Raw genomic sequence first — 55811 nt, 5'->3', positions numbered from 1 at the left:
ACTGCTTGACCCATGGATATACCAGCATAGGCGAGGCGGGCTTTTACTTCAATGGTTCGTTTCCAGCCCTGATTCCTGCGGCAAATTCGGTCAAACCGACTTCTTGAGCGTCCGCCCGACGATGGTCTGGGTCAGCGCATCGATCACTTCGGCGTTGGCCAGCGGGTTACGGATCAGGGTGAAATCCACATCGCCCACTGGAGGCAGGTCGAACCGGCGGGTGATGATCTTGAGGTCTTCGGGAACCAGCGATGTCGGCATCACAGCCACGCCGATGCCTGCCCGGAGTGCCGCCAGGACGCCACTGATCTGCCGGGTAGTGCACGTGATCCGCCAGGTCCGGCCGCTTGATTCCAGTGCATCGATGGCCAATTTCCGGCTGAGGCTGGGGGAGGGGTAGGAGATCAGGGGTACGGGATGCCCGGGCTCCAGTGACGTCTGCTCCAGCCCCACCCAGGAAAAGGTATCGTGCTGGACCACGGTGCCGTCTTTGACGCCCGCCACCCACTTCACAAACACCAGGTCCAGCTGGCCAGCATTGAGTTTCTTATACAGCTGGTCGCTCTGGCCAACGGTGAGCTCAAGGTTGATCTGTGGATAGACCTGGCGGAACTCCCGAAGGATCCGGGGGAGACCGGTGATGGCCAGGTCGTCCGCCGTGCCGAACCGCAGCCGGCCCCGCATGGCCGAGCCGGAAAAGTAGCGTGTGGCGGCATCGTGGGCCGAAAGGATGGTGCGGGCGAAGCCGGCCATCGCGTCACCGTTGTCCGTGAGCCGGACATCACGGGTGTCCCTGCTGATGAGGATGCGCTTCGCCGCCGTCTCCAGCTTGCGGACATGCTGGCTGACGGTCGGCTGTGCCAGGCCCAGGCGCTCCGCGGCCTTGGTGAAGCTGAGCGTCTCGGCCACGGCCAGGAAGGAACGGAGCTGGGTGGGTTCGTACACAGTGGACTCCTTTGGCTGTGGGCTGACTGTCCACCCACGTCAGCGTGGGTGGACATTACGCTTTGCAATGGCAGTTATAGTCGCGATAGGGCTGCATAATCATCTGGAACCAGCCTAGCGTGGGAAGCATCCCAGTCCGCCCGCTTCCCTGAGGACATCCCTGTGGCACCCCCACCGCCAACGTCGGCAACCGTCAGCCAGCCCGTCATCGACTCCGCCTCCGCGTCCGCTACCGCCGCCTCCGCCCAGACCCAACCCATCGCCGTCGTCAGTGAACACCTCCCCTGGCGGCACACGTTTATCTCCCTGAAAGTCCCCAATTTCCGCATCTTCGCGATCGGGCACTTTGTCGCCGTCGTCGCCCTCTGGATGCAGCGGATCGCCCAGGACTGGCTGGTGCTGGAACTGTCCGGTTCCGTCACCGCCGTGGGCATCACCGTGGCCCTGCAGTTCATGCCGTCGCTGCTGTTGGGGCCGTGGGGCGGCATGATGGCGGACCGGTTCGCCAAGCGCCGGATCCTCATCCTGTGCCAGAGCCTCGCCGCGGTCCTCGCGGCAGCGCTCGCCGTGCTTGCCCTGACCGGCGCCATCGAAGTGTGGCACGTGTACGTCATCGCGCTGCTGCTGGGCCTGGTCACCGTACTGGATCAGCCCGCGCGCCAGGTGTTCGTCAACGAACTGGTGGGCCCCAGGTACCTCCGGAACGCCATCAGCGTCAACTCCACCACGTTCCAGCTGGGCGGGCTGATCGGTCCGGCACTGGCGGGACTGCTGCTCACCGCTGTCGGCGCCGGCTGGGCCTTCGCCGCGAATGCGCTGGCCTGCTGCTCCACGGTGGCCATGCTGCTGCTCCTGCGCAAGGACCAGCTGTTCGTCAGCGCTCCCGCGCCCAAGAAGAAGGGCATGCTGCGCGAAGGACTGCAGTACGCGCTCAGCAAGCCCACCATCTACTGGCCATGGCTGATGGCCGGCTTCATCTCCGTGTTCGCCATGAGCCTGCCGGTCCTGCTTGCCGCGTTCGCGGACCACGTGTTCGACGTCGGCGCCGGCGGCTATGGCCTGCTGAACGCCCTGGTGGCATTGGGGGCGTTGGCCGGTGCTGTCGCGTCCACGCGGCGCCGCCAGCTGCGGCTCCGCTCGGTGGTGTTCTGCGCCGGAATGTACGGCCTGATGCTGTGCCTGGCCGCGCTGGCGCCGTCCATGCTCTGGTTCAGCGTGGTGATGGTCCTGTCCGGATTCTGGTGCCTGATGTTCCTCACCGGCTCCAACCAGCTCGTCCAGATCAGCTCCAACATGGGCATCCGGGGCCGGGTCATGAGCCTGTACATCATGGTGCTGATCGGTGGCCAGGCCATCGGCGGGCCCATGCTCGGCTGGATCGCCGAGCACGTGGACCCGCACGTGGCACTCATGGTGTCCGGAGGGGTGCCGTCGCTCGCCGCGGTGACTGTCGCCGTCGTCCTGGCCCGAAAAGGCGCGCTGGCGCTCAGGGTGGACCTCAAGGACCGCCGCCACCCAATGCGGATCGTCAGCCGAGTGGCCGCGGCGTAAAGGGCCGCGGCGTAGTGGCCGCGGCCCCACGGGGGGGCTGGTTAAGAGGGCAGGTGCGGGTAGTCGGCCTCGCGCCGCTGGAACTCCAGCACGTCCTTGTTGAGGACCACGCCCTCGCGGATTTCGATGGCGCGGGAAATGGTTTCGTTCCCGTCCCACTCCGCGGGGCCGCCGATGACCGTCTCAAGGAACGGCAGCAGGGCCTGGCTGATCTCCCAGCTGGAGGAATTCCAGAGGTAGGACGGGCTGTGGTCCACCGCGTAATAGTTGATGTGGTCGCCGATGGTAAACATCGGTTCGGCGAACGTGGTGGACCGCGCCCAGCTGAAGCCCATGCCCTCGTCGCATGACACGTCGACCACGAGGCTGCCCGGGCTGAACGCCGCGAGGTCCTCAGCCCGCAAGTACGTCAGCGGATTGTTCGGGTCCTGCAGCGTGCAGTTGACCACGATGTCGCTTTCGGCCAGGAACGGCGCCAGCGGAACGCGGCCCCGCTCGGTGATGACCTGGCTCAGGAAGGGGGCCTTGTCGTCGTGATCAAACTGGACGATGTTCACCGAGTGGATCGGGGCGCCAACGGCCGCAACTCCGCGGTTGGTCAGCACCTGCACGTCATGGATGCCATGCGCGTTCAACGCGGTCACGGCGCCGCGGGCGGTCGCGCCGAAGCCGATCACCACGGCACTGAGCCGGCGGCCGTAGTCACCCGTGGAGCCGGTGAGCGAGAGCGCATGAAGCACCGAGCAGTAGCCGGCCAGCTCGTTGTTTTTGTGGAAGACGTGAAGCCCGAATCCGCCGTCGCTCGCCCAGTGGTTCATCGCTTCGAAGGCGATGAGCGTGAGCTTCTTGTCGATGGCCAGCTGGGTGATGGCGCGGTCCTGGACACAGTGCGGCCAGCCCCAAAGGATCTGGCCGTCGCGCAGTTCCGCGAGGTCCTCCGGCTGCGGTTTGGGCAGGAGTACGACGTCGGCCTCCGCCAGCAGCGCTTCCTTGGTGGCCATTTTGCCCACGAGGGTTGAGAGCTGGTCATCCGAGACGCCGAAGCGCTCACCATAGCCCTGCTCCAGGATGATGCGCTGGCGTAGTTCCGGAGCGATCCGCTCGAAATGCAGGGGGTGGATGGGGAGGCGGCGTTCGTCCGGTTTCCGGGTGGATGCCAGGACGCCCAAGGTCAGGTGGCTCTGTTGGCCACTCACTTCTTTTTTGCGGCCTTGGACGTGATGTCCAGGGAGGTGGCCGGCGCTCCGGCGGCCCGCTTGTCGGCGCGCTTTTCCTTGATGGACTTGCCGGCTTTTTTGGATGCTGCTTGACGCGGGGACTTGTCAGCCATGATTGCTCCTGTAGCGGAACCGAAGAGGTTCCTGACTTCTGACGATACACGGCTGGGCCTAACGGCCACCGGGTGATGGCCGTATGGAGTGGGAGTCGACGCGCCGGCGCGCCGGTCATTGTGCCGGCGCGTTGCCGGTGTGAAAATGACGCTCTGGGCACTGTGCCAGGCAAGCCTGCGGAGGTACGGGAACAGCATCATGGGAACCATCACGATTGAAAGCACCATCCTGATCCCCTGCGGACGGCCGGAGGTCTATGCGTTCTGTGTGGATGCGCAGGCCCGCTCGGCAGTTCCCGGCCAGGAGGGCGTGGCGCTGCATTTCGAGGACCTGGTGGCGGAGCGGTCCTGGACCGAAACACACGAAACGCGCACCGAAACCATCACCTGTTCCTGTGTGGTGTACCCGGTGGCGGACAGTACCCGGCTGACCGTGACCGCGCAGTACGCTCCCAGAGGAATGGGGCGCATGTTTTCCGGGGCCAAGGAGGGCGCCTACCGGAAACAGGAAGCGGCCCGGCTGGCGGCGCTGAAGAAGGCCGTGGAACGGGACGTCAGGAAAGCCCGCAGCAGCTAGGAATCGCTGCGGAGGCCAGAATCATTGGAGCGGCTGACGGGAATCGGACCCGCGTATCAAGCTTGGGAAGCTAGCGCTCTACCATTGAGCTACAGCCGCATCGCCCCATTTTGAACGGGGCAGAACTTAGCTTAGCGCAGATGCGATCCCGCGCCAGCAACCGTGACCACGCACTGGGCCCGTGTCCGCCGGGGTGGCTGCTACCCGCCGCGTCATCCAGTAACTCTTCAATAACGGCTCCGTCGGTGGCTAGGTCCGGGGCGGGCCGAGTGGCTACTCTGAACCCGTTAGCTGCGGTGTCATGGGGGTGGGGCGGGCTACCACCTGACCAGCCGCTAACTAAGGACTCCCATGGCATTTGCAGAGCACGAGGTGCTTATCCGGTGCGACGCAATGACCGTGTACGCGTTCCTGGTGGACGGAATGAACCTTCCCCTATGGCGCAAGGGCATCCGCAGCATCGGCTTGATGTCCGGTGCCGCCGGGACCAAGGGCGCTGTGTACCGGCAGACAACCACGGGCCGGTCAGGACGGACAATCCCCGCCGACTTCGAAATAACGCAGGCCAGGCCGGGCGCCGAGATCCAGTTCCGTGTGATCTCCGGACCGTCGCAGCCCACCGGCGGGTACTACCTCAGCAGCGAACCGGCCGGAACCCGGGTCAGGTTCGCCCTCGAATACCAGCCCAAAGGGCTCCTGGGCCTGATGAACACCGGCATCCAGCGCACCATTAAGGCCGAAGTGTCCCAGCTCGCACGGCTCAAAGATGTCCTGGAAGTACGGACGGCCGCCTGAGGCTACTGCGCCAGCCGCTGGCCCGCCCAGCTTCCGGTGATGTTCGACGGCGACGCCAGCGTTCCGGTGCTCAGGTTCCAGTACTGCACCACGTCATTGGCCCGGCGCAGTGCCACTCCCGTGGAGTTCAGGGCTGTCACATCCCGCAGCGGACGGATCCCGGTGACATCAGTCCAGCCGGTGGCGACGGTGAGCCGGGCTTCGACGCGTGGCGCCGGCGTGCCAGCTCCACGGTAAAGCTGTACACCGCCGTCGGACTTAATTGCGAGGATGTCCTGGAATCCGTCGGCGTCATAATCCACCATGCTCAGCTTCCTGGCCGTCATGTCGGTCGCCATGAGGGTGCGTGAGGACACGTCGGCCAGGCCGACGTTCGGGTAGAGATAGAGGTTGGTGCCCTCCAGGGCGACCAGCTGGGGGAGCCGGTTGTTGGCGCACCAGCCGCCGACGGCCAGCGTCAACGTCGCCCAGCCAGACTGACCCAGCGTGACGAGGGTTCCAAACCCTCCGCCGGCAGAGCCAGGATGAAGCGTCAGCCGACCGTCGTTCCACTGCGTCAGGAGGTCATAGGCGCCGTCGCGGTCCCAGTCCGTGGTGAACACTTCCTTGGCCGTTCCGAAACCGGAGCCGATGACCTTGGCAGCACCAAAGGTCCTGTTCCCTGTGGAGGGGCGGTTGATGAGCTGGCCTGAGGCGTTGATGGTCACCAGATCAGCGGCACTGTTGATCGCCGCGCTGCTCAAATCCAGCGAGGGCGGCATGTGTTTGACGGCCGGATCGCAGAGGGTGGGCGCCGGGGCGGGGAAAGCGCCTCCGCCGGCGGAGCTGCCCCCGGGCGACGTGACGGTGCCGGCGGGCAGGGTGGTGTAGCCGAAGAAGTTCACCACGCCCCAGATGGTGTACAGGCTGTTCGTGTAGGAGATCCCGGCGCCCATGACGTTGAAGCGCGGATCGAGCAGCATGGCGTTATGGCCGGGCGAGGTTTTCCACCACTCCACCAGCTGCGCCGCGTTGCGGTCCGTGCGGATGGCAATGACCTCACCGGCGCTGGTCGGGTTCAGGGCACGGGGGTCGGTCCAGAAACTGGCGCGGTGCTCAATAACTTCCGGGGACGCGATGCTGTCGGACCATTCCTGCGCCATGCCGGCCACGGTGGGGTGGTACTTGACCGGGGCCAGGCTGTTGGCCGCCCTGTAATTGTTGATTTCGTTGAAAACCGTGAGGATGGCGGCCGTGTTGCTGTCCGGCACCAGGGCCTCGGTGCCAAGGGATTCGGTAGTGAGGGATTCCGTTGCGGGGGCTGGAGCGGTGGGAGCCGCGGTCTTGTTGTGGGCCAGTTCGGTTTCGGGGGCCCAAAGGGGTGGCAGCGAGGGCGGCTCGGGCGCGATTGGTTCGGACGTGGTGGTCTCGGGTGCAGCCACCGTCGTTGCCGGCGGCGCCGCTGCGGTCTCTGACGTGCCTTCTCCGGCGGGTGACGCCGGTGTGATCACCGGTTCCACGGCTGGGGCGAGCGGGGAACCCGTACCGGTATCCGCGTCGGCCCCGCCGCCGTCGTCCGCTGTTCCCGACGGTCCCAACGTGACCGTGCGCGGTCCAAAGGCACCTGCCTGGACTGACGGCGCATTCGCCGGCGGGCCGGAATACATGCCGGCGGCCGGGGACGCGAGGGCGAGCGCGCACAACATCGCCACAACGGCGGGCGCCGCAAATTTATTCAAAACCAACCCAAGATCAGTTCAGTTGTACCAACCGGGAGACCATCCGGCGGCTGACATACTGAGGCAACATTAGCCCCACTAGGTGACAGCAACAACGAAAAAGTGTGCGCTGTGGACAACGCATAGTAATTTGGGACGGTGCTGATCTCTGACCGCGACATTCGTGCCGAACTAGACACCCAACGGATCGTCCTCGAACCGTACGATCCCGCGATGGTCCAGCCATCCTCGGTGGACGTGCGGATCGACCGGTTTTTCCGACTTTTCGACAACCATAAGTACGCGCATATCGACCCCGCCGAAGAGCAGCCCGAGCTGACGCGGCTGGTGGAGGTGGAGAGCGGTGAGCCGTTCATCCTGCACCCTGGCGAGTTTGTCCTGGGTTCCACCTACGAGGCCGTCACGTTGCCGGACGACATTGCTGCGCGGTTGGAAGGCAAGTCCTCCCTGGGTCGTTTGGGCCTGCTGACGCACTCCACGGCCGGGTTCATTGATCCGGGATTTTCCGGCCACGTCACGCTGGAGCTGTCCAACATGGCCACGCTGCCCATCAAGCTCTGGCCCGGCATGAAGATCGGCCAGCTGTGCTTCTTCCGTCTGACCTCTGCTGCCGAGTTCCCTTACGGCTCCGGTGAATACGGCAACCGCTACCAGGGCCAGCGCGGGCCGACAGCCAGCCGCAGCCACCTGAACTTCCACCGCACCGAGGTCTGAGCCTTTTCCATCGAGGGGTGAGGTCTCGGCGCCAACGGCCCGTTATAGCGCCGAGATCTCACGTCTCGGTGCGGGGAGCGTGGTGGCCTACGCCTTCGCGGCCAACCGGACAGGCCCGCCGAACGCCTTGAGCACCGGTTCCACATAGCGCGCGGCCAGCGGCCCGAGGACGGCCATGATCAGCACGTAGGCGGTTGCCAGGGCGGCGAGATCGTCCGGGACCACGCCCGACGCCACGGCCAGGCCGGCGATAACGATGGAGAACTCGCCGCGGGCTATCAGGGCGGCGCCTGCACGGAAGCGGCCCGGGCGTGCAATTCCGGCCCGCTTGGCAGCCCAGATGCCCGTGAGCATCTTGGTAGTGGCAGTGATGGCCGCCAGGATCAGAGCCCAGCCGAGTACCGGCGGGATGGTCGACGGGTCTGTGTTGAGCCCGAAGGCCACAAAGAAGATGGCCGCAAAGAGATCCCGCAGCGGTTCCAGGATCCGGGTGGCGCTGTGGGCGGTAGCCCCCGAGATCGCGATGCCCAACATAAACGCGCCCACTGCGGCCGAAACCTGCAGGGCGGACGCGACGCCGGCTACCAGCAGTGCGGCACCGAGCAGGTTGAGCAGGAATACTTCGGAGTTTTCGCTGTGCACCGCTTTTGATACACGGTGGCCGTGCCGCAGCGCCACCATTAAGACGACGGTGACCACCGCCAGCGAGATTGCTACCGTGGTGAGCCCGCCCAGGAAGCTCACACCCGCGAGGGTGGCGGTGAGGATGGGCAGGTACACAGCCATGGCCAGGTCCTCGAACACCAGGATGGACAGCACCACGGGGGTCTCGCGGTTACCGATCCGGCCCAGGTCCGTGATGACCTTGGCAGCGATCCCTGAGGACGATATGTACGTGACGCCGCCCATAACCATGGCGCCCACCGTTCCCCAGCCGAGCAGGAGCGCCAGTGCCGCGCCGGGGATGAAATTCAGCGCCAGGTCAAGAACACCGGCCTGCCAGGACCTGCGCAGACCGGTGAAAAGCTCGGCAGCCGTATATTCCAAACCGAGCATAAGCAGCAGCAGGATCACGCCGATTTCGCCGGAGAGATGTGCGAATTCCTGCATACCTTCGAGCTTGACCACGCCGCCTGCGCCGAAGGCGAGTCCGCCAACGAGGTAGAGCGGTATGGGTGACATTCCGATCCGTCCGGCCAGCCTGGCCAGGAGGCCGAGGCAGAACACAACGGCCCCCAGTTCAATGAGGGTCAGGGCCAGCGGGTCCATGACGCTCAGCCGTTGCGCAGGATGTCGGCCGCCGAATCGAGGCCTTCTTGCGTTCCAACTGCAACGAGGAGGTCACCGGAGTGAAGTACGACGTCGGGTCCCGGCGACGGGAGCACTTCGCCTTCACGCATGATCGCCACGATCGAGACTCCGCAGCGGGTGCGGATGCAGGCCTTCCCCATGGGCTGGTTCTGGAACGGGGATTCCGGAGCGATGGAGAACTGCCGGGTCACGATGCCCGGGATCTCCCGGTGCTCTTCAGTCAGCTTCATGGCAAGGTGCTGCCCGCCCAGGAGGTTACCCAGGGTGGCGGCCTCATCGCCGGTCAGGGGAATCGACGCCTGGCAGGTGTCGGGATCGTCCCAGGTGGAAACGATGAGTTCCATCGTGCCTTCCCGCAGCTCCACGACGCCGATGCGGCGGCCGGAAGCCGTCATGAAGTCCTTCCGCCGGCCCATGCCGGGGAGGTCAGTCTCGTCCACGTTCATGCCTCCAGCCTAGTCTCCACAGGCGGGTTTCGGGCGGCTGCTCACCGCGCTAGGAGACTGGAACGACGGCGATGGCGGTCTTGTCCGGCGACTTCACCGGCAGCAGGACCAGCAGGCCGGCGAGCAGCACCACCATAATGCCCAGGATTCCCCAGCGCTGGGCCTCGCCGGGCGCAACCAGGGGAGTGGCCAGCGTGATGCACAGGGTGAACAGCGCCGGAGCCAGGAAGCTGACGGCACGGCCGGTGGTGGCGTAGAGGCCAAACAGTTCACCGGACTCGCCGTGGGGTGCCAGCCGGGCCAGGTAAGCCCGCGACGAGGACTGGGCAGGCCCCACAAACAGGCACAAGAACAGCCCGAAGACCCAGAAAGTGGTGCTGCCGGCCCACGCCGTGCCAAAGAAGATGTAGTTTTCGTTGCCGAGGACCAGGATCATGGTCCCGGCGATCAGCAGCCCCACGAGGGAACCCATGATCACGGCCTTGGGCCCCGCGCGGTCGTCCAGGAACCCGCCGATGATAGCGCCCACGGCCGCCACCACATTGCCGAAGATGGCAAAGAAGATGACCTGCGACAATTCGAAGCCAAACGTGCCAGCCGCGATGATCCCGCCGAAGGTGAACACGGCCGCGAGGCCGTCCCGGAACACTGCGCTGGCCAGGAGGAAGTAAATGGTGTGCGGGCTGGTGGCGTAGATTGCCTTGATCCGGCGGATCAGCAGGCGGTAGGAGGCCAGGAAACCCAGCGGTTGTGCCCGCTCCGGCCGCGGCAGCTCCGGGACGGCGAACAGCACCGGCAGGGCAAAGATGAAGAACCACAGGGCCGAGAACACGGCCACCAGCCGGATGTTCAGGCTGTCTTCGGTGGAGGCGCCGAACCAGTCAAAGCTCGGCTGCACAAAAAGCTGCAGCACAAGCAGCAGGGCCACAATGCCGCCCAGGTAGCCCATGCCCCAGCCGAATCCGCTGACCTTGCCAATGTTTTTGGGGGTGGAGATCTGGGCCAGCATGGCGTTGTAGTTGACGCCGGCGAACTCAAAGAACACATTCCCCAGGGCGATCAGGGAAACGCCCAGGAGCAGGAACTCCGGCCGCGGGAACACAAAGAAGCACAGGCCCGTCAGGATGGCGACGGCGGCCGTGTTGACCCCCAGCCACAGTTTGCGGCGCCCGCCGTTGTCCGAGCGCTGCCCGGTCACCGGAGCGAGCAGCGCGATGGCGATCCCCGCAATGGCCAGTGCACCGCCAAGAACGGCCGAAGCCTGATCCTCGCCGCCGAAGGCATTGGAGGTGAGGTAGACGGTGAACACGAAGGTGGTCATTACCGCGTTGAAGGCCGCAGATCCCCAGTCCCAGGCGGCCCAGGCGAGGACTCGGCCCTTGCCGGCGGCCTGGGTTCCGGACGCGAGTTCCGATAACGGCTGCATGGCCTCAGGAGCGCTGGCGGTGTTCATAGGCTGAATCGTATCCGCCCCTGGCGAACAACGCGGTGATGATACGCCGGACACCCGGGAAATTCCAGGGACCCGCGATCCGGGGCGGGAAAAGTGTCAGTGGTGCCTTGATAAACTGTGGCCACCGAACCTGACGAATGACCGCCTGCCCTAACTTTTTGACAATCGAATCCCTGACGTTGCGGAGATACCAGTGATCACAGTCCTTGCCGTGCATTTTGCGGTGGCTGCCGTGGCGCCGTTTCTCTTCAGGGCGTGGGGTCGCAACGCTTTTTATTCGCTGGCCGCTGTGCCCTCTGCTTCCTTTGTCTGGCTGCTCTTCCAGCACGGCGCCGTGTACTCGGACGCCGGCGCGGTCTCGGAGGTCTTCCCGTGGATTCCCGGGCTGGATCTTGAATTCGCCTTCCGGCTCGATCCCCTTGCCTGGGTGATGTCGCTCCTTATCCTGGGCATCGGCGCCTTGGTGCTCGTCTATTGCGCGCGATACTTCAGCCTCAAGGACCAGGACCTCGGAGGCTTCGGCGCCCAGTTGCTCGCCTTCGCGGGAGTGATGTTCGGCCTGGTGATCGCTGACGATCTTCTTCTGATGTTCATTTTCTGGGAACTCACCACCATCCTGTCCTACCTGCTGATCGGCTTCGCCCGCACCAGGCTGGCGGCCCGCCGTTCTGCGCTGCAAGCTTTGATGGTAACCACAGCGGGCGGGCTGGCCATGCTGGTGGGCCTGATTATGCTGGGCCACAGTGCCGGCACGTACCGGATCTCGGCGATCCTGGCTCAGGCTCCCACGCTGATAAGCGGACCTTCCGGCGCAATCGTTGCCGCCGCCGTCGTACTTATCCTGGCGGGCGCCATCAGCAAGTCCGCGCTGGTTCCTTTCCACTTCTGGCTTCCGGGAGCCATGGCGGCCCCCACTCCGGTGAGCGCGTACCTCCACGCCGCGGCTATGGTGAAGGCCGGGATCTACCTGGTGGCGCGGCTTGCCCCGGGATTTTCCGACACCGCCTACTGGCAGTCCATTGTGCTGGGCCTGGGCCTGGCCACCATGCTGGTTGGCGGCTACCGGGCGCTCCGGCAGACCGACATCAAACTCATCCTGGCCTACGGCACCGTCAGCCAGCTGGGTTTCCTGACCATGGTGGTGGGGCTGGGCACTCCGGACGCGGCCCTCGCCGGCCTCGCGATGCTTCTCGCCCACGGATTGTTCAAGGCCACCCTGTTCCTGGTGGTGGGCATCATCGACCACCAGGCCGGTACCCGCGATGTGCGCCAGCTGTCCGGCGTGTTCCGGCAGTCCCGGGCGCTCGGAATTGTGGCCGGCATCGGTGCCGCCTCGATGGCCGGCGTCCCGCTGCTCGCCGGATTTGTGGCCAAGGAATCAGTCCTGGAAGCCTTTGTCCACCACGCTTCCGGCGGCGATGCCTGGAGCATGGTGGTGCTCGTGGGCATCGTCCTCGGGTCCATTCTCACGTTCGCCTACAGCGCACGCTTTATGTGGGGAGCGTTCGCGGTGAAGCCCGGGATTGAGCGGACAACGTTCAAGGCGGTCAAGCCTTCCTTCCTGGCGGCCCCGGCCGTCCTCAGCGTCCTCAGCATCGTCTACGGCCTCTGGCCGGCGTCGGTGGACGCCTGGGTCCAGCCCTACGCCGCGCTGTTCGCCTCCACCGCGTCCGACGCCGGCACACCGGCCGAGCAGGCCGGCCACCTTGCGCTGTGGCACGGTTTCACCCCCGCCCTGGGACTGACCGCCCTCACGTTTGCCCTGGGCCTGGCGATGTACTTCGGACGGAACCTGGTGGCCCGCGTACAGTCCCGCGTTCCCGGCTGGATCGACGGCGACCGCATGTACCAGCTCACCATCGGCGCCCTGGACGACACCGCGGTCTGGATTACGGGCCGCACCCAGCGTGGTTCCCTGTACTTCTACCTCGCCGTGATCCTCACGATGGCGTTTGCGCTGCCGCTGACAGCCATGGTGCTGGCGGGCAAGCCGCTTCCGGACAACCTGTACTTCATCGATCCCTACTCGCCGCTGCAGCCCGTGGTCGGGGCGGGAATTGTGATCGGCGCGCTGGCCGCGGTCAAGGCCAACAAGCGGTTCCTGGCCGTGCTGATGGTGTCGGTGACCGGCTATGGGATCGCCCTGATGTTCGCGCTCCAGGGCGCACCGGACCTGGCTCTCACGCAGGTACTCGTGGAAACCATTATCCTGGTGGCCTTTGTCCTGGCCATGCGCAGCCTGCCGGCCGAACTCCGGGACCGCACCGGCGGCAAGTACCGTGTGATCCGCGTGATCATCGGGGCGGCTTTCGGAGTCACCATGGTCTTCGCCGCCATCCACGCCATGGGCGCCCGGGTGGCCGTCCCGGTGTCCCTGGAGTTCCCGCGCCTCGCCTATGAAGGCGGCGGCGGGCTGAACATCGTCAACGTGACCCTGGTGGACATCCGGGCCTGGGACACCTTCGGTGAAATATCCGTCCTGGCCCTGGCCGCCACAGGTGTTGCCAGCCTCATCTTCGTCCGCGGCCGCGGCGACCGGACCCGGGTCTCTGAAACCATTGCCGAGGGCAGCGTAGGCCGCCAGGTTGCAGTGGATCCCGGGTCGCGGGAGGCCGCGGCGTTGGCCATCAGCCGCAAATTCGCAGCCTCCGCCCGGGATGCCTGGATCGTGGCGGGGCGCACACTGGCACCGGAACGGCGGTCCATCATCTTTGAAGTGGTCACCCGGCTGATCTTCCACTCCCTGATCATCTTCTCGCTGTACCTCCTCCTGGCCGGCCACAACCTGCCCGGCGGCGGCTTCGCCGGCGGCCTGACTGCCGGACTTGCCCTGGCCATCCGCTACCTGGCCGGCGGCCGGTTCGAACTGCGCGAGGCCACTCCCGTGGGCGCCGGAACGCTGCTGGGGATCGGGCTCGCTACTGCGGCGGCGTCCGGTGTGGTGCCGCTGCTGCTGGGCGGCCAGGTATTCCAGACCGCCATCATTGAACTCTGGCTTCCGGTGTTCGGGGACATCAAGTTCGTCACGTCCACCATCTTCGACATCGGCGTGTACATCGTGGTGATCGGCCTGGTGCTGGACGTCCTCCGCAGCCTGGGCTCCGAGATCGACGAACACTTCGAAGAGCAGAGAACTGCGCCTGCCGAAGACTCGCCAGACGACGACGCCCCTGCGACTGCCCAGGTGCAGGAACTTGTGGGCGTCCCCGCCGAAAGCACCGCGAAGGGCCAAGGATGAGCGTCAACCTGACCCTGCTGACCGTGATGGGTGCACTTTATGCGTGCGGCATCTACCTGATCCTGGAACGCAGCCTCACCCGCGTGCTGCTGGGGCTGATGCTGCTGGCCAACGCCACTAACCTGTTGATCCTGGCCACCGGCGGCTATGCCGGCCTGGCGCCCCTGTACAACAAGGACACCGGCGCGCACGAGTACGCGGACCCGCTGCCGCAGGCTCTGATCCTCACGTCGATCGTGATCTCCTTCGCCGTGACGGCCTTTATGCTCGGCATCATCTACCGCACGTGGGTCCTGGCCCGCCAGGACGAGATCCAGGACGACGTCGAGGACCTCCGCGTCGCCGAGACCCCCCGCTTCGACGCGGAGGACGACGCGCCGATCCCGGCCGAGACTTCCGAGTTTCCCCTGACCATGCTTGGCGGCGACGGAAGCACCGTCTCGGACCACCCCTCGACGGCGGACAGCCCGGAAGGGGCCGGTGATTCTGTCACGGCCGGTGCCAAGGAGATTCCTGCCGCGGATGCCGCCGCTGAAGAGCAACCCGGCTCGCGGAACGTAACCCCTGGTCCCGAAGGAGGTGTGAAGTGAACATCGCAAGCTTTGCCCCGCTCGCCGTCGTACTTCCCATCCTCGGTGCCGCCCTGGCCTTCCTGCTGATCCGGCGCTCCCGCGCCCAGCGCGCGGTCAGCATCGGCGTGCTGTCCCTGACGCTTCTGCTGGAGTGCCTGCTGCTGGCCTCCATGTGGGACGGCGGAACGGCCGCCGTGACCATCGGTGGCTGGCTGCCGCCGTGGGGCATCACGATGGTAGTGGACCAGTTCTCGTCCCTCATGCTCGTGGTGTCGTCGGCTATCAGCCTCGCTGTGCTGGTCTACGCCACCGGGCAGGGCATGGCCGACGGCGACCAGGACGCGCCGGTGTCAATCTTCCACCCCACCTACCTGATCCTGGTGGCCGGCGTGTCCAACGCGTTCCTGTCCGGGGACCTGTTCAACCTGTACGTCGGCTTCGAGATCCTGCTGACGGCAAGCTATGTGCTGATGACACTTGGCGGAACCGGCCCCCGCATCCGCGCTGGCGTCACCTACGTGGTGGTTTCCGTGGTGTCCTCGGTGCTGTTCCTGATCTCCATCGCGATGGTCTACGGCGCCACCGGAACCGTGAACATGGCCGACCTCGCCATCAAGCTCGCGGACCTGGACGAGGGAACCCAGACCCTGCTGCACGTGATGCTGCTGGTGGCCTTCGGCATCAAGGCGGCCGTGTTCCCGCTCTCGTTCTGGCTGCCTGACTCCTACCCCACGGCGCCGGCGCCGGTCACTGCCGTGTTCGCTGGACTGCTGACCAAAGTCGGTGTGTACGCAATGGTGCGCACTGAAACCCTGCTCTTCCCCGGGGACAGCCTGAACACTCCGCTGATGGTGGCGGCGCTGCTGACCATGGTGGTGGGAATCCTTGGCGCCCTGGCCCAGAGCGACATCAAACGTCTGTTGTCCTTCACCCTGGTCAGCCACATCGGCTACATGGTGTTCGGCCTGGCGATGTCCTCGGTGGCCGGGCTGGGAGCCGCCGTGTTCTACGTGGCCCACCACATCACCATCCAGACCAGCCTCTTCCTGGTCACGGGCCTGATCGAGCGCCGCGGCGGCAGCTCCTCCGTGGACCGGCTGGCAGGCCTCGCCAAGCTGTCACCCATCCTGGCCCTGCTCTTCTTTATCCCCGCAATGAACCTTGCCGGGATCCCGCCGTTCTCCGGTTTCCTGGGGAAAGTGGGGCTCATCCAGGCGGGCATCGAACTGGGCACGCCCCTGGCCTACGCCCTGGTGATCGGCGGCGTGGTCACCAGCCTCCTGACCCTGCTGGCCGTCGCGAGGGTCTGGAACCGCGCATTCTGGCGCAAGCCCTCGGACGCAGAGCACCCGGACCCCGTCCTGCTGGCTGAGCCCGAGGATTCGGATACCGGCAGCCGTGCCGGCCGCAAAAACGTCACGCTGCTGCCCCGCACCATGGTGGGCTCAACCCTGGGCCTGGTGGTCCTGGGCGTGTCACTCACGGTCTTCGCCGGCCCGCTGTTCAAAGTCGCGGACCAGGCCGCCCAAGAAATGCTGGACCGGTCCGCCTACATCCAGGCCGTGCTGGGCGAGGACACGCAGGTTCCCCCGCTCGCATTGAAAAACGGAGGGGGCAAATGAGCCGCCGGCGGATTTCCCTGCGCCAGGAACTGCCCCTGCTGGTATGGCTGGTGATTGTCTGGGCCGCCCTGTGGCAGGACTTCAGCCCCGGCAACCTGCTCTTCGGCGCGTTGCTGGCTGTGCTCGTGGCCCGGATGTTCTACCTGCCGCCGGTAGAGCTCAGCGGCCGCTTCAACATTCTTCACGCCGTGCCATTTGCCCTGCGTTTCCTGGGCAGGGTGGTGGCAGCCAGCGTCGAGGTCATGTATCTGGCGGCTGTCCGCGGCCCGCGGGTCATCAACGCCGTCGTGGCTGTCCCGCTGCGCAGCCATCAGGACCTGATGGTCACCGCCGTGGGGCACGTGATCTCACTGATCCCGGGCTCCCTGGTGGTGGAAGTGGACCGTTCAACGTCCACCCTGTATCTCCACGCGCTCAACGTCAGCAGTGCCGAGGACGTGGAAAGCCTGCGCAAGGAAGTCCGCTCCATCGAAGCGGGCCTGATCAGGATCATGGGCACCCGCGAAGAACTCGAAGCAATCCGGCAGGAGGCCGCAGCATGATGCAGACCGTCCTGGCTGTCACGGCAGTCATTCTTTCGCTGGCTGCGGCGGGCGCCATCATCAGGATTGCCCGCGGCCCCTCGCTGCTGGACAGGGTGCTGGCCTCCGACGTCCTGCTTGCGATCCTCGGTGCGGCCCTGTGCATCGACATGGCCGTCAACCGGCACCTGAACAACCTGATGCTGCTGGTGGCGCTGTCCATCGTCGGTTTCATCGGCTCGGTGACCGTTGCGCGCTTCGTGGCCGACCGGCGAGAGCAAGCCAATGAATCCTGAGGCCAGCGTGGTTGATAACGTCATCGATACCGTGTCGGCGGTGTTCCTGGTGCTGGGTGCCCTGATGTCGCTCGCCGCCGCCGTAGGCCTGCTCCGCTTCCCGGACCTGCTGAGCCGCATGCATGCAGCCACCAAGCCCCAGGTGCTGGGGCTGTTCCTGCTCCTGGCGGCCATCGGCCTGCAGCTGCGCACCTGGTGGGTGTGGCCGGTGCTGCTGGTGGCCTGGATTTTCCAGCTGCTGACGGTGCCGGTTTCCGCCCATATGGTGGGCCGCGCCGGTTACCGGACCAAACACCTGCACCGGGAGCTGCTCAGCTCCGATGAACTCGATGCCGTGGTTCAGCAGGCGGCGCGATCCGCCCGGGATGAGTCCTCCAGGGATGAAGCGTCCGACGGCGGCCGGCGGGACTGAGCGTCAGCCGCCGGCCTGCTCGCCAGGGTTAGACGATGTCCTGGGACTTGGCGAAGCGGGTGATGGCCCGCTGCGTGCCGCGGTTGGCGAGCACCTGAATGATGGTGCTGACCGAGGCCGAAATGAGCGCGAAGGTGAGTGCCGAGCGAAGGCTCGTGGGGGTGTCTTCATCCTTGCCGGTGGGAGGCTTCCGGCCGGTGGACTTTTCCCACACGGTATTGACCATCTTGGTGCCGACGAACCCGGCGCCGATGCTGATTGCAGTGCCGAGCAGCTTGATGAACAGGTTCATTCGTTGAACTCCTTGTGAGCGGATCCGGGACTGTCTTTAGCCTAACCCGGCTGCATGGACTCCAGAATCTCCCGCAGGGCTTCCACCACCAGATCGTGGTCCTGCTGCTGGGGCAGGCCTGAGACCGTCACCGTGGCCACTGCACCCACGCCTGTGACGTAGACCGGGAAGCAGCCGCCGTGCGGGGCGTAGGTGGACTCGTCGAACCAGCCGTGGTCCTCGATCCGGCCGCCATGCAGCCTGCCGCGCAGGCCCACCAGCAGCGACGGGATCTCATACCTGGCGGCGGTGCGCTGCTTGGCCCGGATCCAGCGCTCGTTGTCCGGGGTGGCGCCGTCCAGGGCCACGTGGAACAGGACCTGGTCACCCTTGGTGATGTCGATCGCGATGGGCAGCTTCCGGCTCTTGCCCAGCTCCACCAGGAGCAGCCCGAGGTTGAGGGAGTCGTCCTTGCTGAAATGCGGAAACTGCAGCTCGTTGATCTCGGCTTCGACCCGGGCTATCAGGGCCTCAAGCAGCCCCGCCGGCTGGGGCACTGTCGAATCGGGATTGAACGCAGTCACAGTCGGGTTGTTGGCAGTCATGGCCCACAATCTACCCCGCCCGCGGTGTAAACTGGAGCACGCCCATCAGGGCAGATTTATTACGACAGGGGAGCGCCGCCGTCGGGCATCACTGGCATTGCCAGGGAACCGCAGCTAGGCGCTGAGAGTGCGGACAGCCGCAGACCCTCGAACCTGATCCGGTTAGTACCGGCGCAAGGGAGTCGAGTTCTCGAAGTGTCCGGAAACGGCGGCAGCGCCGCACGCCGGGGCACTTTCCCCTCCTGTTCCTCAGGAGGACCAAATGACAACTGCAGCAATCAAAAAGACCGGCAATACCTGGCGTGTTGTGGACATCGTGGTGGCGGCGCTCATCGCCATCACCGGCGGTGTGATCTTCTGGGCCTGGTCCCAGGGCGCCGGCATCATTTCCGCCCCCATGAACGCCGTTTACCCCCCGCTGACCGGCCTGATCGCCGGCGGCTGGATGATCCCGGCAGTGCTGGGCATGCTCATCATCCGCAAGCCCGGCGCGGCGCTCTTCTGCGAAGCGGTGGCCGCCACCGGCGAACTCATCATGGGCTCGCAGTACGGCGCCACGGTGCTGATCTCCGGACTCCTCCAGGGCCTGGGCGCCGAACTGGTGTTCTTCCTGCTGGTGTACGGCAACTTCCGGTTCAAGTCCTTCCTGCACCAGAAGTACAACCTGATCGCCGCACTGCTGGCCGGTGCCGGCGCGGGCCTGTTCTGCGGCCTCAATGACTCCTTCCTGCCGTGGGGCTGGAACATCGCCTACGAGCCCGGCGACAAGCTCGCGTACATCGTGTTCTGCACCATCTCCGGCGCGGTCATTGCGGGTGCGCTGTCCTGGATCGCCACCCGCGGCCTGGCCAAGACCGGCGTGCTGAGCTCGTTCGCGTCCCGGAAGGCAGCGTCGGAGCCCGTCTTCAACTGATGACCGCTTCCGACGCCGGCGCCTCCGCAGTGCGCCCCGCCGCGGTGTCCGCCCGTGGCTGGGGCTGGCGGCATGCCGGACGTTCCGCGCCCGCCGTCCACGGGCTCGACCTCGACATCGCTCCTGGCGAGCGGGTGCTGCTGCTGGGCCCCTCGGGCGCCGGCAAGTCAACGCTGCTGCACGCGCTCGCAGGGGTGCTGGGGGACGAAGGGGACGACGCCGACGAAACCGGTTCGTTGCTGATCGACGGCGTGGTGCCCCGCGGGCAGCGCGGCCGCTCGGGCCTGATGCAGCAGGATCCGGAAACGCAGGTGGTGCTTTCGCGTCTGGGCGACGACGTCGCCTTCGGCGCCGAGAACCTCGCCGTTCCGCGGGACGAGATCTGGCGGCGCGTCCATGAAGCGCTCGACGACGTCGGGCTGCGAAGTGCCGGGGGCGGCGGTTTGAACGCCGGTGCCGGCGCCGGTTTGAACGCCGACGGCGGCGCTGGCGCCGGCGGGCTCCCACTGGACCACCCGACGTCGGCCCTTTCCGGCGGGCAGAAGCAGCGCCTGGCATTGGCCGGGATACTCGCGATGCGGCCCGGGCTGATCCTGCTGGACGAGCCCACCGCGAACCTGGATCCCGCCGGCGTGCTGGAAGTCCGGGACGCCGTGGGCCGCTGCCTGGACAAAACCGGCGCCACCCTCGTTGTGGTGGAGCATCGCGTGTCCGTCTGGAAGGACCTGGTGGACCGGATTGTGGTGCTCCAGCCGGGCACCGCAGCGGGCTCCGCTGGAGGTTCCGCCAGCACGTCCGCGGTCCTGCTGGACGGGCCGCCGGACCAGGTGCTGGCGGAGGCACGGGACATGCTGATCGGCGCGGGCGTCTGGGTGCCGGGCTATGTTCCGGCAACCCGCCGCCGCGTATCCGCAGGCTCCGGTGACCTGCTGCTGGCTGCCGAGGACCTTGCCGTCTCCCGCGAGCGTCCGCGGCGCCGCGGCTTCCGGACGATCCCGCCCGTTCCAGTGCAGCTGGGCATCACGGCTCAGGTCCGTTCCGGCCAGGCACTGACCGTCACGGGCCTCAATGGCGCCGGCAAGTCAACGTTTGCGCTGACGCTCGCCGGACTGCTGGCGCCGGTGGCGGGGAAGGTGTCCGCCGCCGTCGAGCTTTCCGAGGGGGCGGGGATCGACCCCTTCAAATGGAAAGCCAACCAGCTGATTTCCCGCATCGGAACCGTGTTCCAGGAGCCCGAGCACCAGTTCGTTACCGGCCGCGTGCTGGACGAACTGATGTTCGGACCGCGGCACCTGGGGCATGGCGAGGAGCGGGTTGATGAGCTGCTGGAACGGCTGCGCCTGACGCACCTGGTGGACGCCAATCCGTACACACTGTCCGGCGGCGAAAAAAGGCGCCTGTCGGTGGCCACTGTCCTCGCGGCCCACCCGCGTGTGCTGGTGCTCGACGAGCCGACCTTCGGCCAGGACGCCAACACGTGGGCCGAGCTCGCATCGTTCCTCTCAGAACTGCTCGACGCCGGAACCTCCGTGGTTTCCGTGACCCACGACCAGGAATTCAGCGCCGTCCTCGGCGGGGCCGAACTGCGGCTTGGCCCGGCCTCACGCGGCGGCGCCCGCCAGGAAGCGGGTGCGGCATGAGGGATGCCCTGACCCTCAGCGGCAACCACGCGCTGCTGACCCGCGCCAACCCGCTGGCCAAGTTCGCCGTCGTTTTCCTCATCACGCTGGTGCTGGCGCTCTCCATCGACTGGGTGTCCGCCTCGGTGGCGCTTGCGGCCGAGCTGGCGCTCTTTCCGCTGGCCGGCCTCACCCTGCGCCTGCTGTGGCAGCGCGGCTGGCCGCTCATCATCGCGGCAGCCCTGGGCGGCTGGAGCACAGCGATCGTCGCGGCGGACAGCGGTGCTGTACTGCTCGACGTCGGGATCTGGTCCATCAGCGAGGGTTCCCTGCAGCTGGGAATCGGTTTTATGCTGCGCGGCCTCGCGATTGCCCTGCCGGCGATCCTGCTTATGACCTGCACAGACCCCACCGACCTCGCCGATGCGCTGGCCCAGAAAGCCCGGCTGCCGCACCGGTTTGTCCTTGGCACGCTGGCCGCGATGCGGCTGGTGGGACTTATGGCCGAGGAGTGGCAGACCATCGGCATGGCGCGGCGGGCCCGCGGAGTCGGCTCGCAGGGCAGCCCGCTGCAACGGCTGCGGGCTACGCTCGGGCAGAGCTTCGGGCTCCTGGTCCAGGCCATCCGCCGCGCGTCCCGGCTGGCCATCACCATGGAAGCCCGCGGTTTTGGCACCGGGCAGCGGACGTGGGCCCGGGAATCCACATATTCGCCGCTGGATGCCTGGGTGCTGGCGGGCGGCGTGCTGATCGCGGCGGCTGCTGTGGTTGCCGCGGCTGTTATGGGGACCTGGAACTTCGTCTGGCGTTAGTCCGGGCGGCCCATGCTTCTGGATTCGGGCTACGCCGCGCTGTGCTTGCTAAATGCACGAGTGGTCGTAGTCGAAGCCCCTGGAGACGAACTGGGTCAGGGTGACTGTGCCGCCGGGGGTTAGCGGCGCATTCGAGCAGTTGGCCGTGGCTCCGAAGGCCGTGTGGGCGCCTGCCAGCCAGCTGGGCAGGGCATAAAGGTTGCTGGAGTTGCTGACGGTGCCCACGATCTGTCCCCATTGATAGGCCGAGGAGTAGATGCCGACGTCGGCGCCGATGCTGTGAAATAAGTCGGTCATACCTTCCAGGACGGCACGGTTGGCGCTCTTGTCGAGGGACCAGCTGTTGCCTGTTTCAACATCGAGCCACCACAGGTAGTCCGAGGGGCTGCTGATGCCGCGGATGTAGGCGTCGTCGTACGCCTTGGCGTAGCCGTACATGTATGCGCACGCCGGGGCAACGTCCTTGTCCTTGCAGATGCCGTAGGGGTTGGTTACAGCTTGGGCTGCGGGGTAGTTGTTACTGGTGGGCCACCAGGAGCCAGCGTGCCCCGGGTTGGCGGTGTTGACGTAAAGGGCCACGGACGGCTGGTCGGTCGGGTTCACCGTGATGGATTTGGCCCAGCGGAGCAGTTCGGCGAGGCAGGGGTTAGTGGTGCTGGCCAGGCCATTGTTGACGCCCACGATCCCGAAAGCTGGAGCGGCGGGAAGCGCCTTGTTGCACTGAGGCCACGAGACATCGTTACCCAGTGCCTGCTCGGCGCCCTCGCCCGGTGAAGGGGCGGCCGCGGACGCCGGCGCCACGATAATCCCGCAAAGGGCCATGAGCAGGCACAAGATGGCACACGCTAAAGCACGGGATGCTGTAGCCGCATTCCCATACATGGCAGGCCTCCTGCAGGGCATTCTTCCGTTTATCGGGTGAACCCGATGTTTCAGTCTCCCGCCGAGCGAGTGGCGGGTCAAGGACAAGCATCAAGGAGCGACTATCTCATGAATCGGGTATTTGCTGGGATTTCAGTCGCCACTCCGATTCACATCCCATGAAATAGCTCATTTGTGATATTTTTTTGTTATGACTCAGGAAACTGCCGAGCACATCGCCGCCACGCTCAAGGATGCCCGGACTGAGAAGGGCTGGACCCAAGGTCAGCTCGCGTCAGCGCTGGGAACCAGCCAAAGCGCCGTCGCCCGGATGGAACAGGGCAAGCAGAACCTCAGCCTCAAGATGATCCAGCGGCTCGAAACGATCTTCGACCGCAGCATCGTCAAAGTAGGCAAACCGCAGATGACACACCTGCGGATCGAAGGCGGCCGCACGCTTTCCGGGGCGGTGGATGTCAACAGCAGCAAAAACGCCGGTGTGGCGCTGCTGTGCGCCAGCCTGATCAACCGAGGCACCACCGTCCTGCGTCGCCTCGCCCGGATCGAAGAGGTCAATCGGATCGTGGAGGTCCTGACCAGCATCGGCGTCGAATGCACGTGGCTCAACGACACTGACCTCCAGCTCCGCCGCCCCGCCGTCCTGGACCTTGAAGCCATGGATGTGGACGCCGCGCGCCGCACGCGCAGCGTGATCATGCTCCTGGGCCCGCTCCTGGACGAATCCGCGGAATACCGCCTGCCGTATGCCGGCGGTTGCGATCTGGGCACGCGCACCGTGGAGCCCCACATGCAGGCGTTGCGCCAGTTCGGGCTCTCCGTGGAAGCCGCTGCCGGTTTCTACGCCGTGCAGGCTCCGCCGCCGGACACTCACGACCGGTCCTTTGTGCTGACCGAGCGCGGGGACACTGTCACCGAGAACGCGATCATGGCGGCGGCGCACCGCCGCGGCACCACCGTCATCCGCAATGCCAGCCCCAACTATATGGTCCAGGACCTATGCTTCTACCTCGAGATGCTGGGCGTGAAGATCGACGGTGTGGGCACCACCACGCTGAAGATCACCGGGCAGCCGCTCGTCGACGTCGACATTGAGTACTTCCCGTCCGAAGACCCCATTGAGGCGATGAGCCTCATCACCGCCGGGATCGTCACCAACTCAGAGGTGACCATCCGCCGCGTCCCCATCGAGTTCATGGAGATCGAGCTGGCCACGCTGGAGCAGATGGGCCAGCAGCTGGAGATTTCCGGCGAGTACGTGGCGCGCAACGGCCGCACCCGGCTGGTGGATGTGACCACCAAACCGTCCGAGCTGCGGGCGCCCGAGGACAAGATACACCCGATGCCGTTCCCCGGACTGAACATCGACAACCTGCCGTTTTTCGCGGTCATCGCCGCCAACGCCCACGGCCAGACCATGATCCACGACTGGGTCTATGAGAACCGGGCCATCTACCTCACGGAACTCAACCGGCTCGGCGCCCAGGTGCAGCTGCTGGACCCGCACCGGATCTACGTCAACGGCCCCACGAAGTGGCGAGCCGCCGAGGTGGGCTGCCCGCCGGCACTCCGCCCCGCCGCCTGCCTGCTGCTGGCCATGCTCGCGGCGCGGGGTGTTTCGGAGCTGCGGAACATCTACGTGATCGAGCGCGGCTACGAGGACCTGGCGGAACGGCTCAACACCATCGGCGCCAAGGTGGAGTACTTCCAGGACTAACGCGAACGTACACTTGCGGCCCTCCGCCCGGCGCGAACTGGCAGATAACGACCCCTAGAGGGATTTGAGCGCTCTATCTGCCGGTTCGCGCTTCGTCATGATGGGCAGTAACCGGGTCAACCTGGCGGGCGTTGCAGCACAATATAAGCATGCGTACATTCGGCGTCGAGGAAGAGCTCCTGATCGTTGATCCGGACACGGGGGAGCCGCTTGCCCTCGCGGACGCGATGCTGTCCGGCCGCCGGATGGCAGCCGACGATGCCCCGGAACGTCCCTATGCGCTGGCAGCCAAGGAAAAAGCGGCTCACGACGACGGGACTGGCCTGACTGCCGAGCTGAAGCTTGAGCAGATCGAGACCCAGACCCGTCCCTGCCTCGAGTACGCAGAACTGCTGCAGCAGATCCGGGCCGGCCGGCTGCTGGCGGACCAAGCGGCCACCAAAAACGGTGCAAGGGTCGCCGCGCTGGCCACGTCTCCGTTTGGCCTTGCGAGCCACACCACCCCGGACGCCCGCTATGCCCGGATGCTCGAACGCTTCGGTCTGACCGCGCAGGAGCAGCTGACCTGCGGCTTCCACGTCCACACGTTCATCGAATCCAAGGACGAGGGCGTGGCGGTTCTGGACAGGATCCGGGACAAGCTGGCAGTCATCACGGCACTGAGCGCGAATTCGCCGTTCTGGAACGGGATGCCCACAGGATTCGAGAGCTACCGCACCCAGGCCTGGAACCGCTGGCCCATGTCCGGCCCTTCGGCCATTTTCAGCACGTACTCTGCATATAGAAGGGTGGTAACGCGTCTACTGGACAGTGGCGTGCTGCTGGATGAAGGCATGATCTACTTTGACGCCCGCCTGTCCCGGAACCACCCCACGGTTGAGGTCCGGGTGGCCGACGTCTGCCTCCGCGCCGAGGACGCTGCCCTGATCGCGGTGCTGGTGCGGGCCTTGGTCGAATCGGCCAGCCGTGAATGGCGCGACGGCGTGGAGCCGGCCCCGGTGCCCACGGTGCTGCTGCGGATGGCGGCATGGCAGGCGAGCAGCAGTGGCCTGAGCGGTGAGTTGCTGGATTTTGGCACGTTCAGGCCGGCGCCCGCCGTCGACGTAGTGCGATCCTTGGTGGACTACCTGGCTCCGGTCCTCGCCGAGCAGGACGAACTTTCCCTGGCCCGGCAGGGCGTCGAGGACATCATTGCCCGCGGCACCGGCTCCACCGAACAGCGCAGGGTGTGGGACGCGGTGATGGAAGAATCAGCGCCCGACGACGGCGGGATGGGGGCCGTGGTTGCCCACGCCGTGCGTGTCACGATGCGCGGCACCTCCGGGTTGCGTGAGGCGGACGAAGTCCCGGAGCTGTTGCGCGTGCGCCTGTCCTGAGTTCTCCCTGAGGCTTGTAGGAACCTTTGCGCGAACTGGCAGATAACGCCCTGTTTTTCGTGTTCTGGGGTCGTTATCTGCCCGTTCGCACCAGCTCCAGCGTCAACGCCTGGGGTGTGCGTCCGTATGGTCCTCGGAGGGAGCCATGGGTTCCTCGTAGCGCATCAGCTGGACACCCACCGCGGTTTCCACCAGGTAGAAAACGAACGGCGGAATGTCTTTGGTGCCGGCCAGGATTGCAGCAAAGACGGGAGCGCTGGCGGCCGCCGTAATGCCGGTCCAGGGCTTCAACGGAGTCAGCAGCAGCCCCGCCCCCAGGGCCGCGAGCCCGCCGATATGCAGCCCTGAGTATGTAAGGAACGGCCAGTTTGCACCCCGCCGATAGGCGAACCTCTCCAGGTCCGAGGCGCGGTCAGCGAGAGCCACCACGAACAAGGGCGCGCCCACTAGCAGGGCGGCGGCTGCGCCGGCGGCCAGCGTCTTGGCGGGGCCGGAGCCGGAACGGATGGATTGGGCGAACCGGGCAAATCCGACGGGAACGGCCATGGTCCCGGCGGCTGCCAGGAATTGTCCGGCAACCCAGAGGCCGCGGTGGCGCTCCAGCATGGCCAGCCTGGCGGCAGGGTCGCGGGTGGCGTGCACGTTCCCCACGAAGGAAATTCCGAGCCCCCAGCACGCGCCGGCCGCGACGATGACTGCTCCGGCCTTTTGAAAAGGCTTGCTGCCCTGCACTGCCTGGTTTCCGTTCATGCCTGGCTTTCGGTCCGGCGGATGCGTTGGCCCAGCAACATCGCGGTGGTGACCATGAAGCTACGCCGCACTGCCGCCGAGGTCAACGGCAGGGCTCGAACGGGCAGATAATGCCCTGGTTTTCGCTGTGGGAGTGCCCCAAGTGTCCGTTCGCGCCAGGAAGCGACGACGTCATGCACCGACTGCCAGGCGCACACCCAGGGTGAGCATGACCGCAGCGACGAGCCCGTCCAGGATGCGCCACGAGGAGGGCCGCGCGAAGAAGGGCCGGAGGACCCTGGCCCCGAATCCCAGCGCACTGAACCAGGCGATGCTGGCGGCGATGGCTCCGCCCCCGAACCACCAACGCAAATCCTGCGCCTGCTGGTTGGCCACGGATCCAAGCAGCAGCACGGTGTCCAGGTAGACGTGCGGGTTCAGCCACGTCAGGGCCAGTACGGTGCTGAGTGCGGCGCCGAGACCGACGGCGGGCTGCCGCCCCGACGCCGTTAGTGCTCCAGGACGAATCGCCCGGCGCGCCGCCATGACGCCGTAGCCCACCAGGAAGGCGGCGCCGGCAAACCGGACCACGTCCACGATTACGGGACTCGACTGGAGCAGCGCCCCCACTCCGGCGATGCCCGCTGCGATGAGCAGCGCATCGGAGACGCTGCAGACCAGGACGACTGCGGCCACATGCTCACCGCGGATGCCCTGCCGGAGGACGAAGGCGTTCTGGCTGCCGATGGCCACGATGAGGGCGAGGCCCGTGCCGAAGCCCAGTGCGGTGGGGCCTAGAAATGCAGTCAGATCCATATCCTCCAACGTACGGCCGGACTTATGATTACTCCAGCTAAATATTCTTAGCTCTATTAAGGAAATCTAATGTTAACGTTCCAGTTTGAGCAGCTGCGTACCTTCGCGGCCGTCGTGGACGAAGGCACCCTTGAGGCGGCGGCCCGCAGCCTGTACGTCACGCCGTCGGCCATTTCCCAGCGTCTCAAGGCGATGGAGGACGCGGCCGGCCAGATCCTGTTGCAGCGAACGAACCCCGTCCGCCCCACAACAGCCGGAGAAGCCATCCTGCGGTTCGCCCGGCAGGTCCGGCAGCTCGAATGGGACGCCCAGCAGGAGCTCGGCGAGAGCCGGGACCGCCCGACGGCGCCCATCCCCTTGGTGGTGAACGCGGACTCACTCTCCACTTGGTTCATGCCTGCGCTGGCAAGTCTTCCGCCGGACCTCGGCGCTTGCTTCGAACTGCGCAGGGAGGACGAGCAGCATTCCACCCAGCTTCTGCGGACCGGTTCGGTGATGGCCGCGGTAACCGCAACGCCGGAACCGGTCCAGGGCTGCAGTGTGGAACCGCTGGGTTCCCTGCGGTACCGTGCAGTGGCAAGTCCCACGTATCTGCATCGGTGGTGGCCGGACGGGCCGGAGCTCGTTGCAGGAAGCCAGGCCCCCGTGGTTGATTTTGACCGCAAGGATGACCTGCAGGACGGGTTCTTCCGCACGGTGACGGGCGCGGAACTGACCGCGCCGCGGCACTATGTGCCGTCGTCGGCCGAATTCGCCCAGGCTATCCGGCTGGGACTGGGATGGGGGCTGCTCCCGGAGCAGCAGTGCCTGCCAGACCTCCGCAGCGGTGCCCTCGTGGAGTTGGCCCCCGGGAGCCCCGTTGACGTGTCCTTGTACTGGCAACGCTGGAAGGTCGACTCGCCGGTGCTCAACCAACTGACCGCCGCGGTCCGGGAGACGGCCTCCCGGCAGCTGCGCCAGCCAGGCGCCTGAGGCGGCGTTCCGCTGTCGCACCATTCGCCGGACCCGTCCATGACAGGGGATGCGTCCGGCAACGCGGCATGCCATACTCAGGCCGTGACGTCGTCGTACTCATTCCGGGCCGAATTGTGGCACTATCCCGAAGAAGCCGGGTGGCACTTCATTACCCTCCCCGTGGACGTTGCCGACGACCTCCGGGAACAGGCAGCGGCGTTCCGGAAAGGCTTCGGCTCGGTCAAAGTGACGGCGGAAATCTCCGGCTACACCTGGCAGACCTCGGTCTTCCCGGACAGCAAAAGCCGCTCCTACCTACTGCCCGTCAAGAAGGCCGCCAGGGACGCGGCGGGCATCAGCGTCGGGGATGAAGTGGCAGTCCGGCTCGCCATCCAAGGCGAAGGCGAGGCACGTACCGGGGCACGGACAAGCGGTACTGGCTGAACTCCGCCGGGAACGACGCCGCCAGGACCTCTTCTTCTCGAAGCACCCCGCGGTGCACTGCGCCCGAAGCCACCGGGAGGGCCGCCACCGTCCAGGCATCATCACGCAGCAGTCCCGCTCCCAGGTGCAGCAGCGCCCAGCCCACGTACATCGGGTTCCGCGAAAGCGCATAGGGCCCGGCGGTCACCAACGCATCGGGGCGGGCTAATCGTGTGTTCCGGGCAGCTAACCACGCCCAGGTGACTATTGCGCCACCCACCGCCAGCGATGCCACGCCGACGGTCCGTACCAAAAAGTATGGCCCGCCGAGCCGGAGCGGCATCAAACGCTGAAGGACAACGCCGACGGCGATTCCCGCCAGGTTCTGCTCCGGCAGCGGGATGTTGGACAGCAGCCGGCCCCAGGCCCGGGGTGCATTCATACGGTCCTCCCAGCGCGAACGTGCAGATAAGCCCCTCAAAACGCCTGAAACAGGGCATTATCTGCCAGTTCGCGCCACCAGTTTGCGCCAATCAGAGCTAGATGTGCTTGAGGGCTTGCTCCAGGTCGCCGATGAGGTCGTCCACGTCCTCCAGGCCCACGGACAGCCGCACCACGCCGTCGCTGAGCCCGATGGCTGCGCGGCCCTCGGGACCCATGGCGCGGTGCGTGGTGGTGGCCGGATGGGTGATGAGGGACTTGGCGTCGCCCAGGTTGTTGGAGATGTCGATGATCCGCAAGGCGTCCAGCAGCGCAAAAGCGGCGTCCTTGCCCGAGCGGTCACTCGTCGTCGCAAGTTCCAACGTGAGGACGGTGCCGCCGGCCTTCATCTGCTTGGCGGCGAGCTCGTACTGCGGGTGCGACTTGAGGAGCGGGTACTTGACCCAGCTGACGGCCGGCTGCTGTTCGAGCCATTCGGCCAGCCGCAGCGCGGAGGCGGAGGAGTGGTTCACACGCAGGGACATGGTCTCCAGGCCCTTGGTGAGCACCCAGGCGTTGAACGCGGAGAGGGCCGGGCCGGTGTGCCGCATGAGCTGCTTGACCGGGCCGTCGATGAACTCCTTGGTGCCCAGGATGGCGCCGCCCAGGACGCGTCCCTGGCCGTCGATATGCTTGGTGCCGGAGTACACAATCACGTCCGCGCCCAGCTGGCCGCAGCGCTGCAGCAGGGGAGTGGCAAAGACATTGTCGACGACGACGGTGGCCCCGGCGGCGTGCGCCAGCTCGCTGACCGCGGCGATGTCCACGATTTCCTGCATCGGGTTGGACGGCGATTCGAAGAACACTGCGGTGGTGGGCTCCGACAGGGCAGCGCGCCACTGCTCGAGGTCCGGGCCGTCAACAAACACGGTTTCCACGCCCCAGCGCGGCAGGATCTCGTTCAGGATCACAAAGCAGGAGCCGAACAGAGAGCGCGCGGCAACCACCCGGTCACCGGCCGCCAACAGGGCACCCAGGGCGGTGAACACCGCTGACATGCCCGACGCCGTCGCAAAGCACGCTTCGGTGCCTTCGAGCAGGCGGAGGCGTTCCTGGAAGGTGGCCACGGACGGGTTGCCGTACCGGGAGTAGACGAAGCGTTCGTCCTCGCCGGTGAAGGCGCGCTCGGCGGCGGCAGCGGACTCGTAGACGAAGCCCGAGTTCAGGAAGACCGGCTCGGTGGTCTCCTGGAAGTTGGTGCGGTCCAGCCCGCCGCGGACCGCCTGCGTCTCGGCGCTCCAGCCGCCGGCGTCTGCGTTGAAGGTCACTTGGCTATTCCCAGGTTGGTGGGCAGGCCGCGGTTCTTCCAGCCGTTGACGGTGCGCTCGCCGTAGCGGTCCGGCTCGCCTTCGAAACCCTCCAGGACGTTGTAGGAGGTGAAGCCGGCCTGCGTCGCGGCGATGGCGGCGGCGATGGAGCGCTGGCCCGAGCGGCAGAGGAATACCAGCTCCGCACTGTCGTCGTCCGGGGCCTGCTGTGTCAGGTCGGTGATGAAATCTGGGTTCGGGATGCCACCCGGGAACGTCCACGGGATGAACAGGGGATCGTTATCAGTGGCCTTCGTGTCCGGGATGCCGATGTGGGCCCATTCGCCTTCGGTCCGGACATCCACCAGGATGGCGCCCTGCTCCAGCTTGGCCCAGGCTTCCTGCGGGGTGAGGTCTCCGGCGTAGCTCATGCGTGGCCCTCGCCGTCGAAATCGAGGTCATCCACGGCGGTGGCGACGGCGGCATCAGCGGTGGCGATGGCCGACGGGAGGATGAGTGCCTGCGCAACTATCACCTTGCCGCCGTTGGACGTTGCGGCCGGGCTGCCGTGCAGGACATACCCTTCGGCCAGGGCAGTGGAAATCCGTTCACAGAAAGACCTGTCATCCGGCCCGGTGACAAGCCGGTACGACAGTTTCTCTTCAGGGGCGGGTGCGTCAGACACGACGGAACTCCTTCTTTCACGCTTGCAGCTCGAATGGGTCGATATGCCGAGTATTCACCTGAGGCACCCCGCCGCGAAAGGGAGGGTTGCCGACCGGCCAGTCAGGGCTTGGCGCCGGTTCTCATTACTCCCCAAAAACGTAACACTCGCCCCGCCCCGCCGCACCGCCGCCGTCGTCATCTTCCGTAACCAACGCGTGCTTCCGTAACCCCAACCGTGCTTCCGTAACACCGGCGCCGACGGGACAATCGGGTCATGGGGAACTTTCGGGGGCGTTCAGTGACCGGCGCCTGGGCACGCGGTTTGGCCGTGGGGCTGTGCGCCGTGCCGGTGCTGGTGGGGGTGACAAGCTGCCGGAACATTTTCGCGCCGCCGCCCTGCATGCCGCCGGAGTTTTCCGTCTCGCCTGCCGCCGCTAAACCCGGCGACCAGGTCACCGTCAGCGCCCCTGACGCCACCTGCGACGCCCGCTACGGCACCGACGCACGGGTCCAGGTGACGGTCAGGGATGCGGCCGGCATCACCGTGCTGGAGGATCTCGCTCCCATGTCCGACGACGGCGCATTCACTTTTGTGTTCACCGTCCCGGCTGGCGTGGCTCCCGGGAAGGCCGGGGTCACCGCTTACCCGTATGGCGTGGACTGGTGCGACGATACCGGAGTGAACAACCGGGCGGCGCAGGGGCGGACGGAACTGGTCCGGGTTTCGTGTGCGGAACGCCTGGTGCCCTTGATAATCCTGGGGGCTGATCCGCCTGGTCAACGCAGTTCACGGGTCAGGAGCTCCTTGAAAGCCGTAGTGGGTTCGCTGGGTTTGCCGGAGCCGCTCAGGTAGAGCCCCATCTGCATGCCGTGGTACTCCCAATAGGCGAAGCCTATTAGCTCAGACAGCGCCTGTCTTGACCGTTCCCATGACGATTCCCAATTCAGGTATCGGGCCCCGGAGAAGTCGACTAAATGCCACGCTGGCGCCGGCGCTGCTCTCCCGGTCGCCCTAGCCGCGGGCTTTGAGGATCAGGGCGTCGCCCTGGCCACCGCCGCCGCACAAGGCAACCACGCCTGTTCCGCCGCCGCGCCGTTTCAGCGCGAGTGCCTGATGCAGCACAAGGCGCGCCCCGGAGGCGCCCACCGGGTGGCCCAGGGCGATGGCGCCGCCGTCGGCGTTGATCTTGTCCGCGTCGATCCCCAGGTCGGTGGCGGACTGCAGCACCACCGATGCGAAGGCTTCGTTGATCTCAATGAGGTCCACGTCGTCAATGGTCAGCCCTTCAAGTTTCAGGGCTCGCTCAATGGCGCGGGACGGCTGGGAATGCAGGGACCCGTCCGGTCCGGCGGTCTGGCCGTGGCTGCCGATCTCCGCGATCCAGCTGAGGCCGGCCGCTTCCGCTGCTGCCTTGCTGGCCACCACGACGGCGGCGGCGCCGTCGGACAGCGGGGAGGCCGAGCCGGCGGTGATGGTGGCGGCCGGGTCCTTGGAGAAGGCGGGTTTCAGCGCCGCGAGCGTCTCGATGGTGGTGCCGGCGCGGATGCCCTCGTCGGCATCAATCACGACGGCGGGTCCCCGGCGCTGCGGGACCTCCACCGGAGCGATCTCCTCAGCCAGGATGCCGGCCGCCCGGGCGGCCTCCGCCCGCTGGTGTGAAAGGGCGGCCACGGCGTCCTGGTCCTCGCGGCTGATGCCCAGGCGGACGTTCCCGGCGTCGGTGGCGGAGCCCATCAGTTCACCTGAGACGGGATCCTGCAGGCCGTCAAAGTTCAGGGAATCCAGCAGTGGTGCATCGCCGATCGCCACACCCCCGCGAAGCCGGGGCAGCAGGTGCGGGGCGTTGGTCATGGATTCCTGGCCTGCCGCCACAATGAAATCAGCCTCGCCGGCGCGGATCATCCGGGCGGCATCGATCACGGCAGTCAGGCCGGACAGGCACAGTTTGTTGATGGTCACGGTGGGCACATCCCAGCCGATGCCAGCGGCAAGGCTGGCCTGCCGGGCGGGTCCCTGGCCGGCGCCCGCCTGGATAACCTGGCCCACGATGACGGCCTGGATCTGTTCCGGCGCCACCCCGGACCGTTCCAGTGCGTTCCGGATGGCGTGGGCACCCAGTTCGCTGGAGGTGAGCCCGGAGAGGCCGCCGCGGAACTTGCCGAAGGGGGTGCGTGCGCCGCCCAGGATGACGGGGACTTGAGCGTCGTTGCCCATGGGGTGCCTTTCGATTGCGGATTCAAGAGTGCTTGGGCCGGCATGGGCGAACCCTGTGTGCCGGCGTGGTGCCCCAGTCGCTGTGGATTCTGCTGGGACCGCTTCAGCTGTGGAGGAGCAGTTGGTGGAGCAGGTGGTCCTGCCAGCGGCCGGCGATCTTCAGGTACTGCGGCGCCACGCCGATTTCCCGAAACCCGGCGCGTTTGAGGATCTTGCGTGAGCGCTCATTGTCGAGCAGCGTTGCCGCCTGGACCCGGTGGAGGCCCAGTTCTGTCCGGGCATGGTCCGTGGCGAAGCGGACCGCCGCAGATCCGATGCCTCGCCGGTTGAGGGTGGAATCAACCCAGTACCCGAGGTTGGCGTTGAGGAACGGCCCGCGGACGATGCCGGTGAGGGTGACGGCGCCGACGATGCAAGCGGGATCGTTGTGGTCCACCAGCACCCACGGAACCTCCTGGCCCACGGAATGCTGGGCGAGCTTGGCCCGGATGATGTCCAGTTGATGCCTGGGAGCGAAGAAGGCTTCGTCCCGCTCCGGTTCCCAAGCCTCGAGGTGCTGGCGGTTCCGTAGGTAGGCCTCGCTCAGGCCGGCTGCGTCGCTCCGCCGCAGCAGCCGGATCCGGACCCCCGGGACGAGAAAGGCCGGCGCATCGCTAAGCAAGAACTCTCCCGCGCTATTCGAAGGAAGCACGACGGCGGTCCGACAACCGGGTGTTCCAGACGTCCGGTTTGGTGACCTGGAAGCGGCGGCCGGTCAGTGCAAGTGGGGTTAGCCGGATGTAGTAATTCTTGGGTCCAGACTGCCAGGGCTCCAGATGCAGGGCGTCGACGGCGTCCTTGTCAGCCTGGGCCTCGATCACTTCGGTGTCTCCGCGCGCCACCACACTCCAGGCCACCTCCGTGCGGGGATCGTATCCATCGATCTCCAGCGCCGCGGGACGGTCCGCCTGGGCGCCCCACAGTTTGGAGCCACCGGCGCTGCGGAAGACGATGCTCCTGCGGTCCAGGACGTAGTTGACCGGAAAGATCTCCGGATGGCCGTCCACTACAAGGGCCAGCCGCCCCAGGGTGTCGTCGGCCAGTAATTCCCAGCATTCGTCAAATGTCAATTTGTTGATCGGCTGCGCGTAAGAGTTCATGCACCAAACCATACGGACCTATGCGACGGACCAACAGGGCAGTGCCACCGTAATCCCCGGGCCCGGGCTTCGGTAGTTCAACTTAGGGCAGCTCAACATGCTCCCTGAGGGCGTCCAGGACCGGAAGCTGGCCCTTGACCAGCTTGCCGCGGGCCTCGGCTTCCGTGACCCACCGGGCATCGTCCACCTCGGGAAAGTCCTTGATGGTGCCGGATCCTTTGGGCCATTCCAGCGGAAACGTGTTGCTCACAATCCGTTCGGGCTGGAAGTCAGACTCCGCTGCGAACACCGTGATGATCTTTCCCGACGGTTGCCTGAAGACACCCAGCTCAAAGTAGTCAACGGCTGGCGGCGGCGTGCCGATCTCTTCGGTAAACTCACGCCGGGCGGCTACCAGGGGTTCCTCGTCGGGAAGGTGCTCGCCCTTGGGAACTGACCAGGACTGGGTTTGTTTGCGAGCCCAGAACGGTCCGCCCATGTGGGCTATCCACACTTCCAGCACGTCTGCTCCCCGCCGGTACAGCAGGATCCCTGCGCTGCGAACCACCATGGCTTACGGCCTCCCTGCTAAGTCCCGGAAAACTACTGGATCCCTGAAGCCCTACTGAATCCCGGCAAACAATGCATTGAGTTCGGCCGTCAGCTGCTTCTGCACGGCAGGCGTCCCGACTTCCTTGCCGTCAATGTGGTTCACCGGCGCGAGCAGCCTGATGCTGGAAATCAGCCACACAGCGTCCGCATCCAGCAGGTCCTGCGGTTCCAGCGGCCCATAGCCGAGCTCCCAGCCGGCTGCCTTGGCCGCCGCGAACAGGGCGCCCTGGGAGGTTCCTGGGAGGATCCCGCTGTCCAGCTGCGGCGTGATGAGCCGGCGCACCGTGCTGGTGGCGCCGGCGCCGTCGTCGGAGGTTTCCAGATGTGCCAGCAGTACCGTGGACGTGGGGCCTTCCAGGACCCGGCCGTCCGAGGAGGTGAAGATGACGTCGTCGGCGCCCTGTTTGTGGGCGTACCGCAGGGCGGCCATGTTCGTGGCATAGGACAGGGTCTTGGCGCCGAGCAGCAGCCACGGGGCACGCTCGGCCACGTCGCTGTCGTAGCCGCGGTCCAGGAGGATGACGTCGATCCCTGTTTCGCGCTGGCGGCGTCCGAGGGCGCCGACCGGGGAGACCTGAACCCAGCACGTGGGGGACACTGCGCCCTCCGGGCCGCGGGTGACCACGAGTTTCACCACCAGCTCATCCTCGGCAGGCGTAGGAGCAGGGTGCTGGTTGCGGTGCTCCGCGACGCCTGCTGCGATGGCCGCCCGCCACGCATCCTGCGCCGGGATCACCAGGTCAAGGGCCTGGGCCGACCCGACCAGCCGGTCCAGATGCGCCTGCAGTTTCCGGACTGCGCCGCCCACCGCGAGCATAGATTCGAACACTCCGTCGCCGCGGGTGGCGCCCTGGTCCGTGGCCATCAGCTGGGGCCGCGAAGCGTCGGCCAGCCGGCCGTCCGGGAACGCGGGGTCAAGGAAAACGAGCACCACGGGCGCAGGAGAAGTCATGGCTCCAGCTTAGTAGGGCCCGCCGCGGCTAAGCTGTGGTCATTGCCCCGCCGGAACCGGTCCGCGGGTGCGCGCAATCCGGGGGTATTCCAGTGCTGTGGCCAATTTCGCTTGCCGGTACCGCGCCGACGTGGGTGGTGGTGGTGCTTAGCATTGCAGACCTGGTGATCCGGGTTCTGGCCATCGGTATCATCCCCGGCAACAGGCGCCCCACCACGGCCATGGCCTGGCTGCTGGGCATCTTCTTTGTGCCGTTCCTGGGCCTGATCCTGTTCCTGCTGTTCGGAAATTTCAAGCTCTCCAGCCGCCGCCGGCAGCAGCAGGAGGTCATCAACACCCGGGTGCGGTCCGGCATCTCGGCGCTCGCCGACGTCGTCAGTGAATACACAGGGCCCGAATGGGTGAAGTCCGCGGGCGAACTGAACCAGCGGCTCGGCTCCCTCCCCATGGTGGACGGCAATTCAGTGGACCTCATTCCCGGCTATCCGGACTCGATCCTGGCCATGACCGAGGCCGTGCGCAAAGCCAAGAAGTTCGTTAACGCCGAGTTCTATATCATGAGCACGGACCACATCACCGATGACCTGTTGACCGCCCTGGAGGAGGCGGCCGAGCGCGGAGTGGAAGTCAGGGTGCTGTTCGACCACATCGGCACACTCCGGGTCAAGGGTTACCGCAACCTCCTCAAGCGGCTCCAGGCCGGGAAGATGCAGTGGCGGCGTATGCTCCCGCTGCTGCCAACCCAAGGCCAGTGGCGCCGCCCGGACCTCCGGAACCACCGCAAGATCATGGTGATCGACGGCGAAATGGCCTTCACGGGCTCGCAGAACCTGATCGAGCCCTCCTACAACAACCCCAAACACCGCAAAGCCGGCCGCGAATGGGTGGAGCTGATGGCCTGCCTCCGCGGACCGATCGTCACTACCCTCAACGTGGTGTTCGCCACGGACTGGCTGAGCGAAACCGACGAGTCCCTGGAACACCAGCTGCAGCTCCCGGCCAACCCTCACCCGGGCAATGTCACGGCCCAGGTGGTGCCCAGCGGTCCCGGGTTCATCACGGAAAACAACCTGCGGCTCTTCAACACCCTGATCTACTCTGCCCAGCACCGGATCTCCATCTGCAGCCCGTATTTCGTGCCCGATGACTCCCTGCTCTACGCCATCACCACCGCGGCCCAGCGGGGCGTCGACGTGGAGCTGTTCGTCTCCGAAAAAGGCGATCAGTTCCTGGTCCACCACGCCCAGCGATCCTATTACGAGGCGCTGCTGGAGGCCGGCGTCCGGATCTACCTCTACAAAGCGCCCCTTGTGCTCCACGCCAAGCACTTCACCATCGACGACGAAGTGGCCGTCCTGGGCTCCAGCAACATGGACATGCGCTCCTTCTCGCTGAACATGGAGGTCTCGGTGATGCTGCTCGGCGCGGAAATCGTGAACAACATGCGCGCGGTCGAAGACACGTACCGCGACATTTCCAACGAACTCATACTTGAGGACTGGCTGCAGCGCCCGCTCGCTGCCCGCTATGTCGATAACGTGGCCAGGCTGACGGCTACCGTCCAGTAAGGCCGCCAATCCCGGCGCATGCAGCTGATTGCGCAGACCAGTCCGTGCCGCCGCGATCGAGCCTCACACCGATCTTGCCCAAAATTAAGCCGATCCGGACTGGAGCGCCGCAGAGAGGGCGACTACTCAGGGAACACTGACCGTAGTGTCCTTTACCCCTGCTGACCACCGTCACCCTCATCCAGGCCTCCGCTTTTGCCCAGGCCCTCGATGGAACATGTGCGGTCGCCGGCCGGAGCTGGACATCAACTACCGCCTTCGACATGAGCGCGACGGGACCCTGTACTTCCCGTTGCATAACAGATGCAACCACCTGTATGACACGGTTCCGGACTGGGTCAATCCTGTCCTGGCCATCCTCGCAGCAGCGCTGGCCATTGCCCTGACCGGTGCGCTGGTCACCTACGGCGGGAAGCCGTCGCCGTCATCAGGCCTCCCTAGCCGCCAGGAAAGTCCGCACCCAGCGCGGAAAGCACACCGTGCGCCTTCACGCGGATTTCGTCGTACTCCTCGTCAGGTACCGAGTCGGCAGTGATGGCGCCGCCGACGCCGAGCGTGAGTTCCGCCGTCGCCGCTTGTTCGCTGCCGTCCCCGGCCTCCGCCGTGGTTACCAGGGTGCGAATCGCCACCGCCAGGTCCGTGGCCCCGTTGAGGGAAAAATAGCCGATCGCGCCTGAATACAGGCCACGCGGGCCTTCCTCCAGTCGGTCCAGGATTGCCATGGTGCTGATTTTCGGGGCGCCGGTCATGGAACCGGCTGGGAAACATGCGGCCACCGCCTCGGCCCGCGGCGAGCCGGGCAGGAGCCGCGCGTCGATGGTGCTCACCATCTGGTGCACCGTGGCGTAGCTTTCGATCTCGCACAGCCTGCTGACCGTCACCGACCCGGGCTCCGCGAAGTGGCTGAGATCGTTCCGCAGCAGGTCCACAATCATGATGTTCTCCGCCCGGTCCTTCAGCGAGGCCGCCAAGTCCTCCCGCAGCTGCCTGTCACGTTCCGGATCAGCACCCCGGCGGCGGGTCCCCTTGATCGGTTCGGCGCGCATGCCGCCGTCGGACGTTATCCTCAGGAACCGCTCCGGCGACGTGCTGGCCACCGTCAGCCCGCCAAACCGCAGGTAGCTGGCGAACGGTGCCGGATTCTTCCGCCGCAGCGCGAGGTACGTGGGCCAGGGGGCCGCCTCGGCGGCAGACAGGCGGGCCGTGAGCGTGGTGGTCAGGCACACCTCGTACGAGTTCCCCTCACGGATTTCGTGCTGGGCGGCCGCGATTTTGGCCAGGTAGGAGGGCTCCGTGTCGCGGCTGCTGAACGCGGGCCCAACGGGACGTACGACGCCGTTGCTAGCGCCGGCGTGCGTGGTTGTCTCACCGATGGTTTGTGAGCCGAAGCTTGGCGTGCTGTGGGTTGTCGCGGCGACGGCGGCACGGGCGTCGGTCAGCCAGCTGTCGGCGTCGGGCGCTTCCAGGGCAAGGAGCCAGGCCGTTCCTTCAACGTGGTCCAAAACGACGGCTCGGCCCGCGAAGATCAGGGCCGCGTCGGGAGTCGGCGCCGCCACGTCCGTTCCGCCGGTTTCGCGTTTGAGCTCATAGCCCAGGCAGCCCAGCCAGCCCAGGGTGAAGTCGCCCGGGTAGCCGTCCGGCGTGCGGACAGCCCTGCGTCCCCAGACTGTGTCCAGCCAGCGGAAAAACGGTCCCGGCACGCGCGCCGTGGCGGAGCCTGCCGTGATGACGCTTTCGCCGGACCGGTGCGTGACCGCCTGGCCGTACGTCCCGCCGTCGTCCGCGAGGATGCTGAAGCGGCTGCGCTCGGTGGCGGGCGACGGCGCGAGCGACTGCTCCGCGGGCGGCCCGGCGGGTGTGTTGGCGAGTGCGCCGGTGGACGCGCTGGAGGAGTCCGAGTTGGTGATGTCTGCGTTGGAGGAGTCCAGCCAGACGGTGTTCGCTGATCCGCCGTAGAGGTTCTCGAAGAGGGCGGCGGCGTCCGGCCTGGCGTCCAGCCGTTCTGCGCGTAGCCTGAGGCCGCGGCGGGCGGCAAGCTCGGGAACAAGCGCCGGTCCGAGCGCGGGCAGGTACGCGAGGGCCTGCAGCACGTCCGCGGGCGCGGAACCGTCGGCATTGTTGAGTACGCGGATATCGGCTTCGTGGGGGACGTCGTCGGCTGCGAGCCACGCGTCTTCCTGCTCAGCCCACTGGTCCCAAAACGGTTCATAGGTGCCGCCGTCGCGGTCCAAGGCCCGCTTCCGTCGGATGTCGTCTGGCGAGTCGGCCCAGATGACAGCGCTGAGCAGGGGCCTGGCGTCGGCGGCGGCCGCCCCCACTCCCTCAATGACCACGATCTCGGCGGGCAGCGTGACCCGGGTGTCGCCGTCGTAATGCCTGTCCCAGTCCCAGCTGGTCCAGGTGGCGGGCTCGGCGCGGCTCAACGGCGTGAGCACGGTGGAAACGTAGCGTTCGATGCCCGCGGTGAGGCCGTTCCAGCCCGGGTAGATGTCCTCAAGGTGGAAGAGCGCGACTTTGTGATGGTTCCGTAGCCGCGCGGCGAGTTCGATGGCCAGAGTGGTCTTGCCTGCGCCGGATCGCCCGTCAATGGCGATGATCACAGGTGCGGGGGTCATGAAATAGAGCGTACCTGCTGCTGCGTCAGCTGCTGTCGCGGCGCAGCCTGGCCGAGGACGGTGCGGACATGCGCGACGATGCCTCAAGGCAGTCCTTGCTAGGAGTCCCGCAGCGGGCGCCGCGCCAGCCACGCTGCCACGATCGCGCCGGAGATGTTGTGCCAGAGTGAGAAAACGGCGGACGGCAATGCGGCAAGCGGGGTGAAGTGCGCGGTGGCCAGCTTGGCTGCCAGGCCGGAGTTCTGCATGCCGACCTCAAAGGCGAGGGCCCGGCGTGCCTTATCGTCCAGCCGGCCCAGTTTGCCGGCCGGGTAGCCCAGGCCCAGGCCGAAGCCGTTGTGGAGAGCCACTGCGAGGAACACAATGCCGCCCGCGGCCACGATCTTGGAGGCGCTGCCCGCCACAACAATCGCAACAATGAAGGAAATTACGACGGCGGATGCCCACGGCAGTGGAGGCAGCAGCTTGGCGATGAGGTTCTTGAAGAACAGCCGCGCCAGCAGCCCCGCGATGACGGGCAGGAGAACCGTCTTGACGATGTCCAGAACCATGCTCCCGGCGTCGATTTCCAGGAACGATCCGGCCAGGAAGAGGACCAGCAGCGGCGTAACCCCGGTGCGATCAAGGTGGATACCGAGGCCACGGCTACGGACAGCGCCACGTCCCCCTTGGCCAGGAATGCCATCACGTTGGAGGCTGTGCCGGATGGTGCGCAGCCCACCAGGATCAGGCCTACGGCAAGCTCCGGCGAAAGCTGGAGCGCCACGGCAATCAGCCATCCAGCGCCGGGCATGATCACGTAGTGCGCCACGATGCCCAGAACCACTGCCCATGGGCGCTTCGCCACCGAGGCAAAATCCGGCGGGGTCAGGGTCAGGCCCATGCAGAACATGATGATGCCCAGCAGGTAGGGGACGCTGGGCCCCAGCGGCTGGAACGCTGCCGGCATAAGGAAGCCGGCGACGCCTGCCACAACCACCAGCGCCGGGAAGATCGTGACGGCAAGCCGCGCGATTTTCGCTTCGGCGGCCAGCGCCGGGTTGGTGGTACCGGGGCGTGATCAGTGCCGGATTCTGTCGATGTGGGGGATTTGGTTGCCTCAAGCATTTATTGATCGAGGCATTTATGTCCGGCAGGTGGCCACTTCGTGACCATGTGCCGGGCAAAATGTCAGACAGGTGAGGTGAGTGGGGCTTTCTGGCGGATCAGGCCCAGTAGGTCAGGCCCGGTGGATCAGGCCTAGTGGATCAGGGCGAGGAGAATTCCCACCGCCACAAAGAGCACTCCGAAGATCCGGCTAAGAATCTTTTGGCCGCGGGCGTTGTGCGTGAAGCGCTGGAAGGACTTGGCGGCAAAGGCGAAGAAGAACCACATGACCAGGATGTCGATGACCACCACGGTAGCTGTGAGCACAAGGTACTGCGGCAGGAGCGGCTGTTCCGGGCGGATGAACTGTGGCATAAACGCGAGGAAGAAAACGATCGCCTTCGGATTGAGCAGGTTGACCCACAGGCCGCGCCGGAACATTGACCAGGCAGGCTCGTTCCGGAGGGCGGCGGCCTGTTCCTGGTCCGGCTTCGGTTTGCTCAGGAACTGGCGGATGCCCAGGTACACCAGGTAGGCGGCTCCGGCATAGCGGATCACGTTGAAGGCCGCCGGAGAGCTTGCCACCAGGACGCCAACGCCCAACGCCACGATCACTACGTGGACAACCAGGGCTGCCTGCTGGCCAAGGATGCCCCAGATGGAGCGGCGGAACCCGGACGTCAGCGAGTTGCTCATGGTGTTGATGGCACCGGCGCCCGGCGTGAAACTGATCAGGACACCGGCGCCCGCGAGGGCGAGCCAAAGGGAGAATTGCACCTGCCAAGTTTAGTGCCGTCATCAAGGTGGTCGCTGGAATGGCCACGCGGTGGGTGGGACCAGCAAATACTTCAGTTCGCATCTCAACCTCGTCTTCAAACTAAAGGTCTCATTGAGTTTCGGGCATGTTGGCACACTTGCCGTACTTTGAATTCACCCAGTGGGACCTGGTGGGTGGGAGATCCTCGCTGAGTCCGTACTGGTCGAAGTACGAGTGTGGCCCGTCAGACAAATACCCGGTTTCGTTGAGGCCAAAATGCCCGATCATTCGGAGTCCGCGCTGAGCCGCAGCTGCCTTCAATGTTTTGGCCTCTTGGAGGATCGGAGACTCGGAGTAGTAGTCGTTTTCAGGCCAGATTCCTGCATGGGCAATAGCAAAATATCTGGTCCAGTCGAGATCCATCCAGTCCAGAATCGCATCGTGATGCGGTTCCAATGATCCTGCAAACTCGTCACTGACGACGTTGATGCCGTCCAGCTGCATGTCGGCATCGAGGCCGATCACCACAAGTTTGGGGAGGACCCTTCCCTCCTGAATAATGAGCGGGCGGACAAGAATCTGGAGGTCGAAGCCTGCTTGAATGATCATGGTTCGAGGCTATTTGCGGCTTGCTGCCGGCCGGAACAGGGCAATTGCCGTGTGTGGACAACGGCGGCCCATGCTCCTACGCCCGGGCGATGACCTCACCGTTCGGGATCAGGAACCAGCCGTCGTCTGTGGATCCCCAGCGGTGCCAGCCAGCCGAAATCCGGGCCAAGTCTGCTGGATTTGCGAAGCCGTATTCAAGGGCCTGCTCCGCGAAGGCCGAGTGCAGCACCCGCTCACCCCAGACCCGGGCCTGCCATCTCCGTTGCTGCCCGGTGGCATACAGCCAGTTGCTGCTGGTGGGGGCCACGTCGCCGAAGCCTGCGGATTGGACCCAGGACACGAGCCGGCGGCCGGCGTCGGGCTCGGCTCCGTTGCGGCGGGCGATCCGCTGGTACAGGTCCATCCATTCGTCCAGCTCAGGGATGGCGGGGTACCAGCTCATGCCGTGGAAATCAGCATCGCGCACTGCCACAATGCCGCCCGGCTTCGCCACCCGGCGCATCTCGCGCAACGCTTCCACCGGGTCGGTGAGGTGCTGGAGCACCTGGTGGGCATGGACGACGTCGAACGTTTCGTCCTCGAAGTCGAGGTCGTAGATGTTGCCGGCCAGGAACTCGGCATTGGCCACGCCGCGCTCGGCGGCCAGTGCCGTGGCCTGGGCGATGATGTCCGGTGACCGGTCCAGGCCGGTGACCTTTCCGGGCGACACCAGCCCCGCGAAATCGCAGGTGATGCTCCCAGGGCCGCAGCCGACGTCGAGCACTGAAACCCCGGGCGTGAGGTGGGGAATGACAAAGGCCGCGGAGTTCTCCGCGGTCCTGGAGGCGTGGGCGCGGACCACCGACTCGTGGTGGCCGTGGGTGTACACATCGTCGTCGTCAGGCTGCTGCGTACTCATAATGAGACGCTACCCCTCCGCAGTGAAAAACGGACGGAACCCGACCTACTTGGGCGGGGGAGGGGAGGCGGGGCCGTCGTCGGCGGCTTCCTCGCGGGCCGCGACGGTGGCGTCCACCATGGCGGTCATAAACCGGCTGACGAGCTCCAGCTCTTCGGGGGAGAAGCCCGCCATTGCAGAACCCATGTGGAGGGAAAGTGGCATGAACATGGCTCTGCCGTCCTGGAAGGCCTTGGGTGTCATGCGCAGCTGGACCTGTCGCCGGTCCGCGCCGAGACGTTCCCTGACCACGTGCCCTGAACTGTCCAGCCGGTCGATGAGGGCGGTGGTGGCGGGCGAGCTGAGGTTGAGTTCCTTGCGCAGGATGCCCGGCGTGACCACCAGGCCCTTGGCGGTGTGCCGCATGATCACCGCGAGCGCATTGAGGTCCGTGCGGTGCATGTCGTTGCGGCCGCCGGCGGTGTCCACGTAGCGGTTGGCCTCCAGTGTGAAGTCCTGCAGCAGGCGGACCAGGGCGAAGGGTGCGGAGTCCGGTGGGCGCTGGAACGCTTCGTCCGTCATGTCCGACCTCCTCCACTCGCTTGCCTGGTGCCCGTGATCGGGCCTGGTGCCCTGACGGATATTACGGCAGCGATGCCTGAAACGGAGTCCCGAACAGGAATCTCGGTCAGAGTATTTATCTCCATGGTAGAGATACTCTAGGATGGAATAAAGTCTACCGCGGCCACCCCGAGCGAAGCAGGAATCATGAAATCCCGTCCCCAACACAGTGCGAGGGTTCCGTTCTGGCTTCGCTGGCTCCTTCCCGTTTTGTTGGTGCTCATTTGGCTGGCCATCGCCGGGGTGGGCGGACCCACGTTCGGCCGGCTCGACGAGGTCTCCTCGAATGACCAGGCTTCCTTCCTTCCGGCCAGCGCCGAAGCCACCGCTGCGCAGGACTGGCAGACGAAGTTCCGCGATTCAGGCGAAGTGCCGGCGGTCATCGTCGTCGAGAACCACGCTGCCATCAGCCCCGCGGAGCTTGGCGAACTGGCATCCCTGAAGAGTGGGCTGGAGGGCCTGGAGCTGGGCAGCGCGGTGATCGGCCCCATCCCGTCCGAGGACGGGAAAGCGGTCCAGTTCATCGCCCCGATCGGGTCCTCCGACGAGCTGAAGGAATCCGTCCAGGAGTTGCGGGCCTTCCTGGCGGAATCCGCACCTCAAGGCATGCAGACCTTCGTCACCGGCCCCGCGGGCCTGACGGCAGACCTGGTCAGCGCGTTCGCCGGCATCGACGGCATCCTGCTCCTGGTGGCACTCGGTGCGGTCTTCCTGATCCTGCTGGCCGTCTACCGCTCGCTCCTCCTGCCCCTCGCCGTGCTGCTCACTTCCGTCTTTGCGCTTTGCGCCGCCATCCTGCTGGTGTTCGGCATGGCCAAGCTCGGCTGGATCCAGTTGAGCGGCCAGAGCCAGGGCATCCTGTCCATCCTGGTGATCGGCGCGGCCACGGACTATGCCCTGCTGTACGTGGCGCGGTTCCGCGAGGCCCTGACCCATACCCGCAACCGGACCGAAGCCGTGCTGACTGCGTGGAAAGCGTCGTTCGAACCCATCCTGGCTTCCGGCGCCACCGTCATCATCGCCTTGCTCTGCCTGCTGTTCTCCGACCTGAACTCCAACAAGGCGTTGGGCCCTGTTGCGGCTGCTGGCATTCTCTGCGCGCTCTTCGCCGCGCTGACGCTGTTGCCCGCTCTGATGGCGCTCTTGGGCCGGGCCGCGTTCTGGCCGTTCCGCCCCAGGCTGGTTCTGGCAGGCGAGCGTGAGCCCGAGCTGGTCACCGGCCTGGAGGGGCAGAAGGGCATCTGGCGGGCCACGGGTTCGCTGGTCTCCCGCCGCCCGCGCACGGTCTGGGTCGCGTCGGTCCTCCTCTTGCTGGTGGCTTCGGCCGGGGTGCTTCAGCTGAAGGCCAACGGCGTGCCGCAGACCGACGTCATCCTCACCGCGTCCAATGCGGTGGACGGACAGGACGCGCTGGCGCGGCATTTCGACGCCGGCAGCGGCAGCCCCGCCGTCGTAATTGCGGACGAAAGCAAAGCCGATGAAGTGCTGGCAAAAGTCAAAGCGGCCGACGGGGTGGGGGACGCCTATCTCCTGGCTGGAGGCGGGGTACCGATTATTTCCAGCGAACCAGCAGCCCCCGGCGCTCCAAGCACTCCCGGCGCACCGGACGTCCACGACGGCAAGGTGCTGATCAACGCCACGCTTAACTACGCCGCGGATTCCATTGAGGCAGAGGATGCAGTCAAGGCGCTGCGCGAGGAGGTAAAAACGGTCGACGCCGGCGCGCTGGTTGGCGGCGTGACCGCCACTGCGCTGGACACCAACACCACCGCCCAGCGCGACCTGGCGATCATCATCCCCATCGTGCTGGCGGTCATCCTGCTCATCCTGATGCTGCTGCTGCGATCTGTCTTGGCGCCGGTCCTGTTGGTGCTTTCGGTGGTGCTGTCCTACGGGGCGGCCATGGGCGTCTCGGCGCTGGTTTTCAACAACATCCTCGGCTTCCCGGGTGCCGACGCCACCGTCCCGTTGTTCGGGTTTGTGTTCCTGGTGGCCCTGGGCGTGGACTACAACATCTTCCTAATGAGCCGTGTGCGGGAAGAGTCGCTGAAACACGGGACCCGGCCGGGCATCCTGCGCGGACTCGGCGTGACCGGCGGAGTGATCACCTCGGCCGGCGTGGTGCTGGCTGCCACGTTCGCAGCCCTGGGCGTCATCCCCATCATGTTCCTGGTGCAGCTGGCCTTCATTGTGGCGTTCGGCGTCCTGCTGGACACCGTGCTGGTCCGCTCGCTGCTGGTCCCCGCCCTGGCGCACGACATCGGCCCGCGCATCTGGTGGCCGGGCAAGCTCGGCAGGCCGGAGCTGGATGTTGCGGTGCGGCGGGATGCTGGCGTGCTGGCCGCCAGTGCCTTGGACACCGATCTGGAACCCGCAGAGGACGCCGGTCGCCGCTAGGACGATGACCCCGTCACGCCAGGCACGCTTTTGGCTGCCGACGAACGGCACGGCCCCGAAATCCCGCGGCTTCGCTTTTTCGGGGGGCCCAAAGCCTGCTCCGCGTGACACGGACTCTGCCTGACGGGTGGGCCTCACCCCTGCGCGCGCCACCAGGCTACCGTGGCAGCGGCTGCCTCGGCCGGGGGTGTCGGCCGCAGGCCAAACGCTGCCTCGCTGGCGGCCGATTCCATCACAAACGGCTGCTCGAACTGATAAAGTATTTCGGCAAGTTCGCGGACGTCCTTCGAGAACACGCCCATTCCCCGCAGCGCCCAGCCCGGTATGGCTCCCAGCTTCGGCGCCTGTACGCCGCCAGCCTCGGTGAACGCGGTGGCGAGCTGCCGCTGCGTGACCGCCGGACCCGTGGGCGCGTGCCACACCTTGTTCCACAGCGACGGCGTCCCCGCGGCATGGATCATCGCGGCCGCCAGGTCCGGAACGTAGGTGAATGAATGGGGCTGATTGGTGCCCCCGATGACCCAGAGTTTCTTGCCGGCCAGCACCGTGGGGACCATGCGCTCGCCGGCATGTGAGGTTCGCACCCGAGGGCCAAAGAAATCGCCGGCAACCACGCTGACAGTGTTGGTCGGAGAGGCGTCCCGCGCCGCCAGGAGTTTGGTGCGGACACCCCGCTTGCGGCCCTCGGCAGTCCGCGGACCCGCCTCGACCATGGGGCGTTCAGGCTCGCTGTACGAGAAAAGGCTTTCCGGAAAAACGACGACGGCGCCTGCCTCGCCTGCTGCGGACAGCACCGTTTGATCGCTGCGGGGCAGTTCTGCTTGCCACGCATCCACGGTGTAGGAGGAGCCGTGGATGCAGTGGAAGACGGCGGTGGCGCCCGCGAAGACGTCCCGCAGTTGGGCGGCATTCTGGACGTCGGCCTTCACCCGTTCCACCAGCGGGTGGTCGGGGCCGCTGCCGGAGCGGGTGAGGATCCTGACGTTTTTCCCCTGCTTGGCGAGCTGTTCTGCAACCGTCCAGCCCACAGGCCCCGCGCCCGTTACTACGTATACACCGTTCATGACTTCCCCTTCAGGATTCGCAATTGAGAGCACTGCTCTGCTTTGTGCGATGCTGGACCAATGAATGACCCTGCCGCGGACGCGGAAACCATCCTTCGGACGCCGCGGGAGCGCGCCCGGGCCCAGACCATTGCTGACATCGTCAGGCTGGGCAGGGGCCACTTGGCAACGCACGGCGCGGCAGCCCTGTCCCTCCGTGCCGTTGCAAGGGATCTTGGCGTGGTCTCCTCCGCGGTCTACCGGTACGTGGCCAACCGCGACGAGCTTCTCACGCTGCTTCTGGTGGACGCCTACAGCGAGCTCGGCGACGCCGTGGATGCCGCGGTGAACGCGTTGCCGGAGCGCGACTTCGATGGCAGGTTCAAGGCGCTCGGCCGGGCTGTCAGGACATGGGCCCTACGGGAACCGGCCCGGTACGGTCTCCTTTTCGGGAGTCCGGTCCCCGGCTACCAGGCTCCCTCGGTCCAGACCACACCCCCGGGAACGCGCGTGATCTACCGCCTGATCGGCATTCTCGACGGCGCCTACCGGGCAGGTGCCCTGACCGTGACGACGGCGCGCACCGCCGTCATACCTTCTGCCCTGTCCGCCGACCTGGAAGCGATCCGCAGCGAACTTGGGCTCGCCATGCCGGAAGAACTCCAGGCGAACGGTGCCCTCGTGTGGACGTCGCTCTTCGGGGCCGTGAGTTTCGAGGTCTTTGGCCAATATGGGGCGGATACGTTCCGCGCCCGGGACGAACTCTTTGAACACCACCTCACCGTCCTCGCGGGGATGGCCGGGCTCGTGCCTGACAGAAACCCGCGGGACGCCCTGAAGTCTGCGGCCACCCCTGTTTAGCCCGCCTCCGGATGGGTAGACTCCAAATGCGCCCGGATGGACGCGGAAACTCAAAGGAGAGATCACGTCATGAGTGAGAACACCGCACCTGAAGAAGATCGCCGCAAGGGCAGCACCGAGCCCGGGTTGGAGGGTGAGGGTGGCCAGTATGAGGAAGGCGACTACGGCGAGGCCGGCGTCGTAGGCGGCGCGGAGAACCAGCCCGAGGAGGGCGACTATCCCGAAGGCGACTACGGCGAGGCCGGCTCTGTTGACAGCGCCCGCGAGGTGGAAGTGGACGAGGACAAGAACCGGTAGCGGCCGTTCACGCACAGCGAACTACTGCCAGGGAAGCGGATTTCCCGCCTGAAAACCCCGGGATCCCGGGGGCTCGCTGAAGATGCCGTGACCCAAAAATCCAAAGTTGAGCGCACTCCGCTCAACTTTGGATTGACATCGCTTGTGCCTTGAGTAAACTTGAGTGCAGAACGCTCAACACGAGCGCCAGCAAGTTTCCAAGGAAAGAAGGAAGCAACACATGTCACGTGCAGTAGGTATCGACCTCGGAACCACCAACTCCGTCGTCTCCGTTCTCGAAGGTGGCGAGCCCACCGTTATTGCCAACGCCGAGGGCGGCCGCACCACGCCGTCCGTCGTTGCATTCTCCAAGTCCGGCGAAGTCCTGGTTGGCGAGATCGCCAAGCGCCAGGCCGTCAACAACATCGACCGCACCATTCATTCCGTCAAGCGCCACATGGGCACTGACTGGAACGTCGCCATCGATGACAAAAAGTACACGGCGCAGGAAATCTCCGCACGCATCCTGATGAAGCTGAAGAACGACGCCGAGTCCTACCTCGGCGAAAAGGTCACCGACGCCGTCGTCACCGTTCCCGCGTACTTCAACGACGCCCAGCGCCAGGCCACCAAGGAGGCCGGCGAAATCGCAGGCCTCAACGTCCTGCGCATCGTCAACGAGCCCACCGCGGCCGCTCTGGCGTACGGCCTGGACAAGGGCAAGGAAGACGAGCTCATCCTGGTCTTCGACCTCGGCGGCGGAACCTTCGATGTCTCCCTGCTGGAAGTCGGCAAGGATGAAGACAACTTCTCCACCATCCAGGTCCGCTCCACCGCCGGTGACAACCACCTTGGCGGCGACGACTGGGACCAGCGCGTTGTTGATTACCTGCTGAACCAGCTCAAGGTCAAGGGCATTGACCTGTCCAAGGACAAGATCGCCCTGCAGCGCCTGCGTGAAGCCTCGGAGCAGGCCAAGAAGGAACTCTCTTCTTCCAGCAGCACCAACGTTTCGCTCCAGTACCTCTCCGTCACCCCCGATGGCCCGGTCCACCTGGACGAGCAGCTGACCCGCGCCAAGTTCCAGGACCTCACCAAGGACCTGCTGGACCGCACCAAGAAGCCGTTCCAGGACGTCATCAAGGAAGCCGGCATCAAGCTCTCCGAGATCGACCACATCGTCCTCGTGGGCGGTTCCACCCGTATGCCCGCTGTCTACGACCTGGTCAAGGAACTGGCCGGCGGCAAGGAACCGAACAAGGGCGTCAACCCGGATGAAGTTGTAGCCGTTGGCGCAGCACTACAGGCCGGCGTTCTGAAGGGTGAGCGCAAGGACGTCCTGCTGATCGACGTCACCCCGCTGTCCCTGGGCATCGAAACCAAGGGTGGCGTGATGACGCACCTGATCGAGCGCAACACCGCCATCCCCACGAAGCGGTCCGAGACCTTCACCACGGCTGATGACAACCAGCCGTCCGTGGCCATCCAGGTCTTCCAGGGCGAGCGCGAGTTCACCCGCGACAACAAGCCGCTGGGCACGTTTGAGCTGACCGGCATCGCGCCGGCTCCGCGCGGCGTCCCGCAGGTCGAGGTCACGTTCGACATCGACGCCAACGGCATCGTCCACGTCTCCGCGAAGGACAAGGGCACCGGCAAGGAACAGTCCATGACCATCACCGGTGGCACCGCGCTCTCCAAGGAAGACATTGAGCGCATGGTCAAGGACGCCGAGGAGCACGCAGCCGAGGACAAGGCCCGCCGTGAGGCGACCGACACCCGCAACACCGCCGAGCAGCTCGCCTACTCCGTGGACAAGCTGATCGCCGACAACGCCGACAAGCTGCCCGAAGAGGTCAAGACCGAGGTCCAGGCCGACGTCGACGAGCTCAAGAAGGCCCTCGAAGGCACCGATGACGCAGCCGTGAAGACCGCGTTCGAGAAGCTCCAGGCTTCCCAGTCGAAGCTCGGCGAAGCCATCTACGCCCAGGCCGGTTCGCCGGACGGTGCCACCGGTGCCGCCGGTGCCGAAGGCGCCGCTGGTGGCGCCCCCGCCGGCGACAAGGCTGCTGATGAGGACATCGTCGACGCCGAGATCATCGACGAAGACGAAGCGAAGAAGTAGCCATGCCGCACCACGGTAACGAGGACGAGCACAACTCATCCGCGAACCAGGAGCCGGTCATCCGGGACAACCGCAAGGTTGACCCGGTGACAGGGCAGGCCCGGCACCCGGAGGGCGAGCAGCCCGCTGACGCTCCGGTCGGCGAGTCTCCGGTGGGCGAGCCCCCGGTTGGCGAGCCTGTGGACAGCGACGGCGATGCACTCGCCCAGGCCGAGGAAATCCTGAACGGCATCGAGGTGCCCGCCGAGGAATCGGTGGCACAGGGTGCAGGACACGCTGAAGCTGCCGAGCTGAAGAACGATCTCCTCCGCCTCCAGGCTGAATACGTCAACTACCGCAAGCGCGTTGAGCGCGACCGGGCCGTGGCAGGGGAGATGGCCGTTATCGGCGTCCTGAACTCCCTGCTTCCGGTGCTTGACGACGTCGATGCTGCCCGCCAGCACGGTGACCTGACCGACGGCCCGTTCGCCGCGATCGCCACCAAGCTGGAGAATGCGCTGAAGACGTACGGCCTGGTCCGCATTGACGAGACCGGAGTGGAGTTCGATCCCACGATCCACGAGGCCCTCATCCAGCAGCCGGGCGAGGACATCGAGGTTGACACCGTCAGCCAGGTCCTCCGCTCCGGCTACCGGTCAGGCGAACGCGTCCTCCGCGCAGCGCAGGTCATCGTCGCAGTCCCGGCCTAGCATTACCCCATCAAGATGGCAGTTCGCGGCAGTGTTTCGCAAGAACATTGCCGCGAACTGCCATCTCGGCACAGAGATTTGAAAGGAAACGCCATTGGCTAGCCAGGATTGGGTGGACAAGGACTTTTACGCGATCCTTGGTATCGCCAAGGACGCTTCCGACGCCGACATCAAGAAGGCCTACCGGAAACTTGCCCGCCAGCACCACCCGGACACCAACTCGGGAGACGTTGCGTCGGAGAAGAAGTTCAAGGACATCTCCGAAGCCTATTCAGTGCTGTCTGATCCGGACGAGCGCCAGCAGTATGACGCCATCCGGGCCATGGGTGGCGGCGCGCGCTTTGCCCCCGGCGGTGCCGGTGCCGGTGCCGGTAACGGCGGCTTCGAGGACATGTTCGGCGGCCTGTTCACCGGCGGCGCGCGGCGTCAGCCCGGCGGGTTCAACACCTCAGGCGGCATCCCGCCCGAGTTTGCTGACCTGTTTGGCGGCGGCGGCTTCGGCGGCCAGACGGGCTTCCAGCGTCCGCCTTCGAAAGGTGCCGACCGTACGGCTACCACCAGCATTTCCTTCTCCGGGTCCATCCGCGGCACCACTATCGGCCTGCGCGAACCCAGCGGTGACGTCATCGACGTCCGCGTTCCCGCCGGCATCAAGGACGGCCAGAAAGTGCGCGTCCGCGGCAAGGGCCAGCCAGGACCCGCCGGCAACGGCGACCTCATGGTGGCCGTGTCCGTCAAGCCCCACGAGTTTTACACGCGCGACGGCGACAACCTCCGCATCCATGTCCCGGTCACCTTCCCGGAAGCTGCCTTGGGCGCCGACATCCAGGTCCCCACCATCGACGGCGAGACCGTCAAGGTCCGCGTTCCGGCCGGCACGCCCTCGGGGCGTACGCTCCGGGTCAAAGGCCACGGCGTGAAGACCTCCAAGGTCACCGGCGATCTCCTGGTGACCATCGACGTCGCAGTTCCGAAGAACCTGAACAAGGAAGCCGAAGCGGCCGTGAAGGCCTTTGCCGAAGCCACCGCCGACGCCGATGTCCGTGAAGGCCTGGCCGCCAAGGCCCGGCTCTAAGCAACGGAGCAGACCGTGGACATCAGCGCAGACCAGCCGATCTTCGTGATCTCCGTCGCGGCTGAACTGGCGGATATGCACCCGCAGACGCTCCGGCAGTATGACCGGCTGGGCATTGTCTCGCCCAGCCGGGCGCCGGGGAAGTCGCGCCGCTATTCGCAGCGGGACATCAACATGCTGCGCGAAGTCCAGCGGCTGTCCCACGAAGGCGTGTCGCTCGAAGGCATCAAACGGATCCTTGAGCTCGAAAACCAGGTGGCCGCGCTGCAGCGCAGGGTGAGCGAGCTGACTGAGGAGCTGGGCCGCCGTCGTGATCCCCTTGATTCGCGGATCTTCGCGGCCGGTGCCGCCGGCGATGTGGTGAGCCTGGCCCGCGGCCAGCGCCCCCGCGCGCGGTCCCAGGCCGTGGTGGTCTGGCGGCCCCGGGCGCTCGGCGAATAAGCGGCGGGGGAAGCCCCGCCGGCGCCTGGACAGCCTTCCCGCTTCTTGGATCTGCGTATATCCGCAGGTCAGGGCCGGTTATCCGTGCCCGGGCCGGATTATGTCCGGCTACCGGGCCAAAGTTACGCCGCGGCAGATTTCCCGCAGGTTAACTCTCCCAGGGCCCGCATTCCCGCGGTTTTCTCCCGCACAGCTGTCGTGCGCCTCAACTCCCGGCCGGCCCGGCGAGCCGCCCCGAAACGGTCTCGAAACCAACCGGGCAGGCGCCGAAACAATTCGCTCCTACGTTCATCGCAAGGGGTCACTTCTGACGGACCTCGGAGGCGAGCCGCTGCCCAGCGCAGCGGCGGAGTGAGAAGCAGGTACACATGAGTTTTTCGGTCACCAAACGCGCTTTCCTTCCTCTGGCGGCAGCCGCCATGGCCACTGTCCTGGCAGGTTGCGGCAGCCAGATAGCCGATCCGGCGTCCGCCGGCTCCACCGCGAGCAGCGGCAGTTCCTGTGTCAACACCTCAGGCAGCAGCATCAAGGTGGGGTTCATCAACTCGCTCTCAGGCACCATGGCCATCAGCGAGAGCACCGTCTTCGACTCCCTGACCCTGGCCGCCGAGGAGATCAACGCTTCCGGCGGTGTCCTGGGCAAACAGCTTGAGGTCATCAGTGAGGACGGCGCCAGCGAACCGACCAAGTTCGCGGAGCGCGCCGGGAAACTGATCCAGCAGGACTGCACCGCCGCGGTGTTCGGCGGCTGGACCTCGTCAAGCCGCAAGGCGATGCTCCCCGTGTTTGAGGCCAACGACGCGCTGCTGTTCTATCCGGTGCAGTACGAGGGCCTGGAGTCGTCGAAGAACATCTTCTACACCGGGGCCACCACCAACCAGCAGATCATTCCTGCCTTGGACTACCTGGCGGAGCAGGGAACCAAGTCCCTTTTCCTGGTTGGCAGTGACTACGTCTTCCCGCGAACAGCCAACAAAATCATCCATGCCTACGCGGCGGCCAAGGGCATCGAAGTCCTCGGCGAAGAGTACGCCCCGCTCGGCTCCACGGAATTTTCCACCATCGTCAACAAAGTCCGGGACTCCAAGGCCGATGCGGTCTTCAACACCCTCAACGGCGACAGCAACGTGGCCTTCTTCCGCCAGTACAAGGGCGTTGGCCTGACGGCGGACAGCATGCCCGTGGTCTCTGTTTCCATCGCCGAAGAGGAAGTCCCCGGCGTCGGCCTGGACAACGTCGAAGGCCAACTGACGGCCTGGGATTACTACCAGACCCTGGACACCCCGGCCAACAAGAAGTTCGTGGCAGCGTTCAAGGCGAAGTTCGGCGCCGAGCGGGTCACGAGCGACCCCATGGAAGCTGCCTACACTTCGCTGTACCTGTGGAAAGCCATGGTGGAGAAGGCAGCTTCATTTGAAGTGGACAAGGTGCAGGCCGCCGCGGACGGTGTGACATTCGAAGCGCCTGAAGGCCTGGTCACGGTCAACGGGGAGAACAACCACATCACCAAGACACCCCGCATCGGCAAGATCAATTCAGCGGGCCTGATCGACACGGTGTGGTCATCGCCCGCGGCCGTTGAACCGGATCCTTATCTGTCCACCTACGACTGGGCCGAGAGCCTGGCCAAGTAGCGGCCGCGGAAAACATCGACGAAAGGCCTGCTGGAATGGAACTCCTAATAGGGCAGATGTTCGCCGGACTCAGCCTCGGCTCGGTGCTGCTCCTGGCGGCACTGGGACTGTCGTTGACCTTCGGCCAGATGGGGGTCATCAACATGGCCCACGGCGAGTTCATGATGGCCGGGGCCTACACGGCCTTTGTGGTCCAGCAGGCCATCTCCGACGCCGGCGTATCGCTGCTGGTTTCCATTCCCGCAGGCTTCCTGGTGGGAGGTGTCCTGGGGCTGGTGCTCGAGGCGGTGCTGTTGCGCCGCATGTACCACCGGCCCCTGGACACCCTCCTGGTAACTTTCGGGGTGGCCCTCATCCTGCAGCAGGCCGCACGTGACATTTTTGGCGCACCCAGCGTCGATGTCCGCGCACCGGGGTGGCTGCAGGGAAACATCGAGTTGCTGGGCGCTCCCATCCCGCTGACCCGGCTCTTTATCCTGGGGCTCTCGCTGCTGTGCCTCGCCGGCCTGGTCCTCCTCCTGAAGGCCACGCCGCTCGGGCGCCGTATCCGGGCCGTTGTGCTGAACCGGGACCTCGCGGAAACGAGTGGGGTGTCAACCCGGCGCAGCGACCAACTGACGTTCTTCATCGGTTCGGGCCTGGCCGGCATCGCCGGCGTCGCGGTCACTCTCATAGGTTCAACAAGCCCGTACCTCGGCACCAACTACATAGTGGATGCCTTCCTGGTGGTGGTGGCCGGGGGGATCGGCCAGATCAAGGGGGCCGTCATCGCTGCCTTTGCCCTGGGAGTGCTGCAGTCCGTCTTCGAGTACTCGACGACGGCCAGCATCGGCAAGGTCCTGATCCTGATCGTGATTGTGGTGTTCCTCCAGCTTCGGCCGCAGGGCATCTTCAGCCTCAAAACAAGGAGTCTGGCATGAAAATCCTGTTGCGCGGGCGGTTGGGAACCGCGGCTGGATTCACCCTTGGCGCAGTCCTGCTCCTGGGCGTTGCACCCGCGGTGCTTCCGGCGTTCAACCTGAGCCTGCTGGGGAAGTTCCTCTGCTTCGCGATCGTGGCAGTCGGCATCGGCCTGGCTTGGGGACGCGGCGGCATGCTGACCCTGGGCCAGGGCGTGTTTTTCGGGCTTGGCGCCTACATTATGGCCATGCACATGAAGCTGGCCGACGCGTCGCTCTTCGGCGGCTCCGGAGTGCCGGACTTTATGTCCCTTTACGGCAGCGGTGAGGTGCCCG

Annotated in this window: 56 protein-coding genes, 1 tRNA gene, 1 pseudogene and 2 riboswitches (1 of these 60 only partly in view); of the genes and pseudogenes, 29 read left to right on the top strand and 29 right to left on the bottom strand. The window is 65.8% G+C overall.

Annotation, left to right across the window (positions count from 1 at the left end):
* Positions 1–90: 90 nt before the first annotated feature.
* On the bottom strand, positions 91–945 hold the full coding sequence (locus NG701_RS15385; protein WP_056341377.1) for a LysR family transcriptional regulator: 855 nt from the start codon (positions 943–945) through the stop codon (positions 91–93).
* A 162-nt stretch (positions 946–1107) separates the two neighbouring features.
* On the opposite strand from NG701_RS15385, the gene NG701_RS15380 reads away from it, so the two are divergent.
* Positions 1108–2496: an MFS transporter gene (locus NG701_RS15380; protein ID WP_252568664.1), complete on the top strand. Its 1389-nt coding sequence runs from the start codon at positions 1108–1110 to the stop codon at positions 2494–2496.
* Positions 2497–2537: 41 nt separating this feature from the next.
* On the opposite strand, the gene NG701_RS15375 is transcribed toward NG701_RS15380, so the two are convergent.
* Both NG701_RS15375 and NG701_RS15370 read right to left on the bottom strand, forming a co-directional pair.
* Positions 2538–3692 (bottom strand): N(5)-(carboxyethyl)ornithine synthase, encoded by a 1155-nt coding sequence (locus tag NG701_RS15375; protein WP_252568663.1) that lies wholly within the window; start codon positions 3690–3692, stop codon positions 2538–2540.
* Positions 3689–3826 carry a hypothetical protein gene (locus NG701_RS15370; protein WP_167349828.1) on the bottom strand — a complete coding sequence of 46 codons (138 nt, stop codon included), beginning with the start codon at positions 3824–3826 and terminating at the stop codon, positions 3689–3691. Before NG701_RS15370 ends, NG701_RS15375 begins: the two co-directional genes overlap by 4 nt.
* Positions 3827–4025: 199 nt before the next feature.
* Here NG701_RS15370 and NG701_RS15365 point away from each other — a divergent pair, with 199 nt between their 5' ends.
* Positions 4026–4403, top strand: a complete 378-nt coding sequence (locus NG701_RS15365) for a hypothetical protein (protein WP_252568662.1) — start codon at positions 4026–4028, stop codon at positions 4401–4403.
* 25 nt (positions 4404–4428) lie between these two features.
* On the opposite strand, the gene NG701_RS15360 is transcribed toward NG701_RS15365, so the two are convergent.
* Positions 4429–4502: transfer RNA gene (locus NG701_RS15360), tRNA-Gly, on the bottom strand.
* Between the two features lie 252 nt (positions 4503–4754).
* Here NG701_RS15360 and NG701_RS15355 point away from each other — a divergent pair.
* Positions 4755–5198, top strand: a complete 444-nt coding sequence (locus NG701_RS15355; protein ID WP_252568661.1) for an SRPBCC family protein — start codon at positions 4755–4757, stop codon at positions 5196–5198.
* Between the two features lie 2 nt (positions 5199–5200).
* On the opposite strand, the gene NG701_RS15350 is transcribed toward NG701_RS15355, so the two are convergent.
* On the bottom strand, positions 5201–6916 hold the full coding sequence (locus tag NG701_RS15350; RefSeq protein ID WP_308292607.1) for a CAP domain-containing protein: 1716 nt from the start codon (positions 6914–6916) through the stop codon (positions 5201–5203).
* 138 nt (positions 6917–7054) lie between these two features.
* On the opposite strand from NG701_RS15350, the gene dcd reads away from it, so the two are divergent.
* Entirely contained in the window at positions 7055–7630 is a 576-nt protein-coding gene (gene dcd / locus NG701_RS15345) for a dCTP deaminase (RefSeq protein WP_104063269.1), read from the top strand.
* An 87-nt stretch (positions 7631–7717) separates the two neighbouring features.
* Here dcd and NG701_RS15340 read toward each other — a convergent pair whose 3' ends face one another.
* The 3 genes from NG701_RS15340 to NG701_RS15330 are packed head-to-tail and all read right to left on the bottom strand — an operon-like array spanning position 7718 to position 10840.
* Positions 7718–8899 carry a cation:proton antiporter gene (locus NG701_RS15340; RefSeq protein WP_252568660.1) on the bottom strand — a complete coding sequence of 394 codons (1182 nt, stop codon included), beginning with the start codon at positions 8897–8899 and terminating at the stop codon, positions 7718–7720.
* A 5-nt stretch (positions 8900–8904) separates the two neighbouring features.
* Complete coding sequence (locus tag NG701_RS15335; RefSeq protein WP_252568659.1) at positions 8905–9387, bottom strand: cation:proton antiporter regulatory subunit; 483 nt, start codon at positions 9385–9387, stop codon at positions 8905–8907.
* A 49-nt stretch (positions 9388–9436) separates the two neighbouring features.
* Positions 9437–10840, bottom strand: coding sequence for an MFS transporter (locus NG701_RS15330; RefSeq protein ID WP_252568658.1), 1404 nt, complete (start codon positions 10838–10840; stop codon positions 9437–9439).
* Positions 10841–11033: 193 nt separating this feature from the next.
* Between NG701_RS15330 and NG701_RS15325 the strand changes: the two genes are divergently transcribed.
* Genes NG701_RS15325 through mnhG form a run of 6 tightly spaced genes read left to right on the top strand, consistent with a single transcriptional unit; the run spans position 11034 to position 17501 of the window.
* Positions 11034–14078 carry a Na+/H+ antiporter subunit A gene (locus NG701_RS15325; RefSeq protein WP_252568657.1) on the top strand — a complete coding sequence of 1015 codons (3045 nt, stop codon included), beginning with the start codon at positions 11034–11036 and terminating at the stop codon, positions 14076–14078.
* Positions 14075–14668: a Na(+)/H(+) antiporter subunit C gene (locus NG701_RS15320; protein ID WP_252568656.1), complete on the top strand. Its 594-nt coding sequence runs from the start codon at positions 14075–14077 to the stop codon at positions 14666–14668. The genes NG701_RS15325 and NG701_RS15320 overlap by 4 nt, the downstream gene beginning before the upstream one ends.
* Complete coding sequence (locus NG701_RS15315) at positions 14665–16272, top strand: Na+/H+ antiporter subunit D (RefSeq protein WP_252568655.1); 1608 nt, start codon at positions 14665–14667, stop codon at positions 16270–16272. Before NG701_RS15320 ends, NG701_RS15315 begins: the two co-directional genes overlap by 4 nt.
* Positions 16269–16814: a Na+/H+ antiporter subunit E gene (locus NG701_RS15310; RefSeq protein ID WP_252568654.1), complete on the top strand. Its 546-nt coding sequence runs from the start codon at positions 16269–16271 to the stop codon at positions 16812–16814. The genes NG701_RS15315 and NG701_RS15310 overlap by 4 nt, the downstream gene beginning before the upstream one ends.
* On the top strand, positions 16811–17089 hold the full coding sequence (locus NG701_RS15305) for an MrpF/PhaF family protein (RefSeq protein WP_252568653.1): 279 nt from the start codon (positions 16811–16813) through the stop codon (positions 17087–17089). Before NG701_RS15310 ends, NG701_RS15305 begins: the two co-directional genes overlap by 4 nt.
* Positions 17079–17501 carry a monovalent cation/H(+) antiporter subunit G gene (gene mnhG, locus NG701_RS15300; RefSeq protein ID WP_252568652.1) on the top strand — a complete coding sequence of 141 codons (423 nt, stop codon included), beginning with the start codon at positions 17079–17081 and terminating at the stop codon, positions 17499–17501. Before NG701_RS15305 ends, mnhG begins: the two co-directional genes overlap by 11 nt.
* Positions 17502–17529: 28 nt before the next feature.
* On the opposite strand, the gene NG701_RS15295 is transcribed toward mnhG, so the two are convergent.
* Entirely contained in the window at positions 17530–17793 is a 264-nt protein-coding gene (locus tag NG701_RS15295; protein WP_252568651.1) for a DUF4235 domain-containing protein, read from the bottom strand.
* A gap of 41 nt (positions 17794–17834) precedes the next feature.
* Entirely contained in the window at positions 17835–18377 is a 543-nt protein-coding gene (locus NG701_RS15290) for a heme-degrading domain-containing protein (RefSeq protein ID WP_252568650.1), read from the bottom strand.
* A 56-nt stretch (positions 18378–18433) separates the two neighbouring features.
* Positions 18434–18575: riboswitch (TPP riboswitch) on the top strand.
* A 64-nt stretch (positions 18576–18639) separates the two neighbouring features.
* Here NG701_RS15290 and NG701_RS15285 point away from each other — a divergent pair.
* From NG701_RS15285 to NG701_RS15275, 3 genes are read left to right on the top strand one after another with little or no spacing between them, the layout of a single operon-like run.
* Positions 18640–19290, top strand: a complete 651-nt coding sequence (locus NG701_RS15285; protein ID WP_252568649.1) for an ECF transporter S component — start codon at positions 18640–18642, stop codon at positions 19288–19290.
* Positions 19290–20930 carry an ABC transporter ATP-binding protein gene (locus tag NG701_RS15280; protein ID WP_252568648.1) on the top strand — a complete coding sequence of 547 codons (1641 nt, stop codon included), beginning with the start codon at positions 19290–19292 and terminating at the stop codon, positions 20928–20930. Before NG701_RS15285 ends, NG701_RS15280 begins: the two co-directional genes overlap by 1 nt.
* Positions 20927–21721, top strand: coding sequence for an energy-coupling factor transporter transmembrane component T family protein (locus tag NG701_RS15275; protein WP_252568647.1), 795 nt, complete (start codon positions 20927–20929; stop codon positions 21719–21721). The genes NG701_RS15280 and NG701_RS15275 overlap by 4 nt, the downstream gene beginning before the upstream one ends.
* Before the next feature lie 48 nt (positions 21722–21769).
* Here NG701_RS15275 and NG701_RS15270 read toward each other — a convergent pair whose 3' ends face one another.
* Positions 21770–22543: a glycoside hydrolase family 25 domain-containing protein gene (locus NG701_RS15270; protein ID WP_374208699.1), complete on the bottom strand. Its 774-nt coding sequence runs from the start codon at positions 22541–22543 to the stop codon at positions 21770–21772.
* Positions 22544–22793: 250 nt separating this feature from the next.
* On the opposite strand from NG701_RS15270, the gene NG701_RS15265 reads away from it, so the two are divergent.
* Positions 22794–24317: a UDP-N-acetylglucosamine 1-carboxyvinyltransferase gene (locus NG701_RS15265; RefSeq protein ID WP_252568645.1), complete on the top strand. Its 1524-nt coding sequence runs from the start codon at positions 22794–22796 to the stop codon at positions 24315–24317.
* A 149-nt stretch (positions 24318–24466) separates the two neighbouring features.
* A complete protein-coding gene (locus NG701_RS15260; protein WP_252568644.1) occupies positions 24467–25693 on the top strand; it encodes a glutamate--cysteine ligase 2 in 1227 nt (408 codons plus the stop codon).
* Positions 25694–25795: 102 nt separating this feature from the next.
* Here the strand turns inward: NG701_RS15260 and NG701_RS15255 are convergent, their stop codons facing one another.
* Positions 25796–26443, bottom strand: a complete 648-nt coding sequence (locus NG701_RS15255) for a hypothetical protein (protein ID WP_252568643.1) — start codon at positions 26441–26443, stop codon at positions 25796–25798.
* A gap of 171 nt (positions 26444–26614) precedes the next feature.
* Entirely contained in the window at positions 26615–27238 is a 624-nt protein-coding gene (locus tag NG701_RS15250; RefSeq protein WP_252568642.1) for a LysE/ArgO family amino acid transporter, read from the bottom strand.
* A 69-nt stretch (positions 27239–27307) separates the two neighbouring features.
* Between NG701_RS15250 and NG701_RS15245 the strand changes: the two genes are divergently transcribed.
* Together NG701_RS15245 and NG701_RS15240 are read left to right on the top strand one after the other, a co-directional pair.
* Positions 27308–28210 (top strand): LysR family transcriptional regulator ArgP, encoded by a 903-nt coding sequence (locus tag NG701_RS15245; protein WP_252568641.1) that lies wholly within the window; start codon positions 27308–27310, stop codon positions 28208–28210.
* An 84-nt stretch (positions 28211–28294) separates the two neighbouring features.
* Positions 28295–28636: a DUF1905 domain-containing protein gene (locus tag NG701_RS15240; RefSeq protein ID WP_252568640.1), complete on the top strand. Its 342-nt coding sequence runs from the start codon at positions 28295–28297 to the stop codon at positions 28634–28636.
* On the opposite strand, the gene NG701_RS15235 is transcribed toward NG701_RS15240, so the two are convergent.
* The 4 genes from NG701_RS15235 to NG701_RS15220 form a co-directional block, all read right to left on the bottom strand.
* Entirely contained in the window at positions 28548–29057 is a 510-nt protein-coding gene (locus NG701_RS15235) for a methyltransferase family protein (RefSeq protein ID WP_252568639.1), read from the bottom strand. The two genes, NG701_RS15240 and NG701_RS15235, sit on opposite strands and share 89 nt — an antisense overlap.
* Positions 29058–29154: 97 nt before the next feature.
* Entirely contained in the window at positions 29155–30363 is a 1209-nt protein-coding gene (locus tag NG701_RS15230; RefSeq protein WP_252568638.1) for an O-succinylhomoserine sulfhydrylase, read from the bottom strand.
* A complete protein-coding gene (locus tag NG701_RS15225) occupies positions 30360–30773 on the bottom strand; it encodes a rhodanese-like domain-containing protein (protein ID WP_252568637.1) in 414 nt (137 codons plus the stop codon). The genes NG701_RS15230 and NG701_RS15225 overlap by 4 nt, the downstream gene beginning before the upstream one ends.
* The gene (locus NG701_RS15220; RefSeq protein ID WP_252568636.1) at positions 30770–31027 is read right to left on the bottom strand and encodes a DUF1737 domain-containing protein; all 258 of its coding nucleotides are present in this window, start codon (positions 31025–31027) and stop codon (positions 30770–30772) included. The genes NG701_RS15225 and NG701_RS15220 overlap by 4 nt, the downstream gene beginning before the upstream one ends.
* Before the next feature lie 13 nt (positions 31028–31040).
* A riboswitch (SAM riboswitch) is annotated at positions 31041–31156 on the bottom strand.
* A 126-nt stretch (positions 31157–31282) separates the two neighbouring features.
* Here NG701_RS15220 and NG701_RS15215 point away from each other — a divergent pair.
* Complete coding sequence (locus NG701_RS15215) at positions 31283–31861, top strand: hypothetical protein (RefSeq protein ID WP_252568635.1); 579 nt, start codon at positions 31283–31285, stop codon at positions 31859–31861.
* A gap of 159 nt (positions 31862–32020) precedes the next feature.
* Here NG701_RS15215 and NG701_RS15210 read toward each other — a convergent pair whose 3' ends face one another.
* The 5 genes from NG701_RS15210 to NG701_RS15190 form a co-directional block, all read right to left on the bottom strand.
* Positions 32021–33223, bottom strand: coding sequence for an acetyl-CoA C-acetyltransferase (locus tag NG701_RS15210; RefSeq protein WP_252568634.1), 1203 nt, complete (start codon positions 33221–33223; stop codon positions 32021–32023).
* A 103-nt stretch (positions 33224–33326) separates the two neighbouring features.
* Entirely contained in the window at positions 33327–33884 is a 558-nt protein-coding gene (locus NG701_RS15205; protein ID WP_252568633.1) for a GNAT family N-acetyltransferase, read from the bottom strand.
* 13 nt (positions 33885–33897) lie between these two features.
* Positions 33898–34362 (bottom strand): pyridoxamine 5'-phosphate oxidase family protein, encoded by a 465-nt coding sequence (locus tag NG701_RS15200; protein ID WP_141138681.1) that lies wholly within the window; start codon positions 34360–34362, stop codon positions 33898–33900.
* Positions 34363–34444: 82 nt separating this feature from the next.
* Positions 34445–34912: an NUDIX hydrolase gene (locus NG701_RS15195; protein ID WP_252568632.1), complete on the bottom strand. Its 468-nt coding sequence runs from the start codon at positions 34910–34912 to the stop codon at positions 34445–34447.
* 51 nt (positions 34913–34963) lie between these two features.
* Complete coding sequence (locus tag NG701_RS15190; RefSeq protein ID WP_252568631.1) at positions 34964–35905, bottom strand: aminodeoxychorismate lyase; 942 nt, start codon at positions 35903–35905, stop codon at positions 34964–34966.
* Positions 35906–36000: 95 nt separating this feature from the next.
* Here NG701_RS15190 and cls point away from each other — a divergent pair, with 95 nt between their 5' ends.
* Positions 36001–37473 (top strand): cardiolipin synthase, encoded by a 1473-nt coding sequence (cls, locus tag NG701_RS15185; RefSeq protein WP_252568692.1) that lies wholly within the window; start codon positions 36001–36003, stop codon positions 37471–37473.
* Positions 37474–37910: 437 nt separating this feature from the next.
* Here the strand turns inward: cls and NG701_RS15180 are convergent, their stop codons facing one another.
* The 6 genes and pseudogenes from NG701_RS15180 to NG701_RS15155 all read right to left on the bottom strand — a co-directional run bounded on the left by NG701_RS15180 (position 37911) and on the right by NG701_RS15155 (position 43999).
* Positions 37911–40088, bottom strand: a complete 2178-nt coding sequence (locus tag NG701_RS15180; RefSeq protein WP_252568630.1) for a chorismate-binding protein — start codon at positions 40086–40088, stop codon at positions 37911–37913.
* Between the two features lie 98 nt (positions 40089–40186).
* Positions 40187–41195: pseudogene (locus NG701_RS15175) on the bottom strand (bile acid:sodium symporter family protein).
* Between the two features lie 132 nt (positions 41196–41327).
* Positions 41328–41951, bottom strand: coding sequence for a LysE family transporter (locus NG701_RS15170; RefSeq protein WP_252568629.1), 624 nt, complete (start codon positions 41949–41951; stop codon positions 41328–41330).
* Between the two features lie 109 nt (positions 41952–42060).
* Positions 42061–42540, bottom strand: a complete 480-nt coding sequence (locus NG701_RS15165) for a hypothetical protein (protein WP_252568628.1) — start codon at positions 42538–42540, stop codon at positions 42061–42063.
* A gap of 76 nt (positions 42541–42616) precedes the next feature.
* On the bottom strand, positions 42617–43438 hold the full coding sequence (locus NG701_RS15160; protein ID WP_252568627.1) for a methyltransferase domain-containing protein: 822 nt from the start codon (positions 43436–43438) through the stop codon (positions 42617–42619).
* Between the two features lie 45 nt (positions 43439–43483).
* Positions 43484–43999 carry a MarR family winged helix-turn-helix transcriptional regulator gene (locus NG701_RS15155; protein WP_252568626.1) on the bottom strand — a complete coding sequence of 172 codons (516 nt, stop codon included), beginning with the start codon at positions 43997–43999 and terminating at the stop codon, positions 43484–43486.
* 186 nt (positions 44000–44185) lie between these two features.
* Between NG701_RS15155 and NG701_RS15150 the strand changes: the two genes are divergently transcribed.
* Positions 44186–46435, top strand: coding sequence for an MMPL family transporter (locus NG701_RS15150; protein WP_252568625.1), 2250 nt, complete (start codon positions 44186–44188; stop codon positions 46433–46435).
* A 134-nt stretch (positions 46436–46569) separates the two neighbouring features.
* On the opposite strand, the gene NG701_RS15145 is transcribed toward NG701_RS15150, so the two are convergent.
* Entirely contained in the window at positions 46570–47499 is a 930-nt protein-coding gene (locus tag NG701_RS15145; protein ID WP_252568624.1) for an NAD-dependent epimerase/dehydratase family protein, read from the bottom strand.
* A 60-nt stretch (positions 47500–47559) separates the two neighbouring features.
* On the opposite strand from NG701_RS15145, the gene NG701_RS15140 reads away from it, so the two are divergent.
* The 9 genes from NG701_RS15140 to urtC all read left to right on the top strand — a co-directional run.
* Positions 47560–48339, top strand: coding sequence for a TetR/AcrR family transcriptional regulator (locus tag NG701_RS15140; RefSeq protein ID WP_252568623.1), 780 nt, complete (start codon positions 47560–47562; stop codon positions 48337–48339).
* A gap of 69 nt (positions 48340–48408) precedes the next feature.
* Positions 48409–48636 (top strand): hypothetical protein, encoded by a 228-nt coding sequence (locus tag NG701_RS15135; protein WP_252568622.1) that lies wholly within the window; start codon positions 48409–48411, stop codon positions 48634–48636.
* Between the two features lie 220 nt (positions 48637–48856).
* Positions 48857–50737 (top strand): molecular chaperone DnaK, encoded by a 1881-nt coding sequence (dnaK, locus tag NG701_RS15130; protein ID WP_252568621.1) that lies wholly within the window; start codon positions 48857–48859, stop codon positions 50735–50737.
* 2 nt (positions 50738–50739) lie between these two features.
* Positions 50740–51426: a nucleotide exchange factor GrpE gene (locus tag NG701_RS15125; RefSeq protein WP_252568620.1), complete on the top strand. Its 687-nt coding sequence runs from the start codon at positions 50740–50742 to the stop codon at positions 51424–51426.
* Between the two features lie 94 nt (positions 51427–51520).
* On the top strand, positions 51521–52501 hold the full coding sequence (locus tag NG701_RS15120; protein WP_252568619.1) for a DnaJ C-terminal domain-containing protein: 981 nt from the start codon (positions 51521–51523) through the stop codon (positions 52499–52501).
* Between the two features lie 15 nt (positions 52502–52516).
* Positions 52517–52942 (top strand): heat shock protein transcriptional repressor HspR, encoded by a 426-nt coding sequence (locus tag NG701_RS15115; protein ID WP_308292606.1) that lies wholly within the window; start codon positions 52517–52519, stop codon positions 52940–52942.
* Between the two features lie 368 nt (positions 52943–53310).
* A complete protein-coding gene (urtA, locus tag NG701_RS15110; RefSeq protein WP_252568618.1) occupies positions 53311–54576 on the top strand; it encodes an urea ABC transporter substrate-binding protein in 1266 nt (421 codons plus the stop codon).
* Positions 54577–54611: 35 nt separating this feature from the next.
* The gene (urtB, locus tag NG701_RS15105; protein WP_056341284.1) at positions 54612–55496 is read left to right on the top strand and encodes an urea ABC transporter permease subunit UrtB; all 885 of its coding nucleotides are present in this window, start codon (positions 54612–54614) and stop codon (positions 55494–55496) included.
* On the top strand, positions 55493–55811 hold the 5' portion of the coding sequence (gene urtC, locus NG701_RS15100; protein WP_252568617.1) for an urea ABC transporter permease subunit UrtC. The gene runs 878 nt beyond the window's last position; only the first 319 of its 1197 coding nucleotides appear in the window; the start codon lies at positions 55493–55495; its stop codon lies off the right edge, out of view. Before urtB ends, urtC begins: the two co-directional genes overlap by 4 nt.

The organism is Pseudarthrobacter cellobiosi (genome assembly GCF_023913815.1).
GTDB lineage: Bacteria > Actinomycetota > Actinomycetes > Actinomycetales > Micrococcaceae > Arthrobacter > Arthrobacter cellobiosi.
This window is presented reverse-complemented; position numbering and strand designations above follow the sequence as displayed.

Bases quoted from the DNA above. Each gene is read 5' to 3' on its own strand.
- NG701_RS15370 (WP_167349828.1), bottom strand. From the start codon at position 3,826: ATGGCTGACAAGTCCCCGCGTCAAGCAGCATCCAAAAAAGCCGGCAAG.
- NG701_RS15365 (WP_252568662.1), top strand. From the start codon at position 4,026: ATGGGAACCATCACGATTGAAAGCACCATCCTGATCCCCTGCGGACGG.
- NG701_RS15355 (WP_252568661.1), top strand. From the start codon at position 4,755: ATGGCATTTGCAGAGCACGAGGTGCTTATCCGGTGCGACGCAATGACC.
- NG701_RS15340 (WP_252568660.1), bottom strand. From the start codon at position 8,899: ATGGACCCGCTGGCCCTGACCCTCATTGAACTGGGGGCCGTTGTGTTC.
- NG701_RS15335 (WP_252568659.1), bottom strand. From the start codon at position 9,387: ATGAACGTGGACGAGACTGACCTCCCCGGCATGGGCCGGCGGAAGGAC.
- NG701_RS15330 (WP_252568658.1), bottom strand. From the start codon at position 10,840: ATGAACACCGCCAGCGCTCCTGAGGCCATGCAGCCGTTATCGGAACTC.
- NG701_RS15320 (WP_252568656.1), top strand. From the start codon at position 14,075: ATGAGCGTCAACCTGACCCTGCTGACCGTGATGGGTGCACTTTATGCG.
- NG701_RS15310 (WP_252568654.1), top strand. From the start codon at position 16,269: ATGAGCCGCCGGCGGATTTCCCTGCGCCAGGAACTGCCCCTGCTGGTA.
- NG701_RS15305 (WP_252568653.1), top strand. From the start codon at position 16,811: ATGATGCAGACCGTCCTGGCTGTCACGGCAGTCATTCTTTCGCTGGCT.
- mnhG (WP_252568652.1), top strand. From the start codon at position 17,079: ATGAATCCTGAGGCCAGCGTGGTTGATAACGTCATCGATACCGTGTCG.
- NG701_RS15295 (WP_252568651.1), bottom strand. From the start codon at position 17,793: ATGAACCTGTTCATCAAGCTGCTCGGCACTGCAATCAGCATCGGCGCC.
- NG701_RS15290 (WP_252568650.1), bottom strand. From the start codon at position 18,377: ATGACTGCCAACAACCCGACTGTGACTGCGTTCAATCCCGATTCGACA.
- NG701_RS15285 (WP_252568649.1), top strand. From the start codon at position 18,640: ATGACAACTGCAGCAATCAAAAAGACCGGCAATACCTGGCGTGTTGTG.
- NG701_RS15280 (WP_252568648.1), top strand. From the start codon at position 19,290: ATGACCGCTTCCGACGCCGGCGCCTCCGCAGTGCGCCCCGCCGCGGTG.
- NG701_RS15275 (WP_252568647.1), top strand. From the start codon at position 20,927: ATGAGGGATGCCCTGACCCTCAGCGGCAACCACGCGCTGCTGACCCGC.
- NG701_RS15270 (WP_374208699.1), bottom strand. From the start codon at position 22,543: ATGGCCCTTTGCGGGATTATCGTGGCGCCGGCGTCCGCGGCCGCCCCT.
- NG701_RS15265 (WP_252568645.1), top strand. From the start codon at position 22,794: ATGACTCAGGAAACTGCCGAGCACATCGCCGCCACGCTCAAGGATGCC.
- NG701_RS15260 (WP_252568644.1), top strand. From the start codon at position 24,467: ATGCGTACATTCGGCGTCGAGGAAGAGCTCCTGATCGTTGATCCGGAC.
- NG701_RS15255 (WP_252568643.1), bottom strand. From the start codon at position 26,443: ATGAACGGAAACCAGGCAGTGCAGGGCAGCAAGCCTTTTCAAAAGGCC.
- NG701_RS15250 (WP_252568642.1), bottom strand. From the start codon at position 27,238: ATGGATCTGACTGCATTTCTAGGCCCCACCGCACTGGGCTTCGGCACG.
- NG701_RS15245 (WP_252568641.1), top strand. From the start codon at position 27,308: ATGTTAACGTTCCAGTTTGAGCAGCTGCGTACCTTCGCGGCCGTCGTG.
- NG701_RS15235 (WP_252568639.1), bottom strand. From the start codon at position 29,057: ATGAATGCACCCCGGGCCTGGGGCCGGCTGCTGTCCAACATCCCGCTG.
- NG701_RS15225 (WP_252568637.1), bottom strand. From the start codon at position 30,773: ATGAGCTACGCCGGAGACCTCACCCCGCAGGAAGCCTGGGCCAAGCTG.
- NG701_RS15215 (WP_252568635.1), top strand. From the start codon at position 31,283: ATGGGGAACTTTCGGGGGCGTTCAGTGACCGGCGCCTGGGCACGCGGT.
- NG701_RS15210 (WP_252568634.1), bottom strand. From the start codon at position 33,223: ATGGGCAACGACGCTCAAGTCCCCGTCATCCTGGGCGGCGCACGCACC.
- NG701_RS15200 (WP_141138681.1), bottom strand. From the start codon at position 34,362: ATGAACTCTTACGCGCAGCCGATCAACAAATTGACATTTGACGAATGC.
- NG701_RS15195 (WP_252568632.1), bottom strand. From the start codon at position 34,912: ATGGTGGTTCGCAGCGCAGGGATCCTGCTGTACCGGCGGGGAGCAGAC.
- NG701_RS15190 (WP_252568631.1), bottom strand. From the start codon at position 35,905: ATGACTTCTCCTGCGCCCGTGGTGCTCGTTTTCCTTGACCCCGCGTTC.
- NG701_RS15180 (WP_252568630.1), bottom strand. From the start codon at position 40,088: ATGACCCCCGCACCTGTGATCATCGCCATTGACGGGCGATCCGGCGCA.
- NG701_RS15165 (WP_252568628.1), bottom strand. From the start codon at position 42,540: ATGATCATTCAAGCAGGCTTCGACCTCCAGATTCTTGTCCGCCCGCTC.
- NG701_RS15160 (WP_252568627.1), bottom strand. From the start codon at position 43,438: ATGAGTACGCAGCAGCCTGACGACGACGATGTGTACACCCACGGCCAC.
- NG701_RS15155 (WP_252568626.1), bottom strand. From the start codon at position 43,999: ATGACGGACGAAGCGTTCCAGCGCCCACCGGACTCCGCACCCTTCGCC.
- NG701_RS15150 (WP_252568625.1), top strand. From the start codon at position 44,186: ATGAAATCCCGTCCCCAACACAGTGCGAGGGTTCCGTTCTGGCTTCGC.
- NG701_RS15145 (WP_252568624.1), bottom strand. From the start codon at position 47,499: ATGAACGGTGTATACGTAGTAACGGGCGCGGGGCCTGTGGGCTGGACG.
- NG701_RS15140 (WP_252568623.1), top strand. From the start codon at position 47,560: ATGAATGACCCTGCCGCGGACGCGGAAACCATCCTTCGGACGCCGCGG.
- NG701_RS15135 (WP_252568622.1), top strand. From the start codon at position 48,409: ATGAGTGAGAACACCGCACCTGAAGAAGATCGCCGCAAGGGCAGCACC.
- dnaK (WP_252568621.1), top strand. From the start codon at position 48,857: ATGTCACGTGCAGTAGGTATCGACCTCGGAACCACCAACTCCGTCGTC.
- NG701_RS15125 (WP_252568620.1), top strand. From the start codon at position 50,740: ATGCCGCACCACGGTAACGAGGACGAGCACAACTCATCCGCGAACCAG.
- urtA (WP_252568618.1), top strand. From the start codon at position 53,311: ATGAGTTTTTCGGTCACCAAACGCGCTTTCCTTCCTCTGGCGGCAGCC.
- urtB (WP_056341284.1), top strand. From the start codon at position 54,612: ATGGAACTCCTAATAGGGCAGATGTTCGCCGGACTCAGCCTCGGCTCG.